At 66.1% G+C, this 57,462-nt stretch carries 49 protein-coding genes (1 of these 49 only partly in view); 31 read left to right on the forward strand and 18 right to left on the reverse strand.

Annotation, left to right across the window (positions count from 1 at the left end):
- The first annotated feature begins 162 nt into the window (after positions 1-162).
- A complete protein-coding gene (locus BTH42_RS12080; protein ID WP_075299482.1) occupies positions 163-2,097 on the forward strand; it encodes a SurA N-terminal domain-containing protein in 1,935 nt (644 codons plus the stop codon).
- A gap of 121 nt (positions 2,098-2,218) precedes the next feature.
- On the opposite strand, the gene BTH42_RS12085 is transcribed toward BTH42_RS12080, so the two are convergent.
- Positions 2,219-2,563 (reverse strand): hypothetical protein, encoded by a 345-nt coding sequence (locus BTH42_RS12085; protein WP_075299484.1) that lies wholly within the window; start codon positions 2,561-2,563, stop codon positions 2,219-2,221.
- A gap of 116 nt (positions 2,564-2,679) precedes the next feature.
- The gene (locus BTH42_RS12090; RefSeq protein WP_075299486.1) at positions 2,680-3,384 is read right to left on the reverse strand and encodes an arylesterase; all 705 of its coding nucleotides are present in this window, start codon (positions 3,382-3,384) and stop codon (positions 2,680-2,682) included.
- Here BTH42_RS12090 and BTH42_RS12095 point away from each other — a divergent pair.
- A complete protein-coding gene (locus BTH42_RS12095) occupies positions 3,383-4,069 on the forward strand; it encodes an ABC transporter ATP-binding protein (RefSeq protein ID WP_075299488.1) in 687 nt (228 codons plus the stop codon). The genes BTH42_RS12090 and BTH42_RS12095 overlap by 2 nt on opposite strands.
- Before the next feature lie 96 nt (positions 4,070-4,165).
- Here BTH42_RS12095 and pgi read toward each other — a convergent pair whose 3' ends face one another.
- The 3 genes from pgi to BTH42_RS12110 all read right to left on the reverse strand — a co-directional run bounded on the left by pgi (position 4,166) and on the right by BTH42_RS12110 (position 9,058).
- Positions 4,166-5,788, reverse strand: a complete 1,623-nt coding sequence (gene pgi / locus BTH42_RS12100) for a glucose-6-phosphate isomerase (RefSeq protein WP_075299490.1) — start codon at positions 5,786-5,788, stop codon at positions 4,166-4,168.
- Between the two features lie 174 nt (positions 5,789-5,962).
- Positions 5,963-7,645 (reverse strand): bifunctional ADP-dependent NAD(P)H-hydrate dehydratase/NAD(P)H-hydrate epimerase, encoded by a 1,683-nt coding sequence (locus BTH42_RS12105; protein ID WP_075299492.1) that lies wholly within the window; start codon positions 7,643-7,645, stop codon positions 5,963-5,965.
- 117 nt (positions 7,646-7,762) lie between these two features.
- Positions 7,763-9,058, reverse strand: coding sequence for an FAD-dependent oxidoreductase (locus tag BTH42_RS12110; RefSeq protein WP_075299494.1), 1,296 nt, complete (start codon positions 9,056-9,058; stop codon positions 7,763-7,765).
- A gap of 316 nt (positions 9,059-9,374) precedes the next feature.
- Here BTH42_RS12110 and purL point away from each other — a divergent pair, with 316 nt between their 5' ends.
- Entirely contained in the window at positions 9,375-13,457 is a 4,083-nt protein-coding gene (purL, locus tag BTH42_RS12115) for a phosphoribosylformylglycinamidine synthase (protein ID WP_075299496.1), read from the forward strand.
- A gap of 243 nt (positions 13,458-13,700) precedes the next feature.
- Here purL and BTH42_RS12120 read toward each other — a convergent pair whose 3' ends face one another.
- The 5 genes from BTH42_RS12120 to BTH42_RS12140 all read right to left on the reverse strand — a co-directional run bounded on the left by BTH42_RS12120 (position 13,701) and on the right by BTH42_RS12140 (position 17,571).
- Positions 13,701-14,480 (reverse strand): peptidylprolyl isomerase, encoded by a 780-nt coding sequence (locus BTH42_RS12120; RefSeq protein WP_075299498.1) that lies wholly within the window; start codon positions 14,478-14,480, stop codon positions 13,701-13,703.
- A gap of 10 nt (positions 14,481-14,490) precedes the next feature.
- Positions 14,491-14,802, reverse strand: coding sequence for a BolA family transcriptional regulator (locus tag BTH42_RS12125; RefSeq protein ID WP_075299500.1), 312 nt, complete (start codon positions 14,800-14,802; stop codon positions 14,491-14,493).
- Position 14,803: 1 nt separating this feature from the next.
- Positions 14,804-15,334 (reverse strand): septation protein A, encoded by a 531-nt coding sequence (locus BTH42_RS12130; RefSeq protein ID WP_075299502.1) that lies wholly within the window; start codon positions 15,332-15,334, stop codon positions 14,804-14,806.
- Positions 15,335-15,536: 202 nt separating this feature from the next.
- On the reverse strand, positions 15,537-15,959 hold the full coding sequence (msrB, locus tag BTH42_RS12135; protein ID WP_075299504.1) for a peptide-methionine (R)-S-oxide reductase MsrB: 423 nt from the start codon (positions 15,957-15,959) through the stop codon (positions 15,537-15,539).
- A gap of 55 nt (positions 15,960-16,014) precedes the next feature.
- Complete coding sequence (locus BTH42_RS12140; protein WP_075299506.1) at positions 16,015-17,571, reverse strand: YdiU family protein; 1,557 nt, start codon at positions 17,569-17,571, stop codon at positions 16,015-16,017.
- 128 nt (positions 17,572-17,699) lie between these two features.
- On the opposite strand from BTH42_RS12140, the gene BTH42_RS12145 reads away from it, so the two are divergent.
- From BTH42_RS12145 to BTH42_RS12155, 3 genes are all read left to right on the forward strand, one after another.
- Complete coding sequence (locus tag BTH42_RS12145; RefSeq protein WP_075299508.1) at positions 17,700-19,370, forward strand: 3-(methylthio)propionyl-CoA ligase; 1,671 nt, start codon at positions 17,700-17,702, stop codon at positions 19,368-19,370.
- 214 nt (positions 19,371-19,584) lie between these two features.
- Positions 19,585-21,669: a 3-hydroxyacyl-CoA dehydrogenase NAD-binding domain-containing protein gene (locus BTH42_RS12150; protein WP_075299510.1), complete on the forward strand. Its 2,085-nt coding sequence runs from the start codon at positions 19,585-19,587 to the stop codon at positions 21,667-21,669.
- A 188-nt stretch (positions 21,670-21,857) separates the two neighbouring features.
- Positions 21,858-23,036: an acetyl-CoA C-acyltransferase gene (locus BTH42_RS12155; protein ID WP_075299512.1), complete on the forward strand. Its 1,179-nt coding sequence runs from the start codon at positions 21,858-21,860 to the stop codon at positions 23,034-23,036.
- 123 nt (positions 23,037-23,159) lie between these two features.
- Here the strand turns inward: BTH42_RS12155 and BTH42_RS12160 are convergent, their stop codons facing one another.
- Both BTH42_RS12160 and BTH42_RS12165 read right to left on the reverse strand, forming a co-directional pair.
- Positions 23,160-23,651 (reverse strand): LEA type 2 family protein, encoded by a 492-nt coding sequence (locus BTH42_RS12160; RefSeq protein WP_256701992.1) that lies wholly within the window; start codon positions 23,649-23,651, stop codon positions 23,160-23,162.
- A gap of 120 nt (positions 23,652-23,771) precedes the next feature.
- Positions 23,772-24,146 carry a hypothetical protein gene (locus BTH42_RS12165; protein WP_256701988.1) on the reverse strand — a complete coding sequence of 125 codons (375 nt, stop codon included), beginning with the start codon at positions 24,144-24,146 and terminating at the stop codon, positions 23,772-23,774.
- Positions 24,147-24,199: 53 nt separating this feature from the next.
- Here BTH42_RS12165 and BTH42_RS35425 point away from each other — a divergent pair, with 53 nt between their 5' ends.
- The 6 genes from BTH42_RS35425 to BTH42_RS12190 all read left to right on the forward strand — a co-directional run bounded on the left by BTH42_RS35425 (position 24,200) and on the right by BTH42_RS12190 (position 29,575).
- Entirely contained in the window at positions 24,200-24,337 is a 138-nt protein-coding gene (locus BTH42_RS35425; RefSeq protein ID WP_178392156.1) for a hypothetical protein, read from the forward strand.
- The gene (locus tag BTH42_RS12170; RefSeq protein WP_075299516.1) at positions 24,325-25,827 is read left to right on the forward strand and encodes a PLP-dependent aminotransferase family protein; all 1,503 of its coding nucleotides are present in this window, start codon (positions 24,325-24,327) and stop codon (positions 25,825-25,827) included. The genes BTH42_RS35425 and BTH42_RS12170 overlap by 13 nt, the downstream gene beginning before the upstream one ends.
- A 115-nt stretch (positions 25,828-25,942) precedes the next feature.
- Positions 25,943-26,431, forward strand: coding sequence for a PaaI family thioesterase (locus tag BTH42_RS12175; protein ID WP_075299518.1), 489 nt, complete (start codon positions 25,943-25,945; stop codon positions 26,429-26,431).
- Positions 26,432-26,513: 82 nt separating this feature from the next.
- Positions 26,514-27,512, forward strand: coding sequence for an NADP-dependent oxidoreductase (locus BTH42_RS12180; RefSeq protein ID WP_075299520.1), 999 nt, complete (start codon positions 26,514-26,516; stop codon positions 27,510-27,512).
- Positions 27,513-27,571: 59 nt separating this feature from the next.
- Positions 27,572-28,462, forward strand: a complete 891-nt coding sequence (locus tag BTH42_RS12185) for an SDR family oxidoreductase (protein ID WP_075299522.1) — start codon at positions 27,572-27,574, stop codon at positions 28,460-28,462.
- A gap of 153 nt (positions 28,463-28,615) precedes the next feature.
- On the forward strand, positions 28,616-29,575 hold the full coding sequence (locus BTH42_RS12190; RefSeq protein WP_075299524.1) for an alpha/beta hydrolase: 960 nt from the start codon (positions 28,616-28,618) through the stop codon (positions 29,573-29,575).
- 104 nt (positions 29,576-29,679) lie between these two features.
- On the opposite strand, the gene BTH42_RS12195 is transcribed toward BTH42_RS12190, so the two are convergent.
- Entirely contained in the window at positions 29,680-30,540 is an 861-nt protein-coding gene (locus tag BTH42_RS12195) for an NRDE family protein (RefSeq protein WP_075299526.1), read from the reverse strand.
- Between the two features lie 125 nt (positions 30,541-30,665).
- Positions 30,666-31,754, reverse strand: coding sequence for a folate-binding protein YgfZ (locus BTH42_RS12200; RefSeq protein ID WP_075299528.1), 1,089 nt, complete (start codon positions 31,752-31,754; stop codon positions 30,666-30,668).
- Between the two features lie 77 nt (positions 31,755-31,831).
- Between BTH42_RS12200 and mltG the strand changes: the two genes are divergently transcribed.
- The 10 genes from mltG (at position 31,832) to BTH42_RS12245 (ending at position 41,367) form a co-directional block, all read left to right on the forward strand.
- Positions 31,832-32,842 carry an endolytic transglycosylase MltG gene (gene mltG / locus BTH42_RS12205; protein WP_075299530.1) on the forward strand — a complete coding sequence of 337 codons (1,011 nt, stop codon included), beginning with the start codon at positions 31,832-31,834 and terminating at the stop codon, positions 32,840-32,842.
- Positions 32,842-33,462 (forward strand): dTMP kinase, encoded by a 621-nt coding sequence (gene tmk, locus BTH42_RS12210; RefSeq protein WP_075299532.1) that lies wholly within the window; start codon positions 32,842-32,844, stop codon positions 33,460-33,462. The genes mltG and tmk overlap by 1 nt, the downstream gene beginning before the upstream one ends.
- A 94-nt stretch (positions 33,463-33,556) precedes the next feature.
- Entirely contained in the window at positions 33,557-34,597 is a 1,041-nt protein-coding gene (locus BTH42_RS12215; RefSeq protein WP_075299534.1) for a DNA polymerase III subunit delta', read from the forward strand.
- A 105-nt stretch (positions 34,598-34,702) separates the two neighbouring features.
- A complete protein-coding gene (locus tag BTH42_RS12220) occupies positions 34,703-35,494 on the forward strand; it encodes a TatD family hydrolase (RefSeq protein WP_075299536.1) in 792 nt (263 codons plus the stop codon).
- 85 nt (positions 35,495-35,579) lie between these two features.
- Positions 35,580-36,302, forward strand: coding sequence for an ankyrin repeat domain-containing protein (locus BTH42_RS12225; protein ID WP_075299538.1), 723 nt, complete (start codon positions 35,580-35,582; stop codon positions 36,300-36,302).
- 73 nt (positions 36,303-36,375) lie between these two features.
- A complete protein-coding gene (locus BTH42_RS35975) occupies positions 36,376-36,501 on the forward strand; it encodes a hypothetical protein (protein ID WP_256701989.1) in 126 nt (41 codons plus the stop codon).
- Positions 36,502-36,525: 24 nt separating this feature from the next.
- Positions 36,526-36,882, forward strand: coding sequence for a Rap1a/Tai family immunity protein (locus tag BTH42_RS12230; protein ID WP_075299540.1), 357 nt, complete (start codon positions 36,526-36,528; stop codon positions 36,880-36,882).
- A gap of 185 nt (positions 36,883-37,067) precedes the next feature.
- Positions 37,068-38,291, forward strand: coding sequence for a mechanosensitive ion channel family protein (locus BTH42_RS12235; protein WP_075299542.1), 1,224 nt, complete (start codon positions 37,068-37,070; stop codon positions 38,289-38,291).
- Positions 38,292-38,629: 338 nt separating this feature from the next.
- Entirely contained in the window at positions 38,630-40,042 is a 1,413-nt protein-coding gene (otsA, locus tag BTH42_RS12240) for an alpha,alpha-trehalose-phosphate synthase (UDP-forming) (RefSeq protein ID WP_075299544.1), read from the forward strand.
- Positions 40,043-40,299: 257 nt separating this feature from the next.
- Entirely contained in the window at positions 40,300-41,367 is a 1,068-nt protein-coding gene (locus tag BTH42_RS12245) for a glycosyltransferase family 4 protein (protein ID WP_075299546.1), read from the forward strand.
- Positions 41,368-41,651: 284 nt separating this feature from the next.
- Here the strand turns inward: BTH42_RS12245 and BTH42_RS12250 are convergent, their stop codons facing one another.
- From BTH42_RS12250 to BTH42_RS12260, 3 genes are all read right to left on the reverse strand, one after another.
- A complete protein-coding gene (locus tag BTH42_RS12250) occupies positions 41,652-42,245 on the reverse strand; it encodes a YSC84-related protein (protein WP_075299548.1) in 594 nt (197 codons plus the stop codon).
- Positions 42,246-42,745: 500 nt separating this feature from the next.
- Complete coding sequence (locus tag BTH42_RS12255) at positions 42,746-43,195, reverse strand: hypothetical protein (protein ID WP_075299550.1); 450 nt, start codon at positions 43,193-43,195, stop codon at positions 42,746-42,748.
- Positions 43,196-43,538: 343 nt separating this feature from the next.
- The gene (locus BTH42_RS12260; RefSeq protein ID WP_075299552.1) at positions 43,539-43,832 is read right to left on the reverse strand and encodes a PsiF family protein; all 294 of its coding nucleotides are present in this window, start codon (positions 43,830-43,832) and stop codon (positions 43,539-43,541) included.
- Positions 43,833-44,280: 448 nt separating this feature from the next.
- Here BTH42_RS12260 and BTH42_RS12265 point away from each other — a divergent pair, with 448 nt between their 5' ends.
- Together BTH42_RS12265 and BTH42_RS12270 are read left to right on the forward strand one after the other, a co-directional pair.
- Positions 44,281-44,580, forward strand: a complete 300-nt coding sequence (locus tag BTH42_RS12265) for a YciI-like protein (protein WP_075299554.1) — start codon at positions 44,281-44,283, stop codon at positions 44,578-44,580.
- Positions 44,581-45,162: 582 nt separating this feature from the next.
- On the forward strand, positions 45,163-46,668 hold the full coding sequence (locus tag BTH42_RS12270) for a transposase (RefSeq protein WP_075299556.1): 1,506 nt from the start codon (positions 45,163-45,165) through the stop codon (positions 46,666-46,668).
- Positions 46,669-46,719: 51 nt separating this feature from the next.
- Here BTH42_RS12270 and BTH42_RS12275 read toward each other — a convergent pair whose 3' ends face one another.
- A complete protein-coding gene (locus BTH42_RS12275; RefSeq protein ID WP_075299558.1) occupies positions 46,720-48,309 on the reverse strand; it encodes a mannose-1-phosphate guanylyltransferase/mannose-6-phosphate isomerase in 1,590 nt (529 codons plus the stop codon).
- 570 nt (positions 48,310-48,879) lie between these two features.
- Between BTH42_RS12275 and BTH42_RS12280 the strand changes: the two genes are divergently transcribed.
- The 7 genes in view from BTH42_RS12280 to BTH42_RS12310 are tightly spaced (at most 50 nt apart) and all read left to right on the forward strand, a layout consistent with a single transcriptional unit that may run on beyond the window.
- Positions 48,880-50,277 carry an undecaprenyl-phosphate glucose phosphotransferase gene (locus BTH42_RS12280; protein WP_075299560.1) on the forward strand — a complete coding sequence of 466 codons (1,398 nt, stop codon included), beginning with the start codon at positions 48,880-48,882 and terminating at the stop codon, positions 50,275-50,277.
- Positions 50,278-50,327: 50 nt separating this feature from the next.
- The gene (locus BTH42_RS12285; protein ID WP_075299562.1) at positions 50,328-51,764 is read left to right on the forward strand and encodes a UDP-glucose/GDP-mannose dehydrogenase family protein; all 1,437 of its coding nucleotides are present in this window, start codon (positions 50,328-50,330) and stop codon (positions 51,762-51,764) included.
- Entirely contained in the window at positions 51,746-52,201 is a 456-nt protein-coding gene (locus BTH42_RS12290) for an exopolysaccharide biosynthesis protein (protein ID WP_075299564.1), read from the forward strand. Before BTH42_RS12285 ends, BTH42_RS12290 begins: the two co-directional genes overlap by 19 nt.
- Entirely contained in the window at positions 52,195-53,400 is a 1,206-nt protein-coding gene (locus BTH42_RS12295) for a polysaccharide biosynthesis/export family protein (RefSeq protein ID WP_075299566.1), read from the forward strand. The genes BTH42_RS12290 and BTH42_RS12295 overlap by 7 nt, the downstream gene beginning before the upstream one ends.
- Before the next feature lie 41 nt (positions 53,401-53,441).
- The gene (locus BTH42_RS12300; RefSeq protein WP_075299568.1) at positions 53,442-55,667 is read left to right on the forward strand and encodes a polysaccharide biosynthesis tyrosine autokinase; all 2,226 of its coding nucleotides are present in this window, start codon (positions 53,442-53,444) and stop codon (positions 55,665-55,667) included.
- A gap of 27 nt (positions 55,668-55,694) precedes the next feature.
- Complete coding sequence (locus BTH42_RS12305) at positions 55,695-56,618, forward strand: glycosyltransferase family 2 protein (protein WP_075299570.1); 924 nt, start codon at positions 55,695-55,697, stop codon at positions 56,616-56,618.
- 17 nt (positions 56,619-56,635) lie between these two features.
- Positions 56,636-57,462, forward strand: the 5' portion of a protein-coding gene (locus BTH42_RS12310) for a glycosyltransferase (protein WP_083654763.1). 502 nt of this gene lie beyond the right edge of the window; 827 of the gene's 1,329 nt are visible here — the first part of the coding sequence; it begins with the start codon at positions 56,636-56,638; its stop codon lies off the right edge, out of view.

Here is a 57,462-nt window from a genome sequence, read left to right on the forward strand (position 1 = left end):
GAGTGGTAGTTCAGTCGGTTAGAATACCGGCCTGTCACGCCGGGGGTCGCGGGTTCGAGTCCCGTCCACTCCGCCAGTATCCACGAAAGGCGAACTCCGGTTCGCCTTTTTTATTGCCCGCTGTTGTAAGATCGGGCGTTCTGTTTTTGGCACCCCTCACGCATGCTCGATTTCTTCCGCAATCACCAACGCCTGATGATGTTCATGCTCATCCTCGTCATTTTGCCGGGGTTGGGTTTTGTGGGTATTCAGGGCTTCCGCGGCTTCTTTGACGAAACTGCCAACGTCGCGAGTGTCAACGGTCACAAGATCACACGCGCGGAGTACGACGACGCGATGCGACAGCAGCTCGATCGCGCGCGTCAGATGCTCGGCGCGCAGTTCGACATGAAGACCTTCGATACGCCGGAGCGCCGTCGCCAGATGCTCGACGGCATGATCGAGCAGCGCGTGCTCGCCGACGAAACGCAGCGTCTGCATCTGACCGCGTCGGATGACGCCGTGCGCCGCACGCTGATGGCCGACCCGGTGATCTCGTCGTTGAAAAATCCCGACGGTTCGATCGATGTCGAGCGCTACAAGCAGTTGCTCGCCATGCAAGGCATGACGCCGGACCAGTACGACGAGCGCGTGCGCTACAGTCTGTCGATGCAGCAACTGCCCGCCGCGATCCAGGGCAGCGCGTTCACGTCGAAGACGCTCGCGCAACATCTGACCGAGCTCGCCGAACAGCAGCGTGAAGTGCAGGGCATCGCTTTCCATCCGCGCGATTACGCGGCGAAGATCCAGCCGACCGACGCGCAACTGCAAGCCTATTACGACGCGCATCGCAACGATTTCGCGACGCCGGCTACCGCGACGATCCAGTATCTGGTGATGTCGCCGGCCACGCTGGCCGCATCGGTTGCGCCGAGCGACGCCGATCTGAAGAAGTTCTACGAAGAGAACATCGCGCACTTCCGCACCGAAGGCCAGGTGCGCGCGAGCCACATCCTGATCGTCGCACCGAAGGACGCGAGCGCGGCCGACAAAGCGAAGGCGAAGCAGAAGGCCGAGGACCTGCTCGCGCAGATCAACGCACATCCGGACCAGTTCGCGCAGATCGCGCAGCAGAACTCGCAGGATCCGGGTTCGGCGCCGAAGGGCGGCGATCTCGGTTACTTCGGCCGCGGCATGATCGCGGGCGGCCAGGCATTCGACGATGCGGTGTTCGGGCTGAAGAAGGACGAAGTCAGCGGCATCGTGCAGACGGACTTCGGCTTTCACATCATCAAGGTCACTGACGTAAAGCCGCCGGTCACGACGCCGTTCGAGCAGGTGAAAGAGCAGATCGCGCGAGACCTGAAGACGCAGCTTGCCACCAAGGCATTCACCGAGGGCTCGGAAGGCTTCACGTCGCTGGTTTATGAAAAGGCGAAGAGCCTGCAGCCGGCCGCGGACAAGTTCAAGCTGCAGATCCAGACCGCGACGGTGACGCCGCAGCCGGATCCGAAGCTGCCGGCCGACAGCCCGCTGAACAATGCGAAGTTCCTCGCGGCCGTGTTCGCGAACGACTCGGTGACCGCGCGCAACAACACGCAAGCGATCGACGTCGGCAACAACACGCTGATCGCCGCTCGCGTCACCGACTTCAAGGCCGCAGCCGTGCCGGCATTCGACGCGGTCAAGGACGCGGTGCGTCAGCGCGTGATCGCCGCGCAGGCGAACGAAGCCGCGCGCAAGGATGGCGCCGCGAAGCTCGCCGAGTTCGAGAAGTCGAAGACGACCGCTGGTTTCTCGTCGCCGCTGAAGGTCTCGCGCAACGATGCGCAGGGCGTGCCGCCGGAAGCGCTGAGCGCAATCTACAAGGTCGATGCGCAAAAGTTGCCGGCCTATGTGGGCGTCGATCTCGGCGACGACGGTTACGCGATCTATCGTGTGAACCAGGTCGTGGCCGGCGCGCCGGTCGATGAGCACCGTCTTGCCGCCGCCCAGCAGCAGATCGCTCAGGTCGATGTACAGTCGCAAGCCGAGGCGTACGTGAAGGCGCTGCGTGAGCGCTCGAAGGTGAAGTTCTACGGCTCGGTCGACACCGCCGCGCAGACCGCGGACCAGTAAGTCGGACGAGTAAGCGGACGAGTAAGCGTTACTCGCCGTCAAAAAGAAAAGCCCCGCGATCGCGGGGCTTTTTTCATGCTGCGCCCAATATCGGCACGCTATTGCCGCTGCTGCGTCAGCCTCACAGACAACCGCTGATCGCGCCGGTCGCATCGCCGCCGGCGCCGCCGCTACCCGCGCGGAAGCCGACCCACGTGCCCTTGCCGGTGTACGACGGCCGTACCACCGCAGCCGCGCCGTTAGGCGGCTGCTGACCCGGCACGTAGACGTCCATCGCCTGATCGTTGGCGAGCGTGTTTTGCGAGACCACCTGTTGCTGCGACTTGTCCGCCCATTTCTGCGCGATGCAGCTGGCAACGGCGCGAGGCGCTTGCTGGCTTTGACCGACCGATTGAACGCCCGCGGGCGGTTGTGCGGCGCAAGCCGAGATGGCAACCGTCAAAGCGATGAGTGGTAAATATTTCACGTTATCTCCTCAGAAGTCGCTCAGGAATGAGCCGGGGGTGCGGGATTGCGAAGGCGTCGCTTCGGCTGTTGCGATCCGCGTCCCCCTAGTTCGGGAAACAAGTTGTTAGCAGGTTTTCAGTGCGGCGAACTTGTGCGAAGAAGTGGCTTCAGAGTGGGCCACACGTTGTTCAGTAGCACGGGCTGTGCCTGCTGGTTCGGATGAATCTGATCGGCCTGGAACATGTCCGGTTTATCCGCGATGCCGGCCAGCAGAAACGGCACGAGCGGCACCTTGAACTCCTTCGATAGTTGCCCGTACAGCCCGTGGAACTTTTGCGTGTAGTCCGGGCCGTAATTTGGCGGCACATACATGCCGACCAGTACGACCTTCGCGTGTCCCTGCTGCGCCTGTTCGATGATCGTGCGCAGGTTGTCCTCGGTGGTGGCGAGCGGCACGCCGCGCAACGCGTCGTTCGCGCCGAGCTCGATGACCACGATGCGCGGCTTCAAACGTTCCATCAACGCGGGCAGACGCGCGCGTCCGCCGCTCGTCGTATCGCCGCTGATGCTCGCATTGGCGACGCTATAATCGATGCGCTCCGCGGCGAGGCGCTGACGCATCAATGCGACCCAGCCCGTGTCGCGGGGCAGGCCGTATTCGGCGGAGATGCTGTCGCCGAGCACGACGATCACCGGCTTCGCGGGGTCCGGCGCATTGGCCGCATGAACCGGCAACGGCAACGCAACCAGCGCGGCGACCATCATCGTGGCGCCGCATGCAGCGCTCAGCGCCGCGGCGCGAGGGACGATGGCGCGCACTTTCAACCTACGCTTCACCATGCCAAACAGAACTGATCCAGTCATTGAAGTGCGGGGTTTGTGCAAGAGGGTTAAGGATGCAACGGGCGAACTGACGATTCTCGACGACATCGATCTGGAGATCGACGCCGGCAGCAGCGTCGCGATCGTCGGCGCATCCGGGTCGGGCAAGTCTACGCTGCTCGGCTTGCTCGCGGGATTGGACAGCGCGAGCGCGGGCTCGGTTCGACTGCTCGGCAGCGAGCTCGGCGAACTGAACGAAGACCAGCGCGCGGCGTTGCGCAGCGGCTCGGTCGGCTTCGTGTTCCAGTCGTTTCAATTGATGCCGCATCTGACCGCGCTCGAAAACGTCACGCTGCCGCTCGAACTGCAAGGCGGGATCAGCACGCGCGAGGCCGCGCAGCGGGCGCGCGAACTGCTCGAACAGGTCGGGCTCGGGCAGCGCACCGGTCATTATCCGAAGCTGTTGTCGGGCGGCGAGCAGCAGCGCGTCGCGCTCGCGCGCGCGTTCGTCACGCGCCCGGCGATCCTGTTCGCGGACGAGCCCACCGGCAGTCTCGATGCGGCCACCGGCCACGCGGTCATCGATCTGATGTTCGAGATGAATCGCGCGCATGGCGCGACACTCGTGCTGGTTACGCACGACATCGAACTGGCACGCCGCTGCGACAAGACGGTGACGATTGAAGCGGGGCGGCTCGCGTAACACGCTCCAGCTGAATAAAAAAAGCGGGCCGTAGCCCGCTTTTTTTATTGCCGCTTTATTTATTGGATCTAACGCGCACTCATATGCGCGCCACCCTCAACGCTTCAACGCCGCCCGCGCGCGCGCGATCAACGCCGACGTCGACGAATCGTGCTTGTTCGCACCGACGCTCGCCGCGGTCAGATCGGCCTCGACCACCTTGCCGAGAATCTTGCCGAGCTCGACGCCCCACTGATCGAACGGATTGATGTTCCATACCGACGCCTGCACCAGCACCTTGTGCTCGTACAGCGCGATCAACGCGCCGAGCGTGCGCGCGGTCAGCGCATCGAGCAACAGCGTCGCGGTCGGCCGGTTGCCGGGGAACACGAGGTGCGGCGCGAGCTCCGGCTTGTCCGGGCCGGCCACCTTCTTCGCTTCTTCGAGCGTGCGGCCGAGCATCAGCGCCTCGCTTTGCGCGAAGCAGTTCGCCAGCAGCTTCGGATGATGGCTCGCGAGCGGATGTTCGGGCGTGAGCACCGCGACGAAATCGATCGGCACGATTGTCGGACCCTGATGCAGCATCTGGAAAAACGCGTGCTGACCGTTGGTGCCCGGCTCGCCCCAGGTGACCGCCGAGGTCGGGTAGTCGACCATCGCGCCGTCCAGTCGCGCGGACTTGCCGTTGCTCTCCATTTCCAGCTGCTGCAGATACGACGGCAGGAAATGCAGCGCCTCCGAATACGGCGCGACCAGATAACTCTGTGAGCCGAAGAAGTTGCGATACCAGATGCCGATCATGCCGAGCAGCACCGGCAGATTCTTTTCGAGCGGCGCGTCGCGGAAATGCTGGTCCATTGCATTCGCGCCGGCGAGCAGTTCGTCGAACTGTTGCGGGCCGACCGCGATCATGATCGACAGACCGACCGCCGACCACAACGAATAACGGCCGCCGACCCAGTCCCACATTTCGAACACGTTCTCTTTCGCGATGCCGAACTTGACGACTTCGGCGGTGTTCGCCGACACGCCGACGAAGTGCTTCGCGAGCGCGCTCTCCGGGCAGCCCTTGCTGACGAACCAGTCGCGCAACGAGCGCGCATTGGTCATCGTTTCGAGCGTCGTGAAAGTCTTCGACACGATGATCGCGAGCGTCTCTTCCGGATCGATCTGCTGCATCACGTTGTACAGATCGGCACCGTCGACGTTCGACACGAAATGCGTCGAGATCTCCGGCGTGGCCAGATGATGCAGCGCGTGCACGACCATCTTCGGACCGAGGTCCGAGCCGCCGATGCCGATGTTCACGATATGGCGAATCCGCTTGCCGGTATAGCCGGTCCAAGCGCCGCTGCGCACCTGCTCGGCGAACGCGGCCATCTTCTTGCGCTCGGCCTGTACTTCAGCGAAGAACGGCGCGTTCGGATCGGTCGCGCGCAACGCGGTGTGCAGCGCCGCGCGGCCTTCGGTCGGGTTCACCACGTCGCCCGCGAACATCGCGTCGCGGCGCTTTTCGACGCCCGCTTCGCGCGCGAGTTGCACGAGCAGTTGCAGGGTTTCGTCGGTGATGCGGTGCTTCGAGAAATCGGCTGCGAGACCGCCGCCGGCGAACGTGAAGCGTTCGGCGCGGGTGGGCGCGGGATCGTTCTCGGGGGCGAACCAGTCGCGCAGATGCGCATCGCGAATCTTGTCGTAATGCGTTTGCAGCGAGGACCAGGAGGGGAGCGAGTTCTGGGTCATAGCGTCCGTCTAACCAAGGGGCACGAAGGAAGGCGCGCGCATCACGCGCGGCCGAGAATGATGCGATGCAGTCAGAGCGATGCTGCGCGGCCGGATTCGCGGTGGATGCTGGCGATCGATCCGGCGCGCGGCGCAGACAATCAGTATAGCGGGGATGCGTGACAAGCCGCCCGGTTAAAGCGGATAGAACAGACGGTTCAGCAAGGTCCGCACCATCGGCGCGAGTTCGCCGGCCGTCAGCCCGGCGGGACCCTGACCTTGGGCGGTCAGGGTGTCGGCGGCGAGGCCGTGCAGGTAGACGCCCGCGAGCGCCGCTTCGTAGCGCGGCAGATGCTGTGCGAGCAGCGCGCCGATGATGCCGCCGAGCACGTCGCCGGTACCGCCCGTCGCGAGCGCGGCGTTGCCGGTCGGGTTCAGCGCGAGGCGGCCATCGGGCGCGGCGACGATCGTGCCGACGCCTTTGAGCACGACCACGCTCGCAAAGCGCGCGGCGAGCGCGCGCGCGGCGGCGAGGCGGTCGCGCTGCACGCTGCGCGCATCGCTGCCGAGCAGACGCGCGGCTTCGAGCGGATGCGGTGTCAGGATGCAAGGATCGCCTTGCACGCCGCGCGCGGTCAACTCGGCGGCGAGCGCCGGGTCTTGCGCGAACAGGTTCAGCGCGTCCGCATCGAACAGCTTGGGGACATCGAGGGCCAGCACGTCGTGCAGTACCTTGGTCGCACGCTCACGCTGGCCCATCCCGCAGCCGATCGCGAGCGCGTCCATCTGGTCGAGCGGCAGCGTATCGACCGGGTGCAGCATCAGTTCGGGGTGAGGGGGATCGTACGGCGGAGCGCCTTCGCCGAGCAGCGCGACGTGGACTTTTCCCGCACCGCTGTAAAGCGCGGCGCGCGCCGCGAGGATCGGTGCGCCGCACATGCCGGTGTCGCCGCCGACCACCGCGAGACTGCCGAAGGTGCCCTTGTTGGTCGCGAAGTCGCGGGGCGGCATGAACGGGGCGAACAGTTCGGGCGCGTTCAGCTGGATCGCCGCGCGCGGGGCGGGGCGGGTAGTGCCGGCGTTGCCGTTAGCGCTGCCGCTGGCGTCGCCGTCGGCGGCAGTGCCCGCACCGTTGCCGTTGCCATTGACACCCTTGCTCAGCCCGATCGGCGCGACCGTCACCTGACCGGCCAGATCGCGCCCTTGTGCGGTAAACAGCCCCGGCTTCGCGCCGATGAACGTGATCGTATGGGTCGCGTGGACCACTGCCGCGCCAGCGCCGCCGATCACCGCGCCGGTGTCGCTATCGAGCCCGCTCGGCACATCGAGCGCGAGCACCGCGCCCTGGCTCGGCCGGGCCTTCGTGCGTTGCGACAGCTGCCTGGCGATTGCCGCGAACACGCCGTCGAGCTCGCGCGCGAGACCGATCCCGAACATTCCGTCGACGAGCCAGCCGTAGCCGTCGAGCGAGGCGGGCGGCGCTGTGTCGATCGGCACGCCCGCGGCGCGCGCGGCGTCGAGCGCCCAGCGCGCGTCGGCCGGTTTCACTTCGATTGGCATGCACACCTCGACGGCGATGCCGGCCTTGTGCAATTGCGTCGCGACCACGAGTGCGTCGCCGCCGTTGTTGCCGGGGCCGGCGGCGAGCCACACGCGCTGCTGCGACTTGATCACCGAGGTATCCGCGGCGATCCGTTCGAGCAGCCAGCGCGCGGCCGCGTGGCCGGCCCGCGCCATCAGCGTGTGTTCGGGCAGCGCCGCGGCCGCTTGCGCTTCGGCGATCCGCAGATCGGTCAGCGTCAGCAGCGGCAGCGCGCGCGGCGTGGAGGAGTCGAGTGGGTCGAGCAGGATCGGCAGCGAGTTGTCGGCGTCTGTCATGGCGGAATCTGGCGAGGCGCCCGCGGCGACGCGGGCAGTCGGGTGAATCGCTATGGTAGTGCCGATGGGCGTGCGCTGCGCGGGTGTTTCGCTGCGAGCGCAGCGAGGGGTGGGGACTTACCTGAAGCGTTCCGGCCGCAACGCCGCAAGCGTGTCGGCCGGCAGCGCCGGCGTCTGCCCCGACACCAGCTCGGCGATCAGCTTGCCCGCGCCGCACGCGAGGCCCCAGCCGGCCGGCCCGTGCCCGGCATTGACGAACAGCCGCGGATGCAGCGCATTGCCGATCACCGGCAAGCCATCCGGCGACAGCAGCTTCACGCCTTCCCACGGCAGCGCCGCGGAAATCCGCGCGGCGCCCGGAATCCAGTCGTGGGTCGCCTGGCCGAGCAGCGCGAGCGCCTCGCGGGTCAGCGCGTCGCCGAGCGGCTTGTCGACCTGGCCGGCGCTTTGCAGCACCGCGCCGCCGGCGATCCGCAGCCGGTGATTCATCCGGCTGACGCCGATCCGTTTGACCGCATCGACGATCGCCACATGCGGCGCGAATTCCTCGTGCGCGATCGGCGCGACCAGCGAATGCAGCCGCAGCGGATGCAACGGCAGTTGCAGCCCGGCGCGTTCGAGCAGTGAGAGGCTGCCGTAGCCGGCGGCGACCACGACCGCGTCGGCCTGGATCACGTCGACCTCGCGCGAGCGCGAGGCGTTCTCGCGCGGCGCCAGTTCGACCGCCGCGCGCTGGCTGTCGAGACGGATCGAGGTCGCTTCGCGACCCGCCATGAACTGCACGTCGCCCTGGTTATCGAGCACCTGCTTGATGAGCTTGGTGAACAGCGGGCAGTTGGCGGTGCGCTCGTGCTCGAACAGCACGCCGCCGGCGAATTCCGGCTCGGTCGGCACCGCATGCTCGAAGGCCGCGCATTCGGCCGGACTCAGCACGTGATGCGGCACTTCGAACTGGCGCAGCAGATCGAGCGCGCTCGCGCTCTGTTCCCATTCCTGCGCGGCGCGCACCAGATACAGGATGCCGCTCGCCTGTTCGAATTCGAGGCCGAAGCGGCCCTCGACGTCGGCCATCGCTTCGCGCGATGCTTCGATCAGCGGCCGTAAAAGGGTGTACTGACGCGTGAACGCCGCGGGTTCCTGCCACTCGGCCAGTTGCTTGACGAACTGCCGCGCGGCGCCGTTGAACCCGGCCTTGTTGATTACCCCGTTTTTCGCGTTGTGACGGCTCGCCATGAAGGTCGGGCCGAACCAGACGTCGAGCGGCGTCGGCAGCACGTTGCCGCCCTGGCCGTAAGTGGCGCCTTGCGCGACGGTCGCGTGACGCTCGACCACGCAGACCCGGTGGCCGGCCGCGCGCAACTGATAAGCGGTGGCGACGCCCGCTATCCCGCCGCCGATGACGATGACATCCATTGCTCTGATTCGATGTGCCGGCGGGCGGCTCGCGCACGCACCCGCTGGGTGTGACATGCGGCGCGCCGCGTTGCGCTACCTGTCTCGCGCGCGCCGATCTCGTGAAACGCCGCATGATAGCAGTCAAACCGCCCGCGCGGCCACGCGGCGGGCAGCGCGGGGCCAGCGGCGCGGTGCACGGAAAAGCCCCGGCCGACGCACCGCGAGGCCCGTTGGCGGCCCGTTCCCGGGGTATAATCCCGCACTTCCTTTCCGCCTCACGTCGCCTGCATGCGCGACTCCCCGGCATCATTGAGCGACGCAACGTCCAAGTCCCATGGCCCACTTCTCGTGTTTCCCCGGCGCTTCGGCCCTTTCCGATTTCCGTCAAACCCGTCTGCTCGAAACGCTTACGCGTATCGATCCGAATATCACCGGCGTGCGCGGTCAATACCTGCACTTCGTCAACGCGCAAACCCCGCTGTCCGCTGAAGACAGCGCGAAGGTCGAAGCGTTGATGCACTACGGCGATCCGTTCGAAGAGGGCAAGGAGCGCGGCGCGGCCGAAACCTTCCTCGTGGTGCCGCGCTTCGGCACGGTGTCGCCGTGGGCCAGCAAGGCTACCGATATCGCGCATCTGTGCGGTCTGACCCAGGTGCGCCGGATCGAGCGCGGCGTCGAGTACACGGTCGTGCTGAAAAGCGGCCTGCTCGGCGGCAAGAAGACGCTGTCCGACGAAGCGCGCGCGGCGGTCGCCGTGGCGCTGCACGACCGCATGACCGAAAGCGTCGCGCCGTCGCGCGAGCACGCAATGCATCTGTTCGACGAACTGCCGGCCAAGCCGCTGCAAACCGTCGACGTGCTGGCGAGCGGCCGCGGCGCGCTCGAAGCCGCGAACACGGAACTGGGCCTCGCGCTCGCCGACGACGAAATCGACTACCTGGTCGACGCATTCACGAAGCTCGCCCGCAACCCGACCGACGTCGAACTGATGATGTTCGCGCAGGCCAACAGCGAGCACTGCCGCCACAAGATTTTCAACGCCGACTGGACCATCGACGGCGAGAAGCAGGACATCTCGCTGTTCAACATGATCCGCAACACCGAGAAGCTCAATCCGCAGGGCACGATCGTCGCCTACTCGGACAACTCGGCGATCATGGTCGGCGCGATGGCCGAGCGCTGGTTCCCGCGCACGCCGGAGCAGGGCGACGCGAATCAGCTGTCCGAGCACTACAAGCGCGGCGTCGAGCTCACGCACACGCTGATGAAGGTCGAAACGCATAATCACCCGACCGCGATCTCGCCGTTCCCCGGTGCCGCGACCGGCGCCGGCGGCGAAATCCGCGACGAAGGCGCGACCGGCCGCGGCGCGCGTCCGAAGGCGGGTCTGGCCGGCTTCACCGTGTCGAACCTCGAACTGCCGGATGGTGTGGAGAGCTGGGAAAACGCGCGCGACACCGCGCAGCCGCTCGAACAGCGCAATCCGGCCGACCAGCACGAAGCGTACGGCCGCCCGGATCGCATCGCGTCGCCGCTGCAGATCATGATCGACGGCCCGCTCGGCGGCGCCGCGTTCAACAACGAATTCGGCCGTCCGAACCTCGGCGGCTACTTCCGTGCGTATGAACAAAACGTCGGCGGGGTCGTGCGCGGCTATCACAAGCCGATCATGATCGCGGGCGGCATCGGCAACATCTCCGACCAGCACACCCACAAGCACGATCTGCCGGAAGGCTCGCTGCTGATCCAGATCGGCGGCCCGGGTATGCGCATCGGCATGGGCGGCGGCGCCGCGAGTTCGATGGCGACCGGCACCAACACCGCCGAACTCGACTTCGACTCGGTGCAGCGCGGCAACCCGGAAATCGAGCGACGCGCGCAGGAAGTGATCAACGCGTGCTGGCAGCTCGGCGACAAGAACCCGATTCTGAGCATTCACGACGTCGGCGCGGGCGGTCTGTCGAACGCGTTCCCGGAAGTGGTCGACGGTGCAAGCAAGGGCGCGGTGTTCGAGCTGCGCAAGATCCAGCTCGAGGAAAGCGGTCTGTCGCCGCGCGAAATCTGGTCGAACGAAGCGCAGGAGCGCTATGTGCTGGCGATCGCGCCGGCCGATCTGCCGGCTTTCGAAGCGATGTGCAAGCGCGAGCGCTGCCCGTTCGCGGTGATCGGCACGGCCACCGCCGAGCGCCAACTGAAGCTGATCGACGCCGAACAGCCGGAAAGCACCCATCAGCCGGTCGATATGCCGATGGAAGTGCTGCTCGGCAAGGCGCCGCGCATGCATCGCGACGTCAAGCGGGTCGAACGTAACTTCCAGCCGGTCGACGTGACCGGCCTCGCGCTGGCCGATGTCGCACAGAGCGTGCTGCGTCATCCGACGGTCGCAAGCAAGTCGTTCCTGATCACGATCGGCGACCGCTCGGTCGGCGGCACGACCGCGCGCGACCAGATGGTCGGTCCGTGGCAGGTGCCGGTGGCCGACGTCGCGATCACGACGCTCGACTACGCGGGCTTCGGCGGCGAAGCGATGACGATGTCCGAGCGCACGCCGCTCGCGGTCATCAACGCGCCGGCGTCGGGCCGCATGGCGGTCGGCGAGGCGATCACCAACATCGCGGCGGCGCCGATCGCGTCGCTCGACAAACTCAAGCTGTCGGCGAACTGGATGGCCGCATGCGGCGCGCCGGGCGAAGACGCGGCGCTGTACGACACGGTCAAGGCGATCGGCATGGAACTGTGCCCGGCGCTCGGGATCGGCATTCCGGTCGGCAAGGATTCGCTGTCGATGCGCACCCGCTGGGAAGATCGCGGCGTTGAGAAGGAAGTGGTCGCGCCGGTGTCGCTGATCATCTCGGCGTTCGCGCCGGTCGAAGACGTGCGCAAGCATCTGACGCCGCAACTGCGCCGCGTCAGCGAAGTCGGCGAAACGGTGCTGATCGCGATCGACCTCGGCCGCGGCAAGCATCGCCTCGGCGGCAGTATCCTCGCGCAGGTCACGCAGCAGGTCGGCGACACGGTGCCGGACGTCGACGATCCGGAAGACCTGAAGCGCTTCTTTGGCGCGATCCAGTCGCTGAATCAGGACGGCAAGCTGCTCGCGTACCACGACCGTTCGGACGGCGGCCTGTGGGCAACCGTGTGCGAAATGGCGTTCGCCGGTCACGCGGGCGTGTCGCTGAACGTCGACATGCTGGTGCTCGACGCGAACCACGAATCCGATTTCGGCGATGCGAAGGACTGGGCGAAGCAGACCAGCGGCCGTCGCGAAGACCGCACGCTGCGCGCGCTCTTTAACGAAGAGCTTGGCGCGGTCGTGCAGGTGCGCGCGGCCGATCGTGACGCGGTGCTCGGCGCGCTGCGCGAGCAGGGTCTGTCGGCGTGCTCGCACGTGATCGGCAAGGTCAACGAGCGCGACGTGATCGAAATCTATCGCGATGCGAAGAAGGTCTACGAAGCACCGCGTGCCGAGCTGCATCGCACGTGGAGCGAGGTGAGCTGGCGGATCGCGCGTCTGCGCGACAACCCGGCTTGCGCCGATGCCGAATACGACGGTCTGCTCGACGCGGCCGATCCGGGCATCACGCCGGTGCTGAGCTTCGATCCGGCGCAAGACATCGCCGCGCCGTTCATCGGCAAGGGCGCGCGTCCGCGCGTCGCGATCCTGCGCGAGCAGGGCGTGAACTCGCATCTGGAAACCGCTTATGCGTTCGATCGCGCCGGCTTCGACGCGCACGACGTGCACATGAGCGACCTGCTGGCGGGCCGCGCGAACCTGGCGGACTTTGCCGGCGCGGTCGCGTGCGGCGGCTTCTCGTACGGCGACACGCTGGGTGCCGGCGAAGGCTGGGCGAAGACGATCCGCTTCAACGCGCAACTGGCCGACATGTTCGCGGCGTTCTTCGGCCGCGCCGACACGTTCGCGCTCGGCATCTGCAACGGCTGCCAGATGATGAGCAGTCTCGCGTCGATGATCCCGGGCGCCGAAGCATGGCCGAAGTTCACCCGCAACAAGTCGGAGAAATTCGAAGCGCGCTTCTCGCTGGTCGAAGTGCAGAGCTCGCCGTCGATTTTCTTCGCCGGCATGGAAGGCTCGCGCATTCCGGTCGCGGTCGCGCACGGCGAAGGTTTCGCGGATTTCTCGCAGCAGGGCGATGCGGCGAAGGTCGCGGTCGCGATGCGTTACGTCGATCACCGCGGTCAGGCGACCGAGCAGTATCCGTTCAACCCGAACGGCTCGCCGGACGGCATCACGTCGGTCACCACGGCCGACGGCCGCTTCACGGTGCTGATGCCGCACACCGAGCGGGTCCACCGCGCGGTGCAGATGAGCTGGCATCCGGAAGGCTGGGGCGAGGGCGCAACGGACGCAAGCCCGTGGCAACGCGTGTTCCAGAACGCGCGCCGCTGGCTCGGTTGATCGCGTAGGGAGTTGCCGCCTGTCTGGCGGCGGCTCCCAGCCGGACAACGTAGCAAAAGGAAAAGCCGCCCTCGGGCGGCTTTTTTATTGTCTGCGTGGCAGGAACGGATAGGCGTGAGACGCGCGTTTTGCGAACGCGCTTCATGGCGACCCGCTGACCGGCGAGAACATCATCGTTCTGCAAACACGCCGCAACAAAAAAGCCGCCCAAGGGCGGCTTTTCTACATCCGGAGTTCGGAGACTTACTGAATCTTCGCGTTCTTACGCAGACCTTCTTCGAACGCCTGCAGCTTTTCCTGCTGGATCTGCTGGACGATCTGCGCGCGCACCTGCTCGAGCGGCGGCGGCGTGACCGCGCGGATGTCGTCGACGCGGATGATGTGCCAGCCGAACTGCGTATGCACCGGCGTGTCGGTCATCTGGCCTTTCTGCAGATGCGTGGCCGCTTCCGCGAACTCGGGCACGTAGGCCTTCGGGTCCGACCAGTCGAGGTCGCCGCCGTTCTTGCCCGATCCCGGATCCTTCGAGTACTGCTTGGCCAGTTCTTCGAAGCTTGCGCCGCCCTTGATCTTCGCGATCAGGTCTTTGGCCTGCTGCTCGTTGTCGACGAGGATGTGGTGCAGATGGAATTCCTTGCCGCCGGCGTCCTTGACGAGCGCGTTGTAGCGAGCGGTGACTTCCGCGTCGGTCGGCTGGTTGGTCTTCACGAAATCTTCGATCAGCGCGCGCAGCACCACGGTCTGCTGGGCCACCGCGATTTGCGCCTTGATGTCCGGACGATTCGGCAGGCCGCGGCGCAGCGCTTCCTGCATCAGGATCTCGCGATTCACGAGTTCTTCGCGCACGGCCATCTGCAGCTGCGGCGTGTTCTGCTGGCCCTGATGAACCAGTTGTTCGATCAGCGCGTCGGCGCGCGACTTCGGAATCGGCGTGCCGTTCACGACGGCGATGTTCTGTGCGAATGCAGGTGCGGCCGCGAATGCAGCCAGCAATACCCAGAGGCGGGTTTTCTTCAAGGTCATCGAAAAGTTCCTAGCGGGGCAACAAAGCAAATTCTTCGGGCGTATACGCCGTGATGGCAAGGGCATGAATGCCGCGCTGCATGGCGTCGGCCAGCGCATCATACACCATGCGATGCCGCGCCACGCGGGGCTTACCGGCGAAAGCTACCGCCACGATCGTGACGCTGAAATGACCGCCGGCAGCCGCGCCGGCATGGCCGGCGTGCTGCGCGCTGTCGTCGCTGATGCGGATCGATTCGACCGGCGCGAGCGCGGCCATGAGGCGCGCTTCGATCAGCGCGGCGCGCTCGGCGGTCGTCGCGTGCATGAACAGGTCACTCATCTCATTCTTCCTTCATGTACTTCGACAGCCACAGACTCTGTCCGACGATAAACACCAGCAGGCAGCCGGTGGCGCCGAACAGCTTGAAATTGACCCATTGATCGGTCGTGTAGTGATACGCGACGAACAGGTTGAGCAGACCGAGCAGGACGAAAAAGATCGCCCAGATGATGTTCAGCTTGCCCCAGATCGCATGCGGCAGCGTGATCTGCTTGCCCATCATCGCTTCGATCAGGTTCTTGTTGAAACCGAGCTGCGACACCAGCAGCGCGACCGAAAACGCCCAGTACAGCACGGTCGGTTTCCACTTGATGAAGGTGTCGTTGTGCAGCACGAGCGTCGCGCCGCCGAACACGGTGACGACGCCGAGGCTGACCCACAGCATCGGGTCGACCTTGCGGTGGCGGAACGCCACCCACGCGATCTGCACCAGCGTGGCGACGATCGCCACTGCCGTCGCCGTGAAAATGCCCCAGATCTTGAAGGCGACGAAGAACAGGATGATCGGGAACAGATCGAACAGGAATTTCATTATCTGGTCGGGAAATCGGAGAGTGAATCGAGCCGTGAAGGGCGCTGGTTAGCGGGCGAGCCGGCGCGCGACGTTCGCTGGCGGGCGGCCGGCGCACAAAAAAGCCGCGGCGCCCAGTGGGCGGTGGCGGCTCGCGTTGGCCGCGGCGCGTGCCCGCGCAGCTGGGCATTCGTCCACGGCCCGTTGCGGCGCAGTTCGCGCGTTACTTGGGCTCGAATTGTAACGCAGCCGAATTGATGCAGTAACGCAGGCCGGTCGGCGCCGGGCCGTCCTCGAACACGTGACCCAGATGCGCGCCGCAGTTCTTGCATTGCACCTCGATGCGCAGCATCCCGTGCGAGCGGTCGGTCTTCTCGGCGATCACCTCGCCGTCGATCGGCCGGAAGTAGCTCGGCCAGCCGCAGCCGGCGTCGAACTTGGTGTCCGATTCGAACAGCGGCGTGCCGCAGCACACGCAGTCGTAGATGCCGCGTTCCCAGTGATCGCTGTAGCGGCCCGTAAACGGCCGTTCGGTGGCCGCATGGCGGGTCACCTGGTATTCGAGGTCGGACAGTTGCGCGCGCCACTCGGCGTCGGTTTTCTGTACGGCCGGGGCGTCCTGCTTGAGATCGTCGGGGTTGCTCATGGTCGGTTCCTGTCTCGGTTGTCTCGGGTTGTCTCAGCTGTCTCGCGTTCCGTGATCACGACGAACAGCTCACTTCGAGCGAACTCGCCCAGTCGGGCGGCAGGCCCGCGTACGCTTCGTACTCGGGCTGCTCGTCGAACGGACGGCGCAGCACGCTGGCGAGCCGTTCCACTTCGGAGTAGTCCTTTTCCTTCGCGCGTTGGATCGCCGTTTCCGCCAGATGGTTGCGAAGCACGAATTTGGGGTTCACGCGGTTCATTGCAATGGCGCGCGCGGCGTCGTCGCGGGTCTCTTCGGCGAGGCGCGCGCGATAGTCCTGCGCCCACGCGTCGAACGCGGCGCGGTCGAGGAACAGGTCGCGCACCGGCGCGTCGCCGCTCGCATCGTGTTTCGACACGCGCGCGAGGTTGCGGAACGTCAGCGTGAAATCGGCGCGGTTCGCGTGCATCGCTTCGAACAGCCGGTTGACCAGCGCGTCGTCGCCGTCGCGCGCCTGTTCGAGGCCGAGCTTCGCGCGCATACGGTTTTCGAGCGCCGGCGCGAAGCGTTCCTTGAAGCCGGCCAGCACGCGCTGCGCGTCTTCGATCGCGCGGTCGCTGCGCACGCTTTCCTCGTGCTGTTCACCGAGCAGCGGCAGCAATCCCTGCGCGAGGCAGAACAGATTCCAGTACGCGATCTGCGGCTGCATCCGGTACGCGTAGCGGCCCTGCGAGTCGGAGTGATTGCAGATGTGACCGGCGTCGAAGCCGTCCATGAAACCGAACGGGCCGTAGTCGATCGTCAGGCCGAGGATCGACATGTTGTCGGTGTTCATCACGCCGTGACAGAAGCCGACCGCCTGCCACTCGACCATCAGGTCCGCGCTCGATTGCACCGCTTCGCCGAGCAGTGCGAGATACGGATCGTCGGCTTGCCGGCAATGCGGATAGAAACGGTCGATCACGTGATCGGCGAGCGCGCGCAACGCGTCGACCCGGTCGTTCGCATAGAAGTGCTCGAAGTGGCCGAAGCGCACGAAGCTCGGCGACACGCGGGTGACGACCGCGGCGGTTTCGATGGTCTCGCGCCGCACCGGCTGATCGGAGCCGATCACGCACAGCGCGCGGGTGGTCGGAATGCCGAGATGATGCATCGCCTCCGAACACAGATATTCGCGGATCGACGAGCGCAGCACCGCGCGGCCGTCGGCCATTCGCGAGTACGGCGTGCGGCCCGCGCCCTTCAGCTGCAATTCGTAGCGCTGGCCCGCGTGTTCGAGTTCGCCGAGGCCGAGCGCGCGGCCGTCGCCGAGCTGGCCCGCCCACACGCCGAACTGGTGACCCGAATACACCGACGCATACGGCAGCGCGTCGGCCGGCCACGCTCGGGTCGCGTTGCCGCTGAACAGATCGAGAAAGCCGGGATCGCGTTCGATGCCCTTGGGCAGACCGAGCCGCGCGGCGGTGTCGGCCGAGAAGCCGACCAGATACGGCGCGTCGAGCGGCGCGGCGGGCAGGCGGGTGAGGAAGGTGGCGCCGAGCCGCGCGAACGCGTCGGCCGGGGGCGTGGCGAGTGTGGTGGAAAGATCCGTCAAAGCTGCGGATGACCCTGCAATGCTTGGGGAAAACGACATATTGAGCGCCTCTGGATTAGCCGATATTGTAAGTCCGCGCCAGCGGCGCTGCTGGCCGGCCGCGCGCGGCGTTCAAACCTTGCGCGCGCACCCCAACCGACACCGACAAGCCGAGGAGACCCCGCCTTATGACGACGCCGCTGCTGGGCCAGATGATGGACGTGCCGCTCACCGTGTCATCGCTGCTCGCGCATGCCGCGCGGCATTTCGGCAGCACCGAGATCGTGTCGCGGCGCATCGAAGGCGACCTGCATCGTTACACGTACCGCGATTGCGAGAAGCGCGCGAAGCAGCTCGCGCAGGCGCTGCTCGCGCTCGGCGTCGAGCCCGGCGAACGGGTCGCGACGCTCGCGTGGAACGGCTACCGGCATCTGGAGGCGTACTACGGCACGACCGGTTTCGGCGCGGTGTGCCACACGATCAACCCGCGGCTGTTCCCCGACCAGATCGCCTACATCATCAATCACGCGGACGACGCGTACGTGCTGTTCGACACCACCTTCGCCGCGCTGGTCGACGTGCTCGCGCCGCAGTGTCCGCGTGTACGCGGCTGGATCGCGCTGTGCGACGAAGCGCACCGGCCGGCCACGCAAACGCCGCTGCTGTGCTACGAAACGCTGATGGACGGGCAGGACGGCGACTTCGAGTGGCCCGCGCTCGACGAGCGGCAGGCCTCGTATCTGTGCTACACGTCCGGCACGACCGGCAATCCGAAGGGCGCGCTGTATTCGCATCGCTCGACGGTGCTGCACGCGTTCGGCGCGTCGCTGCCCGACGCGATGAGTCTGTCCGCGCGCGACGCGGTGCTGCCGGTGGTGCCGATGTTTCATGTGAACGCGTGGGGCATTCCGCACGCGGCGCCGCTGACCGGCGCGAAGCTGGTGTTCCCCGGCAAGGATCTCGACGGCAAGTCGCTGTACGAACTGATGGAAAGCGAGCGCGTGACCTATTCGGCCGGCGTGCCGACCGTCTGGCTCGGACTGCTGAACCATCTGCGCGAGGCCAACGCGAAGTTTTCGACGCTGCAGCGCACGGTGATCGGCGGCTCCGCGTGTCCGCCGGCGATGCTGCGCACCTTCGAGGACGACTACGGCGTGCAGGTGATTCACGCATGGGGGATGACGGAAATGTCGCCCCTCGGCACCCTGTCGAAACTGACGTGGGAGCAGAGTCAACGGCCGCTCGCCGAGCGCCGCAAGCTGCTCGAAAAGCAGGGCCACGCGATCTACGGCGTCGATATGAAGATCGTCGGCGAGGATGGCCGCGAGCTGCCGTGGGACGGCGTCGCGTTCGGCGATCTGCACGTGCGCGGCCCGTGGGTGATCGACCGCTATTTCCGCAAGGACGATTCGCCGCTGGTGGACGGCTGGTTCCCGACCGGCGACGTCGCGACGATCGACCGCGACAGCTTCCTGCACATCACCGACCGCTCGAAGGACGTGATCAAGTCCGGCGGCGAATGGATCAGCTCGATCGACGTCGAGAACGTCGCGATCGCGCATCCGGCGGTCGCGGAGGCGGCCTGCATCGCGTGCGCGCATCCGAAATGGACCGAGCGGCCGCTGCTGGTGGTGGTCAGGCGCGCGGGGCACGAACTGACGCGCGAACAACTGCTCGCGTTCTACGACGGCAAGGTCGCGAAATGGTGGATTCCCGACGACGTGGTATTCGTCGACGAACTGCCGCACACCGCGACCGGCAAGCTGCAGAAGCTGAAGCTGCGCGACCTGTTCCGCGACCACGTACTGCCGTCCGCGCTCGAAGACGCCCGCCACTGCCCGATCACGCCCGGCACCTGAGCCGCGGTAAAGCTCGATTCACCGCCGACGCTGCCGGGCGATCCTGGGGGAAACCCCGCCCGGCAGTAAATTGAACGAGCGTGCTTTTTTGTGTATTCTGCCTGCTGACCCCGGAAACGTCGCCCGAAAAGTCTGACAATGAGCAGACTCGATGAACCGGACAGGCGGCGCATCAGGCGCCGCCTCATTGCATGGATCGCATGGAGGCAGGCAGATGGCAGTGGACTACACAACTCACGACGGCGTGGCCGTCATCACGCTGAACAATCCTCCGGTCAACGGCCTCGGGCTGTCGACGCGCGCAGGTATCGTCGACGGGCTCGAGCGCGCGCAGAACGATCCGGCCGTCAAGGCGATCGTGCTGACCGGTGCGGGCAAAGCCTTCTCGGGCGGCGCCGACATCACCGAATTCAACACCCCGAAGGCGACCCAGGAGCCGACGCTCGGGACCGTCATTCACGCCGTCGAAAACAGCCCGAAGCCGGTCGTCGCGGCGATTCACAGCGTCGCGATGGGCGGCGGTCTCGAACTCGCGCTCGGCGCGCATTACCGGATCGCCGCGCCCGGCGCGCAGATCGCGTTGCCCGAAGTGAAGCTCGGCATCCTGCCGGGCGCCGGCGGCACGCAGCGTCTGCCGCGCGCGATCGGCCTCGAAGCGGCGCTCAACATGATCGTGTCGGGCGCGCCGGTGCCGTCGGAACAGCTCGCGAAGTCGGGTCTGTTCGATGAAGTCGTAGAAGGCGATCTGGCCGACGCGGCGCTCGCGTTCGCGCGCAAGGTCGGCGCGAAAACCGGCGCGCATCCGAAGGTCCGCGACCGCAAGATCGAGCATCCGAACGCGGCCGGCTTCATCCAGTTCGCGCGCAATACCGTGGCCGGCATCGCGAAGAATTTCCCGGCGCCGCACAAGTGCATCGACGCGGTCGAAGCGGGCGTGAAGAACGGTTTCGACAGGGGCCTCGCATTCGAGCGCGAATGCTTCCTCGCGCTGGTGCAGACACCGGAGAGCCGCGCGCTGCGTCACGCGTTCTTCGGTGAGCGCGCGGCCAGCAAGATTCCCGACGTGCCGTCCGATACCCCGGTGCGCGACCTGAAGCAGGTCGGCGTGATCGGCGCGGGCACGATGGGCGGCGGGATCGCGATGAACTTCCTGAACGCGGGCATTCCGGTCACGCTGCTGGAGACGAAACAGGAAGCGCTCGAGCGCGGCGTCGCGACGATTCGCAAGAACTACGAAGCCACCGTGAAGAAGGGCAAGCTCAAGCCCGAAGCGCTCGAACAGCGGATGGCGCTGCTGACGCCGACGCTCTCCTATGACGACCTGAAAGACGCCGACCTGATCGTCGAAGCGGTGTTCGAAGAACTCGGCGTGAAGGAGCAGGTGTTCCGCCGTCTGGATGAAGTTGCGAAGCCCGGCGCGATCCTCGCATCGAACACGTCGACGCTCGACGTCGACAAGATCGCCGCGTTCACGAAGCGTCCGCAGGATGTGGTCGGCATGCACTTCTTCAGCCCGGCCAACGTGATGAAGCTGCTCGAAGTGGTGCGCGGCAAGGACACCGCCAAAGACGTGCTCGCGACCGTGATGAAGCTCGCGAAGAAGATTAAAAAGACTGCGGTGGTGTCGGGCGTGTGCGACGGCTTCATCGGCAACCGGATGATCGAGCAGTACGTGCGTCAGGCGCTCTTCATGCTCGAAGAGGGCGCGCTGCCCGCGCAGGTCGATCGCGCGATCGAGAAGTTCGGCTTCGCGATGGGCCCGTTCCGGATGAGCGATCTGGCCGGCAACGATATCGGCTGGGCGATCCGCAAGCGCCGCTATGTCGAGCATCCGGAGATGCACTATTCGAAGATCGCCGACCGGCTGTGCGAACTGGGGCGCTTCGGTCAGAAGACCGGCGGCGGCTGGTACGACTACAAGGCGGGCGAGCGCACCGCGTATCCGTCGAAGGTCGTCGACGAGATGATCGGCGAGTTCTCGAAAGAGGCCAATACCGAGCGACGCAAGATCAGCGACGAGGAAATCGTCGAGCGGCTGGTGTTCGCGCTCGTCAACGAAGGCGCGAAGATTCTCGAGGAAGGGATCGCGTCGAAGGCGTCGGATATCGACATGGTCTATCTGACCGGCTACGGCTTCCCGCTCCATCGCGGCGGCCCGATGCTGTACGCGGATACGGTCGGGCTCTACAACGTCGAACGCGCGATTCGCCGCTATGCAGAGCGGCCGAACGGCGATGCGTGGAAGCTCGCGCCGGGGATCGCGAAGCTCGCGGCCGAGGGGCGCGGGTTCAACGGCTGAGTGAGCCAGAAAGCGCGCGTGCAGTTGGACCGGGTCCCTGCACCGCGCGCATTTAAGGACTAAAGCGGCGCGGCTTCGCGCTTACGCTGCAAAAAGGCAGCGGGCCGGCGCGCCGCTAACGATATTCGCGGGACCGGAATGAGTGCTGAGGCGCTTACTTCCAGTCGGCCGTGACATAGGAGATTTGCATGACTGACGCCGTAATCGTATCCACCGCCCGCACGGGTCTCGCCAAATCATGGCGCGGCGGTTTCAACATGACGCATGGCGCGACGCTCGGCGGTCACGTGACGCAGGCCGCGGTCGAGCGCGCGAAGCTCGATCCGGCGCGCATCGAGGACGTGATCATGGGCTGCGCGAATCCGGAAGGCGCGACGGGCGGCAATATCGCGCGTCAGATCGCGCTGCGCGCGGGTCTGCCGGTCAGCGTGCCGGGCATGACCGTGAACCGCTTCTGTTCGTCCGGGCTGCAAACCATTGCACTGGCCGCGCAACGGGTGATCGCCGGTGAAGGCGACGTTTATGTCGCGGGCGGGGTCGAGTCGATCTCGTGCGTGCAGAACGAGATGAACCGCCACATGATGACCGACGGCTGGCTCAACCAGCACAAGCCGGAAATCTACTGGTCGATGCTGCAAACCGCCGAGAACGTCGCGAAGCGCTACTCGATCTCGAAGGAGCGCCAGGACGAATACGGCGTGCGCTCGCAGCAGCGCGCGGCCGCCGCGCTCGAAGCCGGCAGGTTCAAGGACGAGATCGTGCCGCTGACGGTGCTCGCCGGTGTCGCCGACAAGGCGAGCGGACGCCTCTTCACGAAGGAAGTGACGGTCAGTAGCGACGAAGGGATTCGCGCCGACACCACGCTCGAAGGCGTCGCGAAGATTCGCACCGCGCTGCCCGGCGGCGTGATCACCGCGGGCAATGCGAGCCAGTTTTCGGATGGCGCGTCGGCCTGCGTGGTGATGAACGCGACCCAGGCCGAACGCGAAGGCCTGCAACCGCTCGGTATTTTCCGCGGCTTCGCGGTGGCCGGCTGCGAGCCGGACGAGATGGGCATCGGCCCGGTGTTCGCGGTGCCGAAGCTGCTGCAGAAGGCCGGTCTGAAGGTCGACGACATCGGCCTGTGGGAGCTGAACGAAGCGTTCGCGGTGCAGGTGCTGTATTGCGCGGACACGCTCGGCATTCCGCACGACCGCCTGAACGTGAACGGCGGCGCGATCGCGGTCGGCCATCCGTATGGCGTGTCGGGCGCGCGGCTGGTCGGCCATGCGCTGATCGAAGGCAAGCGGCGCGGCGTGAAGTACGTCGTCGTGACGATGTGTATCGGCGGCGGGCAGGGCGCGGCGGGCTTGTTCGAGATCGCGTGACGCGGGTGCTGATGCGGTAATGCGTTTGCGCGTTTGCGTTTGTCTGTGCAGTAGCGGGCGCCGTGGGTTCGGCAAGTGGTAAGGACGGACCCGCGGCGCCGGTTTTTTATCTGGCGGCAACGTTTATCGTGTTGCCATACCCGGCAGGCTCAGCGTGCCCTGATCGACGAAGCGGGTCGTGCCGCCGATACCGGCGCCGGCGAGTTTGCCGCGCAGCAGGTACGGCACCTGGCCGGACTGGGTGGCGCCCGCGAACGCGAACGCCTGGCGGACCGCGGCCATCGCGGGGACGGTCAGCGGCACGCTGACGACGGTTTCACCGAAGCGCGGCACGGTACCGGCCTGATCGCTGACGCCGCTCGCGAACGGCTTGCCGTTCAGTTCGAGATCGAGCGAGATGCCGGAGAACGTCAGCGTGGTGTCGTTCGGGTTCTGCACGCGCAGCTTCAGGTTGAAGCGCATTTCGAAGCCTTCGCCGGGCAGCGGTTCGATGCCGGCGACGTTCACGCGTAATGGATCGCCGCCGAGCAGGCCGGCGCAACCGGTGAGTGTCAGGGTGGCGATGGCCATGACGAAAATGCGCAGCAGCGCGGAACGAGGCCTGCAAAGCAGCATGCGTAACGAGAACATGACCGGCACCTGAAAGAAGGAAGCGGACAGTGAGCGAGGTGGTTACGCATTCTAACCGGCGCAGCGGCGGCGGTTTCGTGAGACGGCGATGATGAGCGCGACGGCTCAGGCGACGCGCCGCAACTGTCGAGCAACGAAGCTCGCGACGCCCGGAACGGCACGGCGAATGAGCGCGCGCACAGCGCTCGTGCCGGTCGATGCCGGTGCGACCCGAAGCGTGGCGCCGGCACGCGGCGCACGGATCGTCACGACGCCATGTTGGCCGATCACGAACTGCTCGCCTTCGTGGACGGTAATCGATGTGACCGGTGCAGCGCTACCGAGCCACGCAAGCGAGTGGTCGCGAAAGCAGAGTTCCAGGTCACCTTCGACGGCCACGATGGCCGTGCCGGCACGCAGATCGACAAGCGTCGACTGGCCGCGAGCAACGCGTAACGCGCCAGGATCGGATGGGAACACGGCGGAGTGCGAGCGAGTCACGATGGTTTCCTTCGAATCGTTTTCCTGCTGCACAGCTTATTGAGTTCGTTCACGTGAAAACAGCGACAAGCATCGACAATCTGAAGCGCTACAGCGACGCATTCGGACCCGCTGTATCGGTCGCCATCGTGCCGATCTGTATCTGTTGTCGCGCGTCGACTGTGCGCACCATCGACGCATGGACGACCTGACCTTCGAGCGGCGCGACGCGCGCGCTACCCCCTTACCGGACGGCCAGCCGCTTTACCGGCAACTGGCCGATCACTATCGCCGCGCGATCGGCAACGGCGTGCTGCGCGTGGGCGATCGCATGCCGTCGATGCGCGCATTCATGCAGCGCCACAACGTGAGTCTCGCGACGGCGACCGAAAGCTATCGCGTGCTCGAACGCGCGGCGCTGATCGAAGCGCGGCCGCGGTCGGGCTATTTCGTGCGTGTGCCGCCGGCGGCGCTGCCGGCCGCGGTCGAACCGGATCCGGCACAGTTGCCGGGCGAAGCGCAGTTCGTCGGGATTCACGCGGCGATTTCGGCGATCGTGTCGAAATTCCAGCGCTTCCCGCAGGCGCTCAATCTCGGCGGCGCGACCGCGTGCCCCGAACTCTATCCGACCGATGCTTTGCGCCAGGCCGCGATACGCGCGTTGCGGCGCGAGCCGACGCTGCTGACTTCGGCCGGTCCCGACCTCGGCGATCCCGCGTTGCGCGCGGTCATTGCGCGGCGCGCGCTCGACGGCGGCATCGAGATCGGCGCGGACGAAATCATCATGACGCACGGCGGCATCGAAGCGGTGAACCTCGCGCTGCGCGCGGTGACCCAGCCGGGCGACACTGTCGCGGTCGAATCGCCGTGTTTTTTCGGCTTGCTGCAGGTGCTCGAAAGCCTCGGACTGCGCGCGCTCGAAATCCCGACGAGTCCGAGCACGGGTCTCGCGGTCGACGCACTGAGCTTTGCGCTGCAGCACCATCCCGGCATCAAGGCTGTGGTCGTGGTGCCGAATCTGCAGAATCCGCTCGGCAGCGTAATGCCCGACGCGCACAAGGCGGCTCTCGTCGGGCTGTGCTCGCGCGCCGGCGTGGCGCTGATCGAGGACGATCCGTATCGCGAACTGGTCGACGACGAACCCGCGCCGCGATCGCTGAAGGCGTGGGACACGGACGGCACGGTGATTCATTGCACGTCGTTCAACAAGACGCTCGCGCCGGGCATGCGGATCGGCTGGATCAACGGTGGACGCTGGCATCCGCGCGTGCGGATGCTGAAGTTCGCGCAGTCGCGTCACAACGAACAGCTGTCGCAGGTCGTGCTGGCAGGTTTTCTGGAGACGGGCGCCTACGCGCGACATCTGCGGCGCTTGCGCGACAGCCTGCGGTGTCAGCGCGAACGCATGGCGCTGGCGATTGCCGCGGCGTTTCCCGAGGGCACGCGCTTTACGCCGCCGCGCGGCGGACTGTTTTTCTGGATCGAGTTGCCGCGCGGGTTGTCGTCGGCGGCATTATTCGACGCCGCGCTGGACGACGGCATCCGCATCATGCCCGGGACCGTGTTTTCGAACACCGGGCGCTTCGATCATTTCATCCGGCTCAGTTGCCCGAGCACCGACCTCGAATGGCTCGACGACGCGGCGCGTCGAGTGGGGCGCCTTGCCAGGCGGATGAGCGGGCATGGCGGGGCCGATGCATGACAGCGATAGCAGGTATCATTTTTGGCTGTGCGCTTCACGCCGCGATCTGCGCAGCGGCCTGCGCAAAAAGCGAGCGCGCGACCGACGTTGCCGCCCATCAATTCCGAACACCGCAATGACCGACCCAACTTCCCCCGCAAAAACAGTCCCCCCCGTGCTCCCCGAAAGCCCGTTCGTCGACCGTCTCGGCGCGCAGCTTCTGTCCGCCGCCGACGGCGTCAGCGAAGTGGTGCTGCCGTTGCAGCACGATCACATGAACACGTGGGACGTCGCGCACGGCGGCGTCACGATGACGCTCGCCGACATCGCGCTGGCGATGGCCGCGCGCAGTCTTGCCGGCGACGGCGTCGGCGTCGTCACCGTCGAGATGAAAGTCAACTTCATGCAGCCGGGCCGCGGCGAGTTGCGCGCAAGCGGCCGCGTGCTGCATCGCTCGACGACGATGGCCTATTGCGAAGGCGAGATTCGCGACAGCGAAGGCCACTTCGTCGCCAAGGCGCTCGGCACCTTCAAATACATGCGCCGCCTCGCGGTGGGCCGCGACGTCGCGCGCCAGCGTCTGCGTACCGACCCCGGCGCGAAGCCCGGTCCGAGCGACGGCTGAGCGTCCGTATCTCAGCATCTGAACACCAGACGCGGTTCACCCCCGACCCGCGTCGCCCCCATCAACCCAAGGAGACGACCCGATGAGCCAGATCAACCGCCAACTGCTGCTGGTTTCGCGTCCGCAAGGCGCGGTCACGCCCGATAACTTCAAGCTCGTCGAAACGCCGCTCGCGCCGCTCGCCGACGGCGAAGTGCGGGTGCGCAACCACTACCTGTCGCTCGATCCGTATATGCGCGGCCGCATGAACGACAGCAAGTCGTACGCGGCGCCGCAGCCGCTGAACGAAGTGATGATCGGCGGCACGGTCGGCGAAGTGGTCGAGTCGAGGAATCCGAAGTTCGCGGTCGGCGACAAGGTCGTCGCGATGTTCGGCTGGCAGGAGTACGGCACCTCGAACGGCGCCGGCATCCAGAAGGTCGACGACACCCACGTGCCGCTGTCCGCGTATCTCGGTCCGGTCGGCATGCCGGGCGTCACCGCGTGGTACGGGCTGAACCGCATCATCGCGCCGAAGGCCGGCGAGACCGTGGTGGTCAGCGCGGCGAGCGGCGCGGTCGGTAGCGTGGTCGGCCAGCTCGCGAAAGCGGCCGGCGCGCGCGCGGTCGGTATCGCGGGCGGTGCGGACAAGTGCCGCTACGTGATCGACACGCTCGGCTTCGACGCCTGCGTCGACTACAAGGCCGGCAACCTGTACCAGGACCTGAAGGCGGCGACGCCGGATGGCGTGGACGGCTGCTTCGAGAACGTCGGCGGCGAGGTGCTCGACGCGACGTTCGCGCGGATGAACGCGTTCGGGCGCATCGCGCTGTGCGGTTTTATCGCCGGCTACGACGGTCAGCCGCTGCCGCTCAAAAATCCCGCGCTGATGCTCACGCAGCGGCTGCTGGTGCAGGGCTTTATCGTCAGCGAACATATGGAAGTGTGGCCGGATGCGCTCAAGCAGCTCGGCACGCTGGTCGCGCAGCAGAAGCTGCAGTATCGCGAGACCATCGCGCAAGGGCTCGAGTCCGCGCCGGAAGCGTTCATGGGGCTGCTGAAGGGCAAGAACTTCGGCAAGCAGCTGGTCAAGCTGATCTGATCGGCGCGTCGACTTCGCTACCACAACGGCACACCGCCACTGAACCGGGGATTGGAAAAATGACGTTTGAATTTGCAGGCAAGGTGGCGGTGATCACCGGCGCGGGCAGCGGCTTCGGCCGCGCGTTCGCGCACAAGGGCGCGGCGCTCGGCATGAAGCTGGTGCTGGCCGATGTCGATGCGCAAGAACTCGCGCGCACCGTCGACGGATTGCGCGCGGCCGGCGCCGACGCGATCGGCGTGCCGACCGACGTATCGAACGCCGCCCAGGTCGAAGCGCTCGCGCAGGCCGCGCTCGATGCGTTCGGCAAGGTGCATCTGCTGTTTAACAACGCGGGCGTCGGCACCGGCGGCCTGTTGTGGGAAAGCTCGGCGAACGACTGGTCGTGGGTGTTCGGCGTCAACGTGATGGGCGTCGCGCACGGCGTGCGGGTGTTCACGCCGATCATGCTCGCGCAGAACGAGCCCGCGCATATCGTCAACACGGCGTCGGTCGCGGGGCTGTTGTCGCCGCCGGCGATGGGCATCTACAACGCGTCGAAGCACGCGGTGGTGTCGTTGACCGAGACGCTTTATCAGGATCTGAAGCTCGCGCAGGCGCAGAGCACGGACGGCGCGCAGGTCGGCTGCTCGTTGCTGTGTCCGGCCTTCGTGCCGACCGGCATCGCCGATGCCGAGCGCGCGCGTCCGGACGACCTGCGCAACGCGGGCCGGCCGACGCGCTCGCAAATCGCCGCCGGCAAGCAGTTGCAGCGCGCGGTGCAGTCGGGCCGCCTCACCGCCGACGACGTCGCGAACCTCACGTTCGACGCGATCGCCGCGCGGCGTTTCTATATCATCACGCATCCGGGCATCATGGCGACCGTGAAGCTGCGCCACGACGACATCGAGCAGTTGCGCGAGCCGTCCGATCCGATGTCGCTGAAACCCGAAGTGAAGGGCGCGGAGTAGCCGCCGGTCGCCGGGTATTTGAACCGGCATCGCGCGCGGCCCTACGTTCGTTGTTATCCAAACCGGGGCGTTCGAGCGCGGCGCGGATTGCCACGCGTGCCAGATCGCCTCACCACACGCCTCACATCACGCCTCACAGATCACGCCTCACACATGCCGTTGAATCCGAAGATCGAGCAGGTGCTCGACATGATCGCGCGGGCCCGGCGCCCGCAGTATCACGAGATGAGCGCGCAAGCGGCGCGCGCATCGTATGAAAAAAGCGCGCCGATCCTCGAGATCGCGAGCGCGCCGATGTTTTCTATCGAAGACCTGCGGGTGCCGACCCGCGACGGCGCGACGATCCGCGCGCGCCTCTACTGTCCGGTCGAGCCGAACTGGGCCGAACCGCTGCCGGCCTTCGTCTACTACCACGGCGGCGGCTTCACGGTCGGCAGCGTCGATACGCACGACGCGTTGTGCCGGATGTTCGCGCGCGACGGCCGCTGCGCGGTGCTGTCGGTCGATTACCGGCTCGCGCCCGAGCACAAATTTCCGACCGCGGTCGACGACTCATTCGACGCGCTCAGCTGGCTGCACGCGCACGCGGCCGAATTCGGTATCGATGCGGAGCGGCTAGCGGTCGGCGGCGATAGCGCGGGCGGCACGCTGGCGACGGTCTGCGCGGTGCTCGCGCGCGACGCCGGTATCGCGCTCGCGCTGCAATTGCTGATCTATCCGGGCACGACCGGCCATCAGCAGACCGACTCGCATTCGCGGCTCGCGAACGGTTTTCTGCTGTCGGGCGACACGATCCAGTGGTTCTTCGAGCAATACCTGCGCGACAGCCGCGATCGCGACGACTGGCGCTTCGCGCCGCTCGACGGCGTGAGCGGCGCGCCCGATTTCGAAGGCATCGCGCCCGCATGGATCGCGACCGCCGAATACGATCCGCTCAGCGACGAGGGCGACGCGTATGCGGACAAGCTGCGCGCGCTCGGCAACCGGGTCACGCTGAAGCGCTACCCGGGGATGATTCACGAGTTCTTCAAGATGGGCGGCTATGTGCCGGACGTTGCGCAAGCGCACGCGGATGCCGCGGCGGCGTTGCGCGCGGCGTTTGGGATTGACTGAGAAGGCGAGCGAGGCTTGCCGGCGCGGGAAGCCGTGCCTTGCGGGCAGCAGGCGCGGCGGCGAATCCGGCCGCTCGCGCGCGGGCTCGCGAGTCGGGCGACGCGTCAAGCCACGCTGATCGGATCCCGCTCCACATTAAACGCAAAACTGCGCTCGAAATCTCCCGGCCGCACCACCCGGTGCGAGCCGTTATCGTCGCTGCGCTCGGCAACCGCGACGCCTAGCACGTCACCGAAGGCGGCGACCCTAACCCCGGTCGTACTGCGCGTGCCGTACTCCGGCGATTCGATAAACGCCGCCGACAACACCCGTTCCCGTTCGAGCGGAATCCCGGTCGACGGCAACTCGTCGTCGCGCGCAAGGCGCGGATCGCGCATCAGATCGATCAGCCGTTCGAGCGGCGGCATCGGCTCGCGCGCGAGCAACGTGCCCAGTTCCGCGCGCTTTCTGACCAGCTTCGGCCACGCGGTATCGAGCACCGCGTTCGAGATCCCGTGCGTGCCCGCCGCGAGCAGCTCGGGCTCGCGCCGCTCGACGCCGCGATTGCAGTACCACGCGAGCTCGCGCCGGTTCCAGTCGCCGACCAGCAGATTGAAACCGTTATAGATATCGCCGGTTTTGGCGACGTGCCGCAGATAGGCGAGCGGCGACGCGTGCGGCTGGCCGTCGGCATCGCGCGCGGCGCCGCTCAGCCAGTCGCTCACCAGCGTGCCGCGGGTCGGCGCATCGGCGCGCATCTCACTCGGCGCGCGGTAATTGGTCAGCGCGGCGAAGCGGCCGTCGCGCGTAAGCCCCAGCCACGTGCCGCCGCCGACCAGATCGCGTCCCGCCAGCACAGCCGGCGCGTCGCGCCACCAGCCGATCGGCTCGGCGGTGCGGCGGAAGAATTCGTCGCGATTCGCGGCGAGCGTGAACAGCGGGCCGTCGACCGCGTCGGGTCGCCAGTCGAAAACGATCAGGCACATCGGGGCGCGTCTCCCGGTGAGAGCGTGGGCAACGGCGGCACCAGCCGCCCAAAAAAATCAGACGAGAATAAACCCGCCAATAAAAAACGGCGCATCGCTGCGCCGCTTCGGGTTCCGTGCGCCGCTCAGACTTCGGTCGGCAAACCGTAGGGCAGCGGCAGGAACCGCAGCGCCGGACCGTCGGCCGCGCCCAGGTGCACGCTGCCGGATTCGAGCGCCGCGAGCTTGATCTCGACCAGCAGATCGACGCCGCCGCCTTGCGCGGACGCCGCGTTGACGATCATCCCGCACGGCTGGCCCGGATCGTCCGAGTGAAACAGTTCGGCACCCGGGCGCACCGCGTCCAGTTCACCGGCCACATTGGCAAGCGACGTGCGTCGCTTGATCGTGCCGCGATACTGGCTGCGCGCGACCACTTCCTGGCCCGGATAGCAGCCCTTGCGGAAATTGACCGCGCCGAGCACGTCGAAGTTGACCATTTGCGGCACGAACTGCTCGACCACCGGCTGGGTGATACGCGGCTCGCCCGCGCGGATGTCGAGCCAGTCCCACACGGCCGGCGACACGCGCTTGAGCGTGCCGTCGAGCGACGGCAGCAGCGCTTCGACCTGCGCCTTCGGCCCGATCCACAGATAGCGCAGCCGATCGAGCGCATCCGGCACGCGGATCAGCGTGCCCGCCGCGCCGTCGACCTGCACGTGCACGCCGTCGGGCAGCGCATCGAACACGCCGGACAGCGCGCGGCGCACGTCGCCCGCGAGACCGACCACCGCGAGTTCGGCGCTGGCGTCGGCAAGCTTCGCCTTCGCGCGCAGCACGAACATCGACAGGCGTTTTTGCACCGCCGCCTGCACGTCCTTCGATACCAGCAGACGGATCGTGTCGCCGCTGCGCCAGCTGAGGAACGACGCGAGCAGCCGGCCCTTCGCCGAGCAGTAGCCGGCGAGCCGTGCGTTGGCGGCGTCCAGATGCTGGACGTCGTTGGTCAACTGGCCGTGCAGGAAGCTGGCCGCGTCGTCGCCGTGCACGTCGATGATCCCGAACTGCGACAGCGGCATGTATGCGCCGTGCTGGAGCACCGCGTCGAATTCGTCGGCCGACGGACGCGGCAGCACCGGCAGCGCGATCGGCGCGGCCGCTGCGGGCGCGGTGGAGGCGGGGCTGGAAGGGGTGGCTGATGCGTTAGCGGGGGCGTTGCCGAGCGGTGTATTCATGGATTCCGGGAACAGTCAATTCTGACTTTGGCTAAGGCAAACAGTTATTATATTCAGTCCAACCCCGTCACGTTTCCATGTCCCTTCTGAAGAAATGCTTCACCGCCGGCGCAGTTGTAGTCGTGCTGGCCGCGGCGGCTATCGCCGCTGGATATCACTGGGCCACCCGCCCGCTCGAATTGACCCCCGCGCAACTCGACGTCACCGTCAAACCGCATAGCAGCCTGCGCAGCGTCGCGCTGCAACTGAATCGCGGCGGCGTGCCGGTCGAGCCCGAACTGTTCATCCTGATGACGCGGCTGCTCGGTCTGCAAAGCGAACTGAAATCCGGCAATTACGAGTTCAAGACGGGCATCACGCCGTACGACGTGCTGCAAAAGATCGCGCGCGGCGATGTCAACGAATACGTGGCGACGATCATCGAAGGCTGGACCTTCAAGCGCATGCGCGCGGAGCTCGACGCGAACCCGGCGCTCAAGCACGACTCGGCGGGCCTGTCCGATGCGGATCTGATGATCGCGATCGGTGCGCCGGAGGCGTCGATCGGCAACGGCGAGGGGCTGTTTTTCCCGGACACCTATCTGTTCGACAAGAACACCAGCGACCTCGACATCTACCGCCGTGCATACCGTCTGATGCGCGTGCATCTCGACGAAGCATGGCTCGCGCGCGCGCCGAACCTGCCGTACAAGAGCCCGTACGAAGCGCTGACGATGGCCTCGATCATCGAAAAGGAAACCGGCAAGCCGTCCGACCGGCCGCTCGTCGCCGCGGTGTTCGCGAACCGTCTGCGCGCGGGCATGCCGCTGCAGACCGACCCGACCGTGATCTATGGGATGGGCGAGAGCTACGCCGGGCACATCCGCAAAAAGGATCTGCAGACCGACACTCCTTACAATACCTACACCCGCATGGGCCTGCCGCCCACGCCGATCGCGCTGCCGGGTGTCGCGTCGCTGCAGGCGGCGCTGAATCCGGCGCCGAGCACCGCGCTGTATTTCGTATCGCGCGGCGACGGCAGCAGCATCTTTTCTGAAACCCTCGGCGAGCACAACAAGGCCGTGGACAAATACATTCGAGGGCAATAATGGCGCGCGGCAAATTCATCACGTTTGAAGGCATCGACGGCGCGGGCAAGACCACTCATCTGGGCTGGTTTCGCGAACGGCTCGAAGCGAAGCTCGCGGCCAACGGCCGGACCGTCGTGATGACGCGCGAACCGGGCGGCACGCCGCTCGGCGAGCAGATCCGCGAGATCGTGCTGCATCAGAAGATGGACCTCGAAACCGAAGCGCTGCTGATGTTCGCGGTGCGCCGTCAGCACCTGGCCGAAGTGATCGAGCCGGCGCTCGCGCGCGGCGACTGGGTGCTGTCCGACCGCTTCACCGACGCGACCTTCGCGTATCAGGGCGGCGGCCGCGGCCTGCCGCGCGACAAGCTGGAGACGCTCGAGCGCTGGGTGCAGGGCGGTTTTCAGCCGGACCTGACGGTGCTGTTCGATCTGCCGCCCGCGGTCGCCAACGAACGGCGCAGCGCGGCGCGCGATCCGGATCGCTTCGAGCGCGAATCGGCCGCCTTTTTCGAGCGCACGCGCGCCGAATACATGCGCCGTGCGGAAGAGGCGCCGTACCGATTCGCTATCATCGACTCTTCGCAGAGCATCGCGCGTATTCAGAAACAGCTTGAAGAATTGATCGCAACGCTTTGATTTTCAATCAATATAATTGAAATTTATAAGAGCCTGCAAAGCTCGTGCGATGTCTAAAGTAGTGTATTCAACCCATTGATTGCAAAGACCAACGATGATCTATCCGTGGCAAGCCGATGACTGGAACCGCCTGCAGCAGCTGCGCGCCCACTGGCCGCATGCTCTGCTGCTGCACGGCCAGGCCGGGATCGGCAAGCTGCGCTTCGCGCAGCACCTCGCGCAGGGGCTGCTCTGCGAGGCGCCGCAGCCCAACGGCGAGCCGTGCGGCACCTGCGTGGCCTGCAACTGGTTCGCGCAGGGCAATCATCCGGACTACCGGATCGTCGTGCCCGAGGCGCTCGCGGCCGAGGCCGGCCCGGTCGCCGCGGCAGGCGCCGACGAGAAAGCCGACAAGGCCGACGGTGACGAAGGCAAGAAGACCCGCACGCCCAGCAAGGAAATCAAGATCGAGCAGGTCCGCGGTCTGCTCGACTTCGTCGGCGTCGGTTCGCATCGCGGCGGCGTGCGCGTGGTCGTGCTGTATCCGGCCGAAGGGCTGAACGTCGCGGCCGCCAATGCGCTCCTGAAGACGTTGGAGGAGCCGCCCGCCGGCGTGGTGTTCCTGATGGTGTCGGCGCGGATCGACCGCTTGCTGCCGACCATCATCAGCCGCTGCCGGCAGTGGCCGATGAGCGTGCCGGCGCCGCAGGCCGCCGCCCAGTGGCTCGCCGCGCAGGGCATCGAAGACGCGCCGGCGCTGCTCGCCGAAGCGGGCGGCGCGCCGCTCGCGGCGCTCGCGCTCGCCAGCGACGAAAACCGCACGCTGCGCGACTGGACGCTGAAGCAGCTCGCGGCCGGCGCGCAGTGCGACGCGTTCGCGTGCGGCGAGGCGCTGCAGAAGCTGCCGGTGCCGCTGGTGCTCGGCTGGCTGCAGCGCTGGATGTACGATCTGCTCGCACAGCGCACCGCCGGCGCGCCGCGTTATTTCCCGCAGGCGCAGAAAGCGCTCGAACGCTGCGCGTCGCAGGCCGACGCCAACGCGTTCGCGCGCTTTCTACGCAGCGTGACGCGCCAGCGCGCGGTCGAGAATCATCCGCTGAATGCGCGTCTGGTGTTCGAGGAACTGTTTATCGGCTATCGCGCGCTGTTCGCGTGAGCCTTTGCCTGAACCTTTGCTTGAGCCTTTCATTGCCGCGTCCGAAACGATCCGCCATGCTGGCGTAGTCGGCCCCGGCAGCCCCATTTTTCGCAGGACCTGATCATGTTTGTCGATTCCCACTGCCATATCAATTTCGAAGGACTCGCGGACCGTCTGCCGCAGGTGCTCGAGAACATGCGCAGCCTGTCGGTCACGCACGCGCTGTGCGTGTCGGTCGATCTCGAAACGCTGCCGTCGGTGCTGGACATCGCCAGCCGCTGCGAGAACGTCTACGCGTCGGTCGGCGTGCACCCGGACCACGAGCATATGCGCGAGCCGAGCGTCGCCGAACTGGTCGAGCTGGCCCAGCATCCGAAGGTGGTCGCGATCGGCGAAACCGGCCTCGACTACTACCGTCTCGAAGGCCGCACGATCGCCGACATGGAGTGGCAGCGCGAGCGTTTTCGCACCCACATCCGCGCCGCGCACGCGACCGGCAAGCCGTTGATCGTTCACACGCGTTCGGCTTCCGAGGACACGCTGCGGATCATGGCCGAGGAACGCGCCGGCGAGCCGGGCGGGGTGATGCACTGCTTCACCGAGCCGTGGGCGATCGCCGAACAGGCGCTCGCGCAGAACTTCTATATCTCGCTGTCGGGCATCGTCACGTTCAAGAGCGCGACCGACGTGCAGGACGTCGCGCGCCGCGTGCCGCTCGAACGTCTGCTGATCGAAACCGACTCGCCGTATCTCGCGCCGGTGCCGTATCGCGGCAAGCCGAATGAACCTGCGTACGTCAGTTATGTCGGACGCTTCATCGCGCAGCAACGCGAGATGCCGGACGAGGCGCTGGCCGCCGCGACCACGCAGAACTTTTTCAGGCTGTTCAAGATTCCGGCGCCGGCCACGGCCTGAACGGTGAACGCCCGGTAACGAACTGGGTGTTGCAACTGAAAATCCAGTAACATCAAATGGATAGGGAAGTTTCCTAAAGTACTATATGAAAAATATTTCGACGTCGTCCGCTGCTTTCCAACCGACCTCCGCCATGACGGCCGCCCGTGCGTTCGCGCCCGCGCGACGCCTCGCCTGTGCCGCCGCGCTCGCCTGCGCGGCGCTGGTCGCGGTGCCCGCGCACGCGGCGCCGATCGACTCGCTGATCAAGTCGGTCAAGTTCGACGACGTCGACGGCGTCAACAAGCTGCTCGCGAAGGGGATGGACCCGAACAGCGTGGACAGCCAGGGCATTCCGCTGCTGGTGCTGGCCGCGCGCGAGAAATCGGAGAAGGTCACCGCCGCGTTGCTGAAGAATCCGAAGACCGATATCGAAGCGCAGGACAAGGCCGGCGAAAACGCGCTGATGATGGCCTCGCTCGCCGGCGACCTGAACATCGTCAATCAGCTGATCGCGAAGGACGCCGAAGTCAACAAGAAGGGCTGGGCGCCGCTGCACTACGCGGCCGCGAACGGCCACGACGACATCGTCAAGGTGCTGCTCGATCACTCGGCCTACGTCGACGCCGGTTCGCCGAACGGCACCACGCCGCTGATGATGGCCGCGCGCGGCGGTCACATCTCGACCGTCAAGCTGCTGCTCGACAACGGCGCGGACCTGAACGTGAAAAACCAGATCGGCATGACCGCGCTCGATTTCGCGAAGACCTACAAGGAACCGGACGTCGTCGAAGGCCTGACCGCTCGCATGCAGCAGGGCCAGAAGTAATCGCACGCGCGGCGGCACGACGCTGACGAACTGGCCCGCGAGGGCGCTTCGCCCAGCGCTTGGCCGATGCTCGATGGATTTGTTCGATTTGTCTGACATCGATAAGGCCTGGCTGCTGCCGTCGCGTAAAACAGTGCAGAATGACGACTTTGGCGCGCCCTTTGGCGTGCCATCCGGATGCGGCGAAAAGACCGCGTGATAAACAAACCTGGAAAGGAACACCATGCTGCGGGCTTTGATTTTCGCCGGCGCGCTCGCCTTGCCGCTATCGGCGGCCGCGTTTACGGGAGGCGACCTCAACAAGCTGTGCACTAAAACGGACGTGGCTTCACGCTCCGCCTGCGCGGCCTATATCGAAGGCGCGGCCGACGGTATCTTCAACACGATCGATGCGATCGGCGGCACCACCGGTCCGCGGGTCGGCCAGTATTTCTGCCTGCCGGCCGATGCGCGTTCCGCGCAGTTGACCGACGCGGTGCGCAAGTACATCGCCGAGAATCCGAACGCCGCGGGCTACAACGCCAGCACCGCGATCTCGCTGGGTCTCGGCAAGGCGTTTCCGTGCAAGAGCGGCAGCTGATCGACGCCGCTTGCCGCGCCGGGCAGCAACACGCGTAGTCGCCGCCCGGCGCAACACTGACGGCGCGCGACTCGCGCGCCGGGTGCCGCGGGTCCCGTCCACCGCGCAGGTGTGACGAACCCCACCGATGTTCGCAGTCCCACTGGCGCGCCGCCGCTCTTCGAGCCCGGAGGAAGATGCCCGTTATGCCGACTTTCGACGACTTCAGCCGGGTGGCCGCCGCGCCGCTGCACTCTTGGCTCGGCGTGCTGATCGTGACCGCGCTCATGACGATCGTGACGATCGGCGTGCATCGTTTCGGCGCGCGCGTGGTCAAGCGCATTGCCGAACCGCACGCGCTGACCAGCGTGGTGCTGCGCTATATCGACAAACCTTCGCTGTTTGCGCTCGTGATCCTCGTGCTCGCGTGGATCTGGTCCGAGGCGCCCACTACCCTCAATTTCATCGAACCGGTGCGCGACGTCACGGGCATCGCGCTGATCGCCGCGCTCACGTGGCTGTCGGTGCGCTCGGCCGCGGCGATCGGCGAGGCGATCATCCGCGCGCATCCGCTCGATACCGCCGACAACCTGCAGGCCCGCCGCATCCATACCCAGGCTCGGGTGCTCGCGCGTTCGGTGATGATCGTGATCGTGATCGTCGGCGTGGGCGGCGCGCTGATGACCTTGCCGAACGTCCGGCAGATCGGCGCGAGCCTGCTGGCCTCGGCCGGTGTGGCCGGTCTGGTCGCCGGTATCGCCGCGCGGCCGGTGCTCGGCAATCTGATCGCCGGTTTGCAGATCGCGCTGTCGCAGCCGCTGCGGCTCGACGACGTGGTCGTGATCCAGAATGAATGGGGGCGTATCGAGGAAATCACCGGCACGTACGTGTCCGTGCGGCTGTGGGACCAGCGCCGGCTGATCGTGCCGCTGCAATGGTTCATCGAAAATCCGTTCACCAACTGGACCCGCAGCAGCTCGCAGATCATCGGCACCGTGTTCCTGTTCGTCGATTACCGGATGCCGCTCGCGCCGCTGCGCGAGGAGCTCGCGCGGATCGTCGAAAGCGCGCCGGAGTGGGATCGGCGCGTGCAGGTGTTGCAGGTGTTCGACTGCACCGAACGCGCGATGCAGCTGCGTGCACTGGTCAGCGCACCCGATTCCGGTCTCGCGTGGGATCTGCGCTGCCGGGTCCGCGAAGGGCTGGTCGAATTCATTCAGCGGCACTATCCGGAATGTCTGCCGCGCGGGCGCGCCGAGGTGTCTGCGGAGCTGGAGCCCGGCAGCGGCTCGCCGGTCGACTGGCTGCCGCGCAGCATGCAGGCGCCGGCCAGCAGCACCGCCGCACATACCGAAGCCGATCCGGTGGCGACGCGGATCGGCCGGCCGGAGGTGGCCGAGGCTGCGCGCAAGGCGAAGGAGCAGGCCTAGGCGGCCTGGGAGCGTGACTGGGTACGTGGCTTGCTACCTTGCGGGGCGCGATCGCACCCGCGTAATGGGTGCATCGCGCCGGCCGCCGTAGCGCGAAGCATGCGCGCGAAATAAAGCGAAGCGCATGAATCCGCCACGACGCGCATCCCGCGGACTGTCCGCGCGGTGTGCGGCCGCTGACCCATACTTAAATCACTCACGCATTGGCGCGCTATCGGCGGGAGCAATCGTGGTCCGGGCCGAGCCGTTGCATGCGGTAGCGCTTACACGCCGCGCGCGAACTTCCTCGTCCCGAACCGCTGCCAGGCGCGCCGCACGTACCAAGGAGGACATCCAACATGGGCCGACTGATCGTCGTGTCGAATCGCGTCGCGACGCCGACGGAGACCAAGGGATCGGCAGGCGGGCTCGCCGTCGGCGTATTCGGCGCGCTCAAGGATGCGGGCGGGGTCTGGTTCGGCTGGAGCGGCGACGTGGTCAGCGAGACCGTCGCCAACGCCGGGCCGGCGCTCGAACAGGACGGCGCGGTGACGTTCGCGACCGTCGGACTCACGCGCAAGGATTACGACCAGTACTATCGCGGCTTCTCGAACGCGACGCTGTGGCCGGTATTTCATTACCGCAACGATCTCGCGCGTTACGAGCGCGAGGAATACGCGGGCTACCGGCGCGTCAACGCATGGCTCGCGCACAAGCTGATCAAGCTGCTCGAACCGGACGACGTGATCTGGATCCACGACTACCATCTGATCCCGTTCGCCGAGGCGCTGCGCAGCGAAGGCGTGACCAACCGGATCGGCTTCTTCCTGCACATTCCGTTTCCCGCGCCGCAGATCCTGCTGAACATCCCGCCGCACGAGGAACTGGTGAAGTCGCTGTCGTGCTACGACCTGCTCGGCTTTCAGACCGCCACCGACCAGCAGGCCTTCCACGACTACGTGACGCGCCATGCGCGCGGCACGCTCAGCAACGGCAATCAGGTCGAAGCGTTCGGCCGCAAGCTGCGCACCGGCGTGTACCGGATCGGCGTGTTCCCCGACGAGATCGCCGAGCAGGCGAAGCGCTACGAAAGCCGGCAGCACGTGCTCGATCTGAAGCAGAGTCTGGAGGGGCGCAAGCTGATCATGAGCGTGGACCGGCTCGATTATTCGAAGGGCCTCGTCGAGCGTTTCCGTTCGTTCGAACTGCTGCTGGAGCGCTCGCCCGAATGGCGCGGCAACGTCACGCTCGTGCAGATTGCGCCGCCGACGCGCTCGGACGTCGCGACCTATCAGAAGATTCGTCAGGACCTCGAATACGAAGCAGGCCGAATCAATGGCCGTTACTCCGGGCTCGACTACACGCCGATCCGCTATCTGAACCAGCAGTACGACCGCTGGAAACTGATGTCGCTGTTTCGCGAATCGCAGATCGGCTTCGTCACGCCGTTGCACGACGGTATGAATCTGGTCGCGAAGGAGTACGTCGCCGCGCAGAATCCCGACGATCCCGGCGTGCTGGTGCTGTCGATATTCGCCGGCGCGGCCGCGGAGTTGAGCGGTGCGCTGCTGGTCAATCCGCACGATGCGATCGGCATGTCCGAAGCGTTGCAGCACGCGTTGCAGATGCCGCTCGCGGAGCGCCAGCGGCGTCACGAGATCAACATGGCGGCACTGCGCAAGAACGATCTCGGGGTCTGGCGCGATACCTTTCTCAACGATTTGCGCAGCGTGCCGGTGCGCAAGGCGGGCGAGGGCGGCGGCCACAAGTGAGCGGACGGGCGGTGACGGACCGCGCAACGGCTCGTCACCGCGCCGCGTTCTCCCCGGATGTAAGTCGGGTGTAACAGCACCGAGTAAATGCAAGACCTGCGGCGTGGCCCCAGGCGCCAGGCAATAATGCACGGTAGCGATGAGGCATGCGACGCTCACGCGCCGCGTGCATTGCCCGGATGTAATGGCGCTGTCATACTCGGCGTCGCCGACGCGCACCGCGATAACGCGCAAGCCGTCAGCTCATGGAGACAGATATGAAGATTGCGCAGATCGCCCCGCTGACCGAATCCGTGCCGCCGAAGCTGTATGGGGGCACCGAGCGGGTCGTGTCGTACATCACCGAAGCGCTGGTCGAGCAGGGCCACGATGTGACGCTGTTCGCAAGCGGCGACTCCGTCACCAGCGCGAAGCTCGAAGCGGTCTGGCCGCGCGCGCTGCGTCTGGATCCCGGCATCCGCGACCGCATCGCGCCGCATATGCTGCTGATGGAACTCGTGCGCCGCCAGGCCGAAGAGTTCGACGTGCTGCATTTTCACCTCGACTATTACTCGTTCTCGGTGTTCAAGCGCCAGGACACGCCGTTCGTCACGACGATGCACGGCCGGCTCGATCTGCCCGAGCAGCAGCCGGTGTTCGACACCTTCAACACCGCGCCGGTGATTTCGATTTCGAATGCGCAGCGTCATCCGTTGCCGCAGGCGCGCTGGCTGACCACCGTCTATCACGGGCTGCCCGAGCAGCTGTATACGCCGCAACCGGTCGAGCAGAAGTACCTCGCGTTTCTCGGCCGGATTTCGCCGGAAAAGCGCGTCGATACCGCGATTCGCATCGCCGGGCGCTGCGGCATTCCGATCCGCATCGCCGCGAAGGTCGATTCGGCCGACCGCGAGTACTTCGAGCGCGAGATCCGGCCGTTGCTCGATCTGCCGTATGTCGAGTTCATCGGCGAGATCGCCGATCATCAGAAGGCCGAATTTTTGTCGGGCGCGCATGCGCTGCTGTTTCCGATCGACTGGCCGGAGCCGTTCGGCCTCGTGATGATCGAGGCGATGGCCTGCGGCACGCCGGTGATCGCGTTCAATCGCGGCTCGGTGCCGGAGGTGCTCGAAGACGGCGTGACCGGCTTTATCGTCGAGGACGAGATCGGCGCGGTGGCCGCGGTGAACCGGCTGCACAAGGTGCCGCGCGCCGGCGTGCGGCGCCGCTTCGAGGAACGCTTCACGTCGCACCGGATGGCGCGGCAATACGTGGAGGCGTATCAGTCGGTGATTCGCGCGCAGAAGCGGTCGCGCTTCAAGGTGATCGATACGTCGGGTAGTTGAAGCGGCCGGAGGTCGATCGCAGGTCGATCGGCGTTGATCGGCGTTCAAGCACGAGCGGTGCTGCGCGATGCGCGGCGCCGCTTTTTTTATGCACGGCGAGCCGCTGCGACCACGGTGTGGAACCTCGCGGCGAATGTCAGCCGCAAAACTCGCCGGCAAAGAAAAAGCCGCGCGAAGCACTCGATGAATGCTTCGCACGGCTTCACGCATATTGCTGCTGCCGCGGCCCACGCCCGGCCTTGAGCCGCCGCCACGAGCGCACCGGAATGCGCCCGTCAGCGCGCTCAGATCTTCAGGCGCGAGACCTTCGTGCCTTGCAGCGACACGTCGCCCATCAGGCCCGCGTTGGTCATCACGAACACCTGCACCGGGGCGGTGGCCGTGTTCGTGTCGACCGCGCCGTTCGCGCCGATCTTCACGAGCGCCACCGATGCGTCGACGCCGGCCGACCAGCCATCCGCGTTGCGGAATTTGTCGAGCGAATCCTGGGTCATGAACAGGAAGATGATCGCCTTGGACTGCGCGCCCGCCTGCAGGCCGAACGAACCCGAGATCGTGCTGTAGTAGCCGACCGTCGCGCCGCCGACGCGCAATGCGCCTTCGCCATACTGACCGCCGACGATAAAGCCCGCCTGCAGCACCGACGGGAACACCAGCACGCCGCGCGCCTTCGACACCAGTTCGCGCGAGCCCGGCACCGTGGTGAACAGCTTCGAGAGCGTGCCGTCGACGCTGGCGTCGATCGAATGGCGCTTCGAAGTGTCGGTGGCGGGAGTCTGGTTATTGGCGTTCGGGCCCGTCGTCGTACAGCCGGCGAGTGCAAGGCCACCGAAAGCCAGCGCAGCGGTCGTCTTCATCATGAAGTGTCGTCTTTGCATCGTTTTTCTCCGTCGTGAATCCGGGCTCAACCGTGGATGGTTCCGCCTGGTTGCCATTGAGTTATAACACACGCCCGCCCGGATGGCGTGTCGGGCGATGACGCGAAAAGCCTTACAGGACAAGGCTTTGAGGCGAATCGTAAGGTGCCGGCAAGTAATTTTGACCGGCGTTTGGCGAGGTTCCGAAGCGCGTCGCGCGCGGGCTGCGCTCGTAGCGAAACGCGCGAGGCGCCCAGCGCACGGCGATTTTGGGGACGCTTCAGCGCGGCCGTCCAGCGCGCCGGTTTTTACCGATCGATGCGGGTTCGGCCCGGGGTCTGTAACAGAACTGAAAGTGTTGTTTCTGCGCAGCGCGCGGCGGCCGTGTGCTGCCAAAACGACAACTGGCTCAAAAATAGTGTCGAATGGTGGCGGGTCGGCGCGGCGCAACGGGTGGGGCGACTCACCGTGCATTGGCGAGCGGTGGCCGCTGCCTGCCGAAGCGTGCTCAGCGCCGCGCATCAACCGTTATTCGCCGGGCTCTTAACCACCGGCGGGCGCCGCAACGCGCGGCGCACCATGCCGATGATCGCGCCGATCGCGAACAGGATCGCGGCCGGCACGACCCAGTAGCCGACGAACGCGTGCCAGAGATACGCCATCAGCGTCGAGCGGCGCACGTCGTACTCGTTGATCGCGTCCTGTTGACGCGGCGCGTTGGCGGCCAGCACGTCGGCCGGGCAGCCGGCGGCTTTGGCCGCGTCGGGCTTGCCGTGGCAGTGCGCGGGGGCGCCGGCGGCGCGTTGCGCGTCGGAGAAATTCCACGTGGTTAACGCGCGATCGAGATCGACCGCGTTATACGACATTTCTTCGCGGATCTCGTTGACCGCGACGATCGCCACGGGCACGGCCCAGAATATGATCACCAGCAACCACCGCCTTAACCAGCGGTTTTTGTGCTTCGAAACCATCCTTGCCTCCGATCGATGCTCAGCAGCACGAACGACAAGATGGCGGCCCGTCTGATCTTGATTCTGTATTTAGGGGGTGGGCCGTCTCCGCAGTCATCATAGAAGAAAACGGCGCGCTCTGGCGGGCGGACTGTGGAGCGGGGCGCTACCGGATGGGCGGCCGGGTTGCGAAAGCGGGTGAGCGCGCGAAAACGCGGGAGAGGGAAAGGCTGGCAACGCCGCCTTTTGCATCGAGCGATGCGGACATCCAGCGGTGCAGCGGTGTAGCGATACAGCGAGAAGAGGGCCGGCGCCGCGTTCGTCGCGCGGCGCCGGCGTGATCCGATACGGGTGAGGCCGGTGCTTAGTTAGCCGGCGCCGACGACAGACAGGTCTTCATGAACGCCTTGCGGTCGTCGCCCTTTTTGCCGGCGGCCTGCGTGTTGCAGACCTTCATCTTTTCCTGCTGGGTCATCGGCGCGGCGGCCGGCTTCGCGGACAGGCAGGTCTTCATGAACGCCTTGCGCTCGTCGCCCTTCTTGTCGCCGGCCTGCTTGTTACAGTCGGCCATCTTGGTCTGCTGGCTGTTCTCGGCGAACGCCGGCGACACCAGCACCGCGCCCAGCACCAGTGCAGCGATAGCGGATTGAATTTTCATGGGACACTCCATCGTGATGAAAACGTTTTTGGTCGTTTGTGCGCGCGGGCCTCGATGGCCTCCCGTGCCCATTGGCGCATCCATTATGGCAAATGCCGTCTGCGAAAACGGTTTTCGATGCGTTCCGGTTGACATCCGCATGCGCTCGTTTTCCCTTAGGGTACGGCCGACACGGCAGCTGCCCGTTTGAAACGGCCGAATGGAAGTGAAAAGAAATCATGCTATGCAATGCAGATAAATTCATTCCGGCTATTCAAATAGTGGCAATCAAATCGTATTGGACGATATCCGAATCGATACGCAAAAAAATCGCGACTAATGTTTGCATTGCTGCGAATGCAACTGAATGGAAATTGCTCTGAAATCCGGCGCTGGGAGGCCGTGCGAATCGACCCGGCGGCGCATGCCGTCCACAGCCTGCTGATTGATCTTTGCGAGGAGCCTTACCATGCATTACCTGTTGATGTACGAGCTGGTGCCCGACTATCTGGCCCGCCGCGGCGAGCATCGCGACGCGCATCTGAAACTCGCGTGGGCCGCCGCCGAGCGGGGCGAGCTATTGCTTGCCGGCGCGCTCGCGGAGCCGACCGACGGCGCGGTGCTGCTCTTTAACGGCGCGTCGCCGGCGGTCGCGGAAGCCTTTGCCAAGGCCGATCCGTATGTATTGGCCGGACTCGTGACGAGTTGGCGCGTGCGCGAATGGACGACCGTGGTCGGCGAACACGCAGCCAGACCAGTGCGCGTGTAAGCCCGCGCGGCAGCGAATCAACCGCGAGGTTACGGCGCGAACCTCGCGCGTGCGCGGCACTCGCACGCGCATTTTTCAGCGCGGCAATTCCACTACGACCATGCGTTGCGGCAGGCCGGTCCAGCACCGCCGGCGCCGCCGCGTGCGCTATCAAAACGCATCGAAATGCGTACTGATTCATTCATTCGGATTTCTAAAGACTATTCGCGGTGGATGAATGCGCTTGTGCTCCGCAATACGTCGATTCGATGCCGGATAAGACGGCGCTTCTGTTACGGCAATAGGTGAGAAGTCGAAGCAAAAAGGACAATATTGTTTCTATCCGTAACACTTGTCTCAACTATATTCAGGCCCGGAATGGGGTGGTATGCTTCGTGCACAAATTCTCCCATGCACGAGTGAGACCGCGTTTTGTGCGTCGAAACAGGGATGAACCGCACCAACTCCGGGCGGTATCGCCCATTCAAACCGACCGTACAAAACATCTTTGTGCAACCGGGGGCCGTACACGGGTCGTGAACGCTAGGAACCCGTGGCAGGCCCAACGCCGCGGCCAGGCCAGGCCGCGTGGAGAACAACCCAATGTTTTTCGAAGAACTGAACAACGACGAATGGGCGCTGCTGGCGCCGCTCGTCTCCGACGAGCCGGCCATCCGTCTGAACCGGCGCGGCCGGCCACGCGCCGAACCGCGCATCGTGACGAATGCCGTACTGTGGATTCTGACCACGGGGGAACCTTGGTCCAGATTGCCTGGGCGCTATCCGTCCGGCCCGACCTGCCGCCGCCGCTTCGAAGAGTGGCAACTGAACGGCATCCTGCTGGAGATGGTCCGTCTGCTGTCGCAAAGCGGGCGCAGCTTCGCCTACATTCCCCAACCGGCGCCGCCCGTTACGGCCAAACCCGCGGCACCGGTTGCGCAAACCCGCACTAACCGCGAAGACACCTTGCGCGGCGTGTCGTGGAAGAGCCCCGAGTCGTGGCAGGCGCCGCGCGTATCGAGCGCGCCGAGCCAGTGGCGCGCGGCCGATCCGATCGGCGACATCACGCGGCAATTGTCCGGACTCCCGAACGAGGCCGCGCCGCTGCGCGCGGCTACGCCGGCAGCGGCGGCGGCTGCGAGCGGTGCCGCGCGCGCCGTGTGGGCGGTGCAGCCGCTTGCCGCGCAGCAGTGGGAGGCGGGCAGAGCAGTGGACGCGCCCGGCGTGACGCCGGCTGCGCCGCTTGCCATGCAGCCGGCGGCGGACGCGCTTAGCGTCACGCAGGCAACGCTGTCGGCGCTCGATGCGACGCTCGCCGCGGATGGCTACCGGATGCCCGATATGGCAGATACGCACGCGAGCTCACACGGCACGCCGAGCGCGGACGAGCGGCGCGAGCCGCTGACGCTGTCGCTCGCGCCGCGCGGCATGCAGTTCGAGGATCCACGCGGTTATCTGATCCACGTGGTGGTCGAGCTGGTGCCCAACGCGATGTATCGCGGGTCCGTGGAAATTACGAAGGACGGCACGCGTGTCGAGCGTTCGGGCCTCGTCGGTCCGCGTTTCGAGGTGATCGCGGACGCGCAGCGCTTCGCGTTCGATTGGGCCCGTCAGTGGATCGATCGCGAGTGTGCGACCGAAGCGGCGGCGCTGGCGCTGGCCGCACAGGCACCGCAGCCGGAAGCGAATGCGGTGGCGAACATGGCGGCAGCGGCCTACACGGCGCCCGGCTATGCGGCGCGCTCGGCAACGCATCCGCTGTCGGCGCTGCGTCATGTGCCGGAGCCCATGTCGTCCGGCAGCGCGGTGAGCGGTGCGGCGACCGGTCATCGCCCGTTGAGCAGCCCGCTCGAAGGGGCGAGCGAGTCGTCGTCCGAGTCTTCGCCCGATACGCCGTCCGCTACATCATTGAGCGCATTGCGTGGACCGCTGCGCCGTTATCCGGGCGAGGCCGCGAGCGCCGCCGTCACGAGCAGCGCAAGCAACACAGGCAACACGAGCGGACCGGGCGCCACGAGCGCAACGAGTGCCGCGGGCAGCGCAAACGAAACCACCACCGCCGACCGTTTCTCACAGTCATACCGGGAACTCATCTCGCACGTGGGATAAGCCCGGCATGCCCCGCGGCCGCTTCGCGCCGCCGCAGGTTCCCGCCTCGTTTCACTGCCGTCCGTAGGTATCGTCGAAGCGCACGATATCGTCTTCGCCAAGGTACGAACCCGACTGCACCTCGATCATTTCGAGCGGCATCTTGCCCGGGTTTTCGAGCCGATGCGTGACGCCCAGCGGAATATAGGCCGATTCGTTTTCCGACACGATGAAGCGCTCCTCACCGCGCGTGACGAGCGCGGTGCCGCGCACGACGATCCAGTGTTCGGCGCGATGGTGATGCATCTGCAGCGACAGCCGCGCGCCCGGCTTGACGACGATGCGCTTGACCTGGAAACGCTCGCCGCTGTCGACCGAATCGTAGTTGCCCCACGGCCGATGCACCTTGCGATGGCTGGCCGCTTCGCCGCCGCCTTCCGCGCGAATCCGGGCGACGATCTTCTTCACGTCCTGCACGCGCGAGCGGTCGGCGACGAGAATCGCATCGGCGGTTTCGACGACCACGAGGTCCTCGGTGCCGACGCAGGCGATCAGGCGTCCTTCGGAATGCGCGAAGGTCGAGCGCGCGCCTTCGAACATCACGTGGCCGCGGCGCACGTTCTGCTCCGGGTCCTTCTCCGAGATGTCCCAGATCGCGTCCCACGAGCCGACGTCGGACCAGCCGGCGCGCAGCGGCACGACCACGCCGGCGGCCACGTTCGGCTGCGCTTCGCCGCCGAGCTGCTCCATCACTGCGTAGTCGATCGAGTTGGCCGGCGATGCCTTGAACGCGTCGCGTTGCAGACGCAGGAAATCGCCGTCCTGGCTCGCGCTGCCGAATGCGCTCACGCACGCGTCGTGAATCGCCGGCTGGAACTGACGGATCGCATCGAGCCACGTCGATGCGCGCATGATGAAAATGCCGCTGTTCCACCAGTATTCGCCCGATTCGACATAGCGTTGCGCGAGTTCCAGATGCGGCTTCTCGACGAAGCGCTCGAGCCGGTGCGCGACGTTGCCGGCCGATGCTTCGGGATCCGTAGCATCAGCGCCGCCGTCGCCGCCGACCGGCGCGCCGATACGGATATACCCATAGCCGGTTTCCGCGCGCGTCGGCACGATCCCCATCGTGACGATATAGCCCGCCGCCGCATATCGCACGCCGGTGGCGACCGCCGCATGAAAGCCGGCGCTGTCGGTGACCGCGTGATCGGCGGGCATCACGACCATGATGCCGTCCTCGTCCTGCGCGGCGATCGCCAGCGCGGCCGCGGTCAACGCGGGCGCGGTATCGCGGGCCGCGGGTTCGAGGATCAGCCGGCTCGGCTTGCCGCTGATGCGCAACTGTTCGGCGGTCGTGAAGCGCTGTTCTTCATTGGCGACCACCGTCAACTGGGCGGCGAGCGGATAACCGGCGTCGAGGCCGTCGAGCCGATGGGTCGTCGATTGCAGCAGCGACTCGTCGCCGAGCAGATCGATCAGCTGCTTCGGATGCTGTTCGCGCGACATCGGCCACAGCCGCGTGCCCGAGCCGCCGGCGAGAATCACCGGATGAACCTTGAGCTTGACGCTGGTGGACGCGGCGGACTGGGAAGCAGAGGGGGAAGCGGGCGCGGACGTGGGCCGGGTGCCGGCAGGCGTGAGCGAGGCCGGAGCGGTCATGATGAACTCCTCGAGGCTGGAAGAATGCCGTCGAGTTTGACACGAACCGCTAAATCAATAAAAGCGCGTTAAATGGAATTGCGATAAAAATCCGCCTGAAATTTATTCGATCCGGATTTAAAAATTTCCGGCATATCCAGTCAAAAATAAAAATTACCTGAAAAAAATCGGCGCGGATTTTTTTGCGCTTAATTCTGGGCAAGAATGACGTCGACGGTGCCGCACGAGCCGGGACGACGCGTGCGGCCGGGCAAGGCGCTGCGTCCGAGTTGCCTCGAAGTCACTTCGAGCAAGGGCTGAAACATCGTGCAAGCGGCTACGCAAGCGCGCCTGTCAAGCTTTATTGCGGCAACACTTACCGCTCAAAACTCGGAAAAAATGCCGAAATTTTGACCGATACAATTTGAGATATTTTGCGGTATTGCCGTGCGAATTTTAATGCCGCTTTATTGATATCTGTACAAGGGTATTCACTCATTTCGGCGCGCTTTATTCAAAGCGGCTATGCCCCGCGGGCACGCATTAACCAATCGACGGATGACACTTGATTGACGAACTGAGGGACAGCGGATGCTGAGCGTTCTAGCGAGAATCATCGACATCGCCATGGTCGCGCTCGGCGCGCTGCTGGCGGCGGCCGTGCACAGCGGCGAACCCGTATGGCTCGACGACATGCAAAGCGTGTCGCTCGCGTTCGGCTGCCTGCTGGTCGTGGTGTTTTTCCCGGCGCTCGGGATCTATCAGTCGTGGCGCGGCAAGCCGCTCTACGATCTGCTGTCGCGGGTGGCCGGCGGCTGGCTGCTGGTCGAAGTGGCCGGCGTGCTGATCAGCTTCAGCGTGCACCGCGCGGACAGCCTGTCGCGGCTGTGGCTGGTGTACTGGGCGGTCGCGACGATCGCGCTGCTGGTCGTGACCAAGACGCTCGTCTATTCGATTCTGCGCGGGCTGCGCCGCGAGGGCTTCAACCAGCGCGCGGTCGCGATCGTCGGCAGCGCGCCGTATGGGCGCTTTCTGATCGAGCAGATGCGCGGCCGTCCGGAAGCGGGCTTCGCGCCGGTCGTCGTGTTCGACGAGAACGGCACGATCAATCCGTACGAAGACCCCGACGCGGCCGTGTCGATCGACGGCGTGCCGGTCGAGCGCGACTATCAGCGCCTGCTCGAACTGGTGCGCGAGCGCGCGATCCGTGAACTGTGGCTCGCGCTGCCGATGTCGAAAGAGAAGGCGATCCATCGCTTCGTCAGCGATCTGCGCCACGACTTCGTGAACATCCGCTTCATCCCGGATGTAGGCAGCCTGACGCTGTTCAACCAGCCGATGGTCGAGCTGCTCGGCGTGCCCGCGATCAATCTCGCCGCGTCGCCGATCACCGATCTGCGCGTGCTGCCCAAGCGCGTATTCGACCGCCTGTTCGCGCTCGCCGCGTTGAGCGCGCTGGCGCCGCTGATGCTGACGATCGCGGTGCTGGTCAAGCTCAGTTCGCCGGGGCCGGTGCTGTTTCGCCAGCGGCGCAAGGGCATCGACGGCCGCGAGTTCGAGATCTTCAAGTTCCGCTCGATGAAGCTGCACAAGGAGCAGGCCGGCACGATCACCCAGGCGAGACGGCGCGATCCGCGCATCACGCCGGTCGGCGCGTTCCTGCGCCGCACCAGCCTTGACGAGCTGCCGCAATTCATCAACGTGCTGCGCGGCGAGATGTCGGTGGTCGGGCCGCGCCCGCACGCGCTCGAACACGACGACATCTACAAGGATCTGGTCAAGGGCTACATGCACCGCTACCGGATCAAGCCGGGTATCACCGGCTGGGCGCAGATCAACGGCTATCGCGGCGAAACCGACCGGATCGAAAAGATGATGGGACGCGTGAAGCTCGATCTGTACTACATGCAGCACTGGACCTTCTGGCTCGATCTGAAGATCGTCGCGCTGACGCTGTGGAAGGGCTTCACCGGCAGCAACGCGTACTGAGCGCCGGCGGTTCGTGCTCCTGAATCAACCTATTTTTCGAGGTGTAATAGATGAACCTGACGATCATCGGTAGCGGCTACGTGGGCCTCGTGACGGGCGCCTGTCTGGCCGACATCGGCCACGACGTGTTCTGTCTCGACGTCGACCAGCGCAAGATCGACGTGCTCAACGGCGGCGGCGTGCCGATCCACGAGCCGGGTCTGCAGGAAATCATCGCGCGCAATCGCCGCGCCGGCCGCCTGACATTTTCGACCGACGTTAAAGCGGCGGTCGCGCACGGCGAGATCCAGTTCATCGCGGTCGGCACGCCGGCCGACGAAGACGGCTCCGCCGATCTGCAATACGTGCTCGCGGCCGCGCGCAACATCGGCCGCCATATGACCGGCTTCAAGGTGATCGTCGACAAATCGACGGTGCCGGTCGGCACCGCATCGCGGGTGCGCGACGCGGTCGCCGCGGAGCTGGCCGCGCGCGGCGTCGAGCAGATGTTCTCGGTCGTGTCGAACCCGGAGTTCCTGAAGGAGGGCGCGGCGGTCGAGGACTTCACGCGGCCCGACCGGATCGTGCTCGGCTGCGACGAAGACGTGCCCGGCGAGAAGGCCCGCGAGCTGATGAAACGCCTGTACGCGCCGTTCAATCGCAATCGCGAGCGCACGCTGTACATGGACGTGCGTTCGGCCGAATTCACCAAGTACGCGGCCAACGCGATGCTCGCCACGCGCATCTCCTACATGAACGAACTCGCGAATCTGGCCGATCGCGTCGGCGCGGATATCGAAGCCGTGCGGCGCGGCATCGGTTCCGATCCGCGCATCGGTTACGACTTCCTGTACGCGGGCTGCGGCTACGGCGGTTCGTGCTTTCCGAAGGACGTGCAGGCGCTGATCCGCACCGCCGCCGACGAAGGCGCGAACCTGCGCATTCTCGAAGCGGTCGAGGCGGTCAACGACGCGCAGAAACAGATCCTCGCGCAGAAGATCGTAGCGCGGCTCGGCGAGGATCTGTCCGACCGCACGTTCGGCGTGTGGGGTCTCGCGTTCAAGCCGAACACCGACGACATGCGCGCGGCGCCGAGCCGCGAGCTGATCGCCGAACTGCTGCGCCGCGGCGCGCGCGTGAAGGCGTACGACCCGGTCGCGATCGACGAAGCAAAGCGCGTATTCGCGCTCGATCTGCGCGACGTGCCGCAGCAGCACGCGCGGCTCGAATTCGTCGCCGATGAAATGGCGGCCGCGCAACACACGGATGCCCTCGTGATCCTGACCGAATGGAAGGTCTTCAAGAGTCCTGATTTCGACGCGCTCAAACGCGCGTTGAACACGCCGCTGATCTTCGACGGCCGCAATCTGTACGAGCCGGACGTACTGCTCGAACTCGGTATCGAGTATCACGCGATCGGCCGCCGCCACGCGCTGCGCAATGCGCCGGCGCGGGTCGGCGCGCACGGTCTGGTGCCGGCGAACGAGCCATGTTTTCCAACGTTCTGATCGTCTGCCACGCGAACGTGTGCCGTTCGCCGGCCGCCGAGATGCTGTTCAAGGCCCGGCACGCGCACGCGGCGCGCGACGGCGCCGCGCCGATCGCGTTCCACTCGGCGGGCCTGCGCGCGATCAACGGCCACCGGATGGACCCGGTGATGCGGCGCCTGCTCGAAGAGCGCGGCGTCGTCGCCGGCCCGCATTGCGCGCGGCGGCTCGACCGCACGCTGGTGCGCGCGGCGGATCTCGTGCTGGTCACCGAGCGCGCGCAGGTGAGCGACGTCGAAGCGCTCGACCGCGCCGCGCGCGGCAAGGTTTATCCGCTCGGCAAATGGCAAGCCGATACCGACGTCGCCGATCCGCACGGCGGTGCGGAACACGACTACAGGGAGAGTCTCGTGCTCATCGAACATCTGGTCATGGGATGGCTACAGAAAATATGTTGAACAAACCCCACGCTGCACCTTCACCCGCGAGCCCGCTCGCGAAGCTCGGCGCCGCGCTGCTGCTCGCCTCGTTGCTGTCGGCCTGCGCGAGCGCGCCCGGCAATTATCTCGACACCTCGCGCCTGAAGGACAACGATCCGGCGCCGAGCGAAACCTATCCGGTCCATCTGATCACCGCGAACCTGATCGTCAGCCAGGCGCAGGCCGCCGCGAGCCAGCCGCAGCTGTTGCCGCCGGCGCCGCTCGCCGATCCGTCGCAGTACGTGTACCGGCTCGCGCCGCAGGACATTCTCGGCATCACCGTGTGGGATCACCCTGAATTGACCACCCCGCAGGGCAGCACGCTGTCGTCGGGCGGCAATACCACGCAGAGCGTCGCGGGCGCGCTGCAGCAGCCGTATACGGCCGCGCTGCCGGGCCAGGCCGATCCGTACGGCCAGACCATCGCGCACGACGGCACGATCTTTTTCCCGTTCGTCGGCCGCATTCAGGCCGCCGGCAAGACCACCGGCGAGCTGCGCGAGCAGCTGACCCGCGGCCTCGTGCGCTACATCCGCAATCCGCAGGTCGACGTGCGGGTGCTGTCGTATCGCAGCCAGAAGGTGCAGGTGACCGGCGACGTCAAGCAGCCGGGTCCGCTCGCGGTCAGCGACGTGCCGCTGACGCTGGTCGATGCGCTGACGCGCTCGGGCGGCGCCACCGATAGCGCCGATATCCAGCGCGTGCGGCTCACGCGCAACAAGCAGCTGTACGTGCTCGACGCGAACCGGATGCTCGATCGCGGCGACACCACCCAGGACGTGATGCTGCAAAACGGCGACGTGATCAACGTGCCGGACCGCAGCGACAGCCGCGTGTTCGTGATGGGCGAGGTGAAGACGCCGCTGCAGATGCCGATGCTCAAGGGCCAGCTGACGATCGCCGATGCGCTCACGCAGGCCGGCGGGATTCTGAACACCGATGCGAATCCGCGGCAGATCTTCGTGATGCGCGGGATGCGCGAGCACCCGACCACGCCCGAGGTGTTCCGCCTCGACATGACGCAGCCCGACTCGATCATGCTGTCCTCGCAATTCCAGTTGCAGCCGATGGACGTCGTGTATATCGGCACCGCCGCGTCGACCACCTTCAACCGCGTGTTGCAGCAGGTGCTGCCGAGCGTGCAGACGCTGTTCTATCTGAAGCAGCTGACGCGCTGAAGCTTCGGACGGCAACGCCGAAACAAACGAAACGGGATCGAATTGTGAGCACTCAACACTCTCCACACCTGAGCGGTCCGCTCAAGACCGAAGAAGAGGACATCGTCCTCGGCCAACTGCTGCAGGTGATCCTCGACGACATCTGGTGGCTGCTCGCGATCACCGGGCTGGTCGTCTCGCTGGCGATCGCGTACTGCTATCTCGCGAAGCCGGTTTACTCGGCCGACGCGCACGTGCGCGTCGAGCAGTCCGACAACACGTCGCAAGCGCTCACGCAGACGCAGACCGGCGCGGCGATCACGAGCGGCTCGCAGTCGCTGGCGACCGACGCCGAGATCGAAATCATCAAGAGCCGCGGCGTGGTCGGGCCGGTCGTGCAGCAACTGAAGCTGAACTTCAGCGTCACGCCGAAGACGATTCCGCTGTTCGGCAATATCGCCGCGCGGCTCGCGACGCCGGGTCAGCCGGCGCGCCCGTGGCTCGGTTTGAGCTCGTATGCGTGGGGCGGCGAGAAGGTCGAAGTCGATTCGATCGACGTGACGCCCGCGCTCGAAGGCGAGAAGCTCACGCTGCGCGTGATCGATCAGGAGCACTACGAACTGCTCGCGCCGAACGGCTCGCCGCTGCTGCGCGGCCGGGTCGGCGAGCAGGCGCAGGGCGGCGGGGTGACGATGCGCGTCGCGACGCTGGTCGCGCGGCCCGGTCAGGAATTCGTCGTGGTGCGCGCGAACGATCTCGACGCGATCAGCGGCTTCCAGTCGGCGATCAGCGTGCAGGAGCAGGGCAAGCAGACCGGCGTGATCCAGATCTCGCTGGAGGACAAGAACCCCGAACACGCGGCGCTGGTCGCCAACGCGCTCGCGCAGTCGTATCTGCGTCAGCACGTGTCGAACAAGCAGGCCGACGCGAGCCGCATGCTCGACTTCCTGCAAAGCGAGGAGCCGCGCCTGAAGGGCGACCTCGAACGCGCGGAAGCCGCGCTGACCGCGTATCAGCGGCAGTCCGGCTCGATCAACGCGAGCGAGGAGGCGAAGGTCTACCTCGAAGGCAGCGTGCAGTACGAGCAGCAGATCGCCGCGCTGCGTCTGCAGATGACCCAGCTCGCCGAGCGCTACGGCGACGATCACCCGACGCTGATCGCCGCGCGTCAGCAGATGGCCGAGTTGCAGGCGCAGCGCACCAAATACGCGGACCGCTTCCGCGATCTGCCGGCCACCGAAGTGAAGGCCGTGCAATTGCAGCGCGACGCGAAAGTCGCCGAAGACATCTACGTACTGCTATTGAATCGCGTGCAGGAGCTGTCGGTGCAGAAGGCCGGCACCGGCGGCAACGTGCATATCGTCGACGCGGCGCTGCGCCCGGGCGTGCCGGTCAAGCCGAAGAAGGCGCTGATTCTGTCGGCCGCGGTGATTCTCGGGCTGATCGCCGGCACCGGCTTCGTGTTCCTGCGCCGCAATCTGTTCAAGGGCATCGACGATCCGGATCACGTCGAGCGCGCGTTCCATCTGCCGGTGTTCGGCATCGTGCCGCTCAGCGCCGAGCAGACCCAGCTCGAAAACAGCTTCCTGCGCGGCGGCGAACGACTGCGCCCGGTGCTCGCGAACGCGCGGCCGAAGGACGTGACGATCGAAAGCCTGCGCAGTCTGCGCACCGCGATGCAGTTCACGCTGCAGGACGCGCGCAACCGCATCGTGATGCTGACCGGGCCGATGGCCGGCGTCGGCAAGAGCTTTCTCACCGTCAATCTGGCGATGCTGCTCGCGCACTCCGGCAAGCGCGTGCTGCTGATCGACGGCGATATGCGGCGCGGCGCGCTCGAGCGGCAGGTGGGCGGCGAACAGGACAACGGCCTGTCCGAACTGCTGAGCGGCCAGATCTCGCTGGAAGAAGCGATTCGCCCGACCAGCGTCGAGGGGCTGAGCTTCGTGTCGTGCGGACACCGGCCGCCGAATCCGTCCGAGCTGCTGATGTCGCCGCGGCTGCCGCAATACCTCGATGGCCTCGCGAAGCGCTACGACGTGATCCTGATCGACACGCCGCCGGTGCTCGCGGTGACCGACGCGTCGATCATCGGCGCGTATGCGGGCTCGACCTTCTTCGTGATGCGCTCGGGCATGCATAGCGAGGTCGAGATCGCCGACGCGCTCAAGCGTCTGCGCGCGGCCGGCGTGCACGTGCAGGGCGGCATTTTCAACGGCATGCCGGCGCGCTCGCGGGTTGGCTACGACCGTGGCTACGCGGCGACTCAGGAATATCTGAGCACATAAGCAGAACGAACAGACGAGGACATCCCGATGAAAGTGACGGTACTGGTTCCGACCTATCGCCGCCCGGCCGATCTGGCGCGCTGCCTCGCGGCGCTCGCGCGGCAGTCGCGCGCGCCCGACGAAGTGGTGGTGGTCGCGCGCGTCGACGACGACGCAACCCATGCGTGCCTGCGCGATCCGGCTACCTGCAACGGGCTGCCGCTCGTGATCGCGCCGGTCGACGTGCCCGGCCAGGTCGCGGCGCTCAATCGCGGGCTCGATGCGGCGAGCGGCGACGTGATCGCGATCACCGACGACGACGCCGCGCCGCGCGCCGACTGGGTCGCACGGATCGCGCAGGCGTTCGCGACCGATACGCGCCTGGGCGCGCTCGGCGGACGCGACTGGGTGCATGAAAAAGGCCGCGTGCTCGACGGCGCGCGGCCGCTGGTCGGCAAGGTGACCGCGCACGGCAAGATCATCGGCAATCATCATCTCGGTGTAGGCGCCGCGCGCGAGGTCGACATCCTGAAGGGCGCGAACATGAGCTATCGCGCCGAAGCGGTCCGCACGATCCGCTTCGATGCGCGGCTGCGCGGCGCGGGCGCACAGGTGCACAACGACATGGCGTTCAGCCTCGCTGTGAAAAACGCCGGCTGGAAGCTGGTGTACGACCCGCAGGTCGCCGTCGATCATTTCCCGGCCGAGCGTTTCGACGACGACAAACGCGACGCGCAGACGATGGCCGCGCTGCGCAACGCCGCGTACAACTTCCACCTGATCCTGCGCGACCAGCTGCCGCCGCTGCGCCGCGAAACCGCGTGGTGGTGGTGGACGCTGGTCGGCACGCGGCTCTATCCGGGGCTCACGCATGCGGCGCTCGCGCTGCTGTCGAAACAGGCGCCGCTGCGGCTGTCGCGCTGGCGCGCGGTACGCGGAGGCGCGCACGAAGCGCGCCGCGCGTTGTCGTGAGCGAGGGGAGCCAGCGCATGCGTACCGAGGTTCACGTTCATCTGTTTTACGGCGCCGATCCGCGCTTCTATCGCAAGGGCGACGAGATCGGCTGTCTGTACGGTTATCACCACGCCGAGTCCGACGCGTTCAGCCTCAGCTATTCTCAGGACGCCCAGGAAAGCAAACCGATGCGGCTCGTGCGCCGCGCGTTGAAGGCGGCGCTCGGTTTCGATTTCATCCATACGTGGCGCAATCGCGCGGCGCTGCTGCGCGCCGACGTGATCTGGACGCATACCGAGCAGGAGTGGCTGTCGGCTGCGCTGATGCTGCTGCTGTGCGGCCGCAAGGCCGGCGCGGACGCGGCGCCGCTGCTGCTCGCGCAAAGCGTGTGGCTGCTCGACAAGTGGCCGTCGTATGGAATCTGGCGCAGCTGGCTATATCGCAAGCTGCTGACGCGCGCGGACCGGCTGACCACGCTCGCGAGCGAGAACGCCGCACTGTGCGGGCAGTATTTCGGGCGTGATGCGACGCCGCTGCTGTATGGCCTCAATACGCGCGACTTTCCGGTCAACGCGCCGACGCAGTGGAAGCCGCATACGCCGCTGCGCATCGCGGCGATCGGCAACGACCGCGACCGCGACTGGGAGACGCTGATCCGCGCGTTCGGCAACGATCCGCGCTATACGGTGAAGCTCGCGACGCGGCGGCGGATTCCGGCGTCGCTGCGGGCGTCGAATGTCGAAATCGCGCTGTTTTCAGGCATTAAAAAGCAGCACGAGCTGTACGACTGGGCCGATGTGATCGTCGTGCCGTTGCGGCCGAATTCGCACGCGTCAGGGATCACCGTGATGCTCGAAGCGGC

Origin of the sequence: Burkholderia sp. SRS-W-2-2016, assembly GCF_001931485.1 — a bacterium.
Taxonomy (GTDB): Bacteria; Pseudomonadota; Gammaproteobacteria; order Burkholderiales; family Burkholderiaceae; genus Paraburkholderia.

Excerpts from the sequence above, each read along its gene's own strand:
- BTH42_RS12080 (WP_075299482.1), top strand. The coding sequence starts at position 163 with ATGCTCGATTTCTTCCGCAATCACCAACGCCTGATGATGTTCATGCTC.
- BTH42_RS12095 (WP_075299488.1), top strand. The coding sequence starts at position 3,383 with ATGCCAAACAGAACTGATCCAGTCATTGAAGTGCGGGGTTTGTGCAAG.
- BTH42_RS12090 (WP_075299486.1), bottom strand. The coding sequence starts at position 3,384 with ATGGTGAAGCGTAGGTTGAAAGTGCGCGCCATCGTCCCTCGCGCCGCG.
- pgi (WP_075299490.1), bottom strand. The coding sequence starts at position 5,788 with ATGACCCAGAACTCGCTCCCCTCCTGGTCCTCGCTGCAAACGCATTAC.
- BTH42_RS12105 (WP_075299492.1), bottom strand. The coding sequence starts at position 7,645 with ATGACAGACGCCGACAACTCGCTGCCGATCCTGCTCGACCCACTCGAC.
- BTH42_RS12110 (WP_075299494.1), bottom strand. The coding sequence starts at position 9,058 with ATGGATGTCATCGTCATCGGCGGCGGGATAGCGGGCGTCGCCACCGCT.
- purL (WP_075299496.1), top strand. The coding sequence starts at position 9,375 with ATGGCCCACTTCTCGTGTTTCCCCGGCGCTTCGGCCCTTTCCGATTTC.
- BTH42_RS12120 (WP_075299498.1), bottom strand. The coding sequence starts at position 14,480 with ATGACCTTGAAGAAAACCCGCCTCTGGGTATTGCTGGCTGCATTCGCG.
- BTH42_RS12125 (WP_075299500.1), bottom strand. The coding sequence starts at position 14,802 with ATGAGTGACCTGTTCATGCACGCGACGACCGCCGAGCGCGCCGCGCTG.
- BTH42_RS12130 (WP_075299502.1), bottom strand. The coding sequence starts at position 15,334 with ATGAAATTCCTGTTCGATCTGTTCCCGATCATCCTGTTCTTCGTCGCC.
- msrB (WP_075299504.1), bottom strand. The coding sequence starts at position 15,959 with ATGAGCAACCCCGACGATCTCAAGCAGGACGCCCCGGCCGTACAGAAA.
- BTH42_RS12140 (WP_075299506.1), bottom strand. The coding sequence starts at position 17,571 with ATGTCGTTTTCCCCAAGCATTGCAGGGTCATCCGCAGCTTTGACGGAT.
- BTH42_RS12145 (WP_075299508.1), top strand. The coding sequence starts at position 17,700 with ATGACGACGCCGCTGCTGGGCCAGATGATGGACGTGCCGCTCACCGTG.
- BTH42_RS12150 (WP_075299510.1), top strand. The coding sequence starts at position 19,585 with ATGGCAGTGGACTACACAACTCACGACGGCGTGGCCGTCATCACGCTG.
- BTH42_RS12155 (WP_075299512.1), top strand. The coding sequence starts at position 21,858 with ATGACTGACGCCGTAATCGTATCCACCGCCCGCACGGGTCTCGCCAAA.
- BTH42_RS12160 (WP_256701992.1), bottom strand. The coding sequence starts at position 23,651 with ATGCTGCTTTGCAGGCCTCGTTCCGCGCTGCTGCGCATTTTCGTCATG.
- BTH42_RS12170 (WP_075299516.1), top strand. The coding sequence starts at position 24,325 with ATGGACGACCTGACCTTCGAGCGGCGCGACGCGCGCGCTACCCCCTTA.
- BTH42_RS12175 (WP_075299518.1), top strand. The coding sequence starts at position 25,943 with ATGACCGACCCAACTTCCCCCGCAAAAACAGTCCCCCCCGTGCTCCCC.
- BTH42_RS12180 (WP_075299520.1), top strand. The coding sequence starts at position 26,514 with ATGAGCCAGATCAACCGCCAACTGCTGCTGGTTTCGCGTCCGCAAGGC.
- BTH42_RS12185 (WP_075299522.1), top strand. The coding sequence starts at position 27,572 with ATGACGTTTGAATTTGCAGGCAAGGTGGCGGTGATCACCGGCGCGGGC.
- BTH42_RS12190 (WP_075299524.1), top strand. The coding sequence starts at position 28,616 with ATGCCGTTGAATCCGAAGATCGAGCAGGTGCTCGACATGATCGCGCGG.
- BTH42_RS12195 (WP_075299526.1), bottom strand. The coding sequence starts at position 30,540 with ATGTGCCTGATCGTTTTCGACTGGCGACCCGACGCGGTCGACGGCCCG.
- BTH42_RS12200 (WP_075299528.1), bottom strand. The coding sequence starts at position 31,754 with ATGAATACACCGCTCGGCAACGCCCCCGCTAACGCATCAGCCACCCCT.
- mltG (WP_075299530.1), top strand. The coding sequence starts at position 31,832 with ATGTCCCTTCTGAAGAAATGCTTCACCGCCGGCGCAGTTGTAGTCGTG.
- tmk (WP_075299532.1), top strand. The coding sequence starts at position 32,842 with ATGGCGCGCGGCAAATTCATCACGTTTGAAGGCATCGACGGCGCGGGC.
- BTH42_RS12215 (WP_075299534.1), top strand. The coding sequence starts at position 33,557 with ATGATCTATCCGTGGCAAGCCGATGACTGGAACCGCCTGCAGCAGCTG.
- BTH42_RS12220 (WP_075299536.1), top strand. The coding sequence starts at position 34,703 with ATGTTTGTCGATTCCCACTGCCATATCAATTTCGAAGGACTCGCGGAC.
- BTH42_RS12225 (WP_075299538.1), top strand. The coding sequence starts at position 35,580 with ATGAAAAATATTTCGACGTCGTCCGCTGCTTTCCAACCGACCTCCGCC.
- BTH42_RS35975 (WP_256701989.1), top strand. The coding sequence starts at position 36,376 with ATGGATTTGTTCGATTTGTCTGACATCGATAAGGCCTGGCTGCTGCCG.
- BTH42_RS12230 (WP_075299540.1), top strand. The coding sequence starts at position 36,526 with ATGCTGCGGGCTTTGATTTTCGCCGGCGCGCTCGCCTTGCCGCTATCG.
- BTH42_RS12235 (WP_075299542.1), top strand. The coding sequence starts at position 37,068 with ATGCCGACTTTCGACGACTTCAGCCGGGTGGCCGCCGCGCCGCTGCAC.
- otsA (WP_075299544.1), top strand. The coding sequence starts at position 38,630 with ATGGGCCGACTGATCGTCGTGTCGAATCGCGTCGCGACGCCGACGGAG.
- BTH42_RS12245 (WP_075299546.1), top strand. The coding sequence starts at position 40,300 with ATGAAGATTGCGCAGATCGCCCCGCTGACCGAATCCGTGCCGCCGAAG.
- BTH42_RS12250 (WP_075299548.1), bottom strand. The coding sequence starts at position 42,245 with ATGCAAAGACGACACTTCATGATGAAGACGACCGCTGCGCTGGCTTTC.
- BTH42_RS12255 (WP_075299550.1), bottom strand. The coding sequence starts at position 43,195 with ATGGTTTCGAAGCACAAAAACCGCTGGTTAAGGCGGTGGTTGCTGGTG.
- BTH42_RS12260 (WP_075299552.1), bottom strand. The coding sequence starts at position 43,832 with ATGAAAATTCAATCCGCTATCGCTGCACTGGTGCTGGGCGCGGTGCTG.
- BTH42_RS12265 (WP_075299554.1), top strand. The coding sequence starts at position 44,281 with ATGCATTACCTGTTGATGTACGAGCTGGTGCCCGACTATCTGGCCCGC.
- BTH42_RS12270 (WP_075299556.1), top strand. The coding sequence starts at position 45,163 with ATGTTTTTCGAAGAACTGAACAACGACGAATGGGCGCTGCTGGCGCCG.
- BTH42_RS12275 (WP_075299558.1), bottom strand. The coding sequence starts at position 48,309 with ATGACCGCTCCGGCCTCGCTCACGCCTGCCGGCACCCGGCCCACGTCC.
- BTH42_RS12280 (WP_075299560.1), top strand. The coding sequence starts at position 48,880 with ATGCTGAGCGTTCTAGCGAGAATCATCGACATCGCCATGGTCGCGCTC.
- BTH42_RS12285 (WP_075299562.1), top strand. The coding sequence starts at position 50,328 with ATGAACCTGACGATCATCGGTAGCGGCTACGTGGGCCTCGTGACGGGC.
- BTH42_RS12290 (WP_075299564.1), top strand. The coding sequence starts at position 51,746 with ATGTTTTCCAACGTTCTGATCGTCTGCCACGCGAACGTGTGCCGTTCG.
- BTH42_RS12295 (WP_075299566.1), top strand. The coding sequence starts at position 52,195 with ATGTTGAACAAACCCCACGCTGCACCTTCACCCGCGAGCCCGCTCGCG.
- BTH42_RS12305 (WP_075299570.1), top strand. The coding sequence starts at position 55,695 with ATGAAAGTGACGGTACTGGTTCCGACCTATCGCCGCCCGGCCGATCTG.